This window comes from Streptomyces caeruleatus, assembly GCF_001514235.1.
In the GTDB taxonomy this organism is placed as follows: domain Bacteria; phylum Actinomycetota; class Actinomycetes; order Streptomycetales; family Streptomycetaceae; genus Streptomyces; species Streptomyces caeruleatus.
The window spans coordinates 1-56,348 of record NZ_KQ948946.1 but is presented as its reverse complement, the minus strand read 5'-3'; the positions used below and the strand labels follow the sequence as shown (position 1 = coordinate 56,348).

Annotated in this window: 58 protein-coding genes, 8 tRNA genes and 2 pseudogenes (1 of these 68 running past the window's edge); 45 read left to right on the top strand and 23 right to left on the bottom strand. The window is 69.9% G+C overall.

The window, feature by feature from the left end; genetic code table 11:
* From AQJ67_RS49950 to AQJ67_RS41230, 26 genes are all read left to right on the top strand, one after another.
* A protein-coding gene (locus tag AQJ67_RS49950) for an HNH endonuclease signature motif containing protein (protein ID WP_244190777.1) crosses the window boundary here: on the top strand, positions 1–22 show its final stretch. Its footprint begins 332 nt before the window's first position; 22 of the gene's 354 nt are visible here — the last part of the coding sequence; its start codon lies beyond the left edge, outside the window; its stop codon occupies positions 20–22.
* A gap of 160 nt (positions 23–182) precedes the next feature.
* On the top strand, positions 183–665 hold the full coding sequence (locus AQJ67_RS41350; protein WP_244190776.1) for a hypothetical protein: 483 nt from the start codon (positions 183–185) through the stop codon (positions 663–665).
* Positions 649–2,301, top strand: a complete 1,653-nt coding sequence (locus AQJ67_RS41345) for a hypothetical protein (RefSeq protein ID WP_062724795.1) — start codon at positions 649–651, stop codon at positions 2,299–2,301. Before AQJ67_RS41350 ends, AQJ67_RS41345 begins: the two co-directional genes overlap by 17 nt.
* A 10-nt stretch (positions 2,302–2,311) precedes the next feature.
* On the top strand, positions 2,312–3,808 hold the full coding sequence (locus tag AQJ67_RS41340) for a phage portal protein (RefSeq protein ID WP_062724792.1): 1,497 nt from the start codon (positions 2,312–2,314) through the stop codon (positions 3,806–3,808).
* Positions 3,805–4,770 (top strand): hypothetical protein, encoded by a 966-nt coding sequence (locus tag AQJ67_RS41335; RefSeq protein ID WP_062724790.1) that lies wholly within the window; start codon positions 3,805–3,807, stop codon positions 4,768–4,770. Before AQJ67_RS41340 ends, AQJ67_RS41335 begins: the two co-directional genes overlap by 4 nt.
* A 50-nt stretch (positions 4,771–4,820) precedes the next feature.
* Positions 4,821–5,585, top strand: a complete 765-nt coding sequence (locus AQJ67_RS41330) for a hypothetical protein (protein ID WP_208615137.1) — start codon at positions 4,821–4,823, stop codon at positions 5,583–5,585.
* 15 nt (positions 5,586–5,600) lie between these two features.
* The gene (locus tag AQJ67_RS41325) at positions 5,601–6,464 is read left to right on the top strand and encodes a phage major capsid protein (protein ID WP_062724786.1); all 864 of its coding nucleotides are present in this window, start codon (positions 5,601–5,603) and stop codon (positions 6,462–6,464) included.
* Between the two features lie 15 nt (positions 6,465–6,479).
* Positions 6,480–6,851, top strand: a complete 372-nt coding sequence (locus tag AQJ67_RS41320) for a hypothetical protein (protein WP_062724783.1) — start codon at positions 6,480–6,482, stop codon at positions 6,849–6,851.
* 1 nt (position 6,852) lies between these two features.
* A complete protein-coding gene (locus AQJ67_RS41315; RefSeq protein WP_062724781.1) occupies positions 6,853–7,320 on the top strand; it encodes a hypothetical protein in 468 nt (155 codons plus the stop codon).
* A 19-nt stretch (positions 7,321–7,339) separates the two neighbouring features.
* Positions 7,340–7,933 carry a head-tail connector protein gene (locus AQJ67_RS41310; RefSeq protein WP_062724895.1) on the top strand — a complete coding sequence of 198 codons (594 nt, stop codon included), beginning with the start codon at positions 7,340–7,342 and terminating at the stop codon, positions 7,931–7,933.
* The gene (locus AQJ67_RS41305; protein WP_062724779.1) at positions 7,930–8,295 is read left to right on the top strand and encodes a phage head completion protein; all 366 of its coding nucleotides are present in this window, start codon (positions 7,930–7,932) and stop codon (positions 8,293–8,295) included. Before AQJ67_RS41310 ends, AQJ67_RS41305 begins: the two co-directional genes overlap by 4 nt.
* Positions 8,288–8,626: a hypothetical protein gene (locus tag AQJ67_RS41300; protein ID WP_062724777.1), complete on the top strand. Its 339-nt coding sequence runs from the start codon at positions 8,288–8,290 to the stop codon at positions 8,624–8,626. The genes AQJ67_RS41305 and AQJ67_RS41300 overlap by 8 nt, the downstream gene beginning before the upstream one ends.
* Positions 8,623–8,802, top strand: a complete 180-nt coding sequence (locus AQJ67_RS41295) for a hypothetical protein (protein ID WP_062724775.1) — start codon at positions 8,623–8,625, stop codon at positions 8,800–8,802. The genes AQJ67_RS41300 and AQJ67_RS41295 overlap by 4 nt, the downstream gene beginning before the upstream one ends.
* A gap of 5 nt (positions 8,803–8,807) precedes the next feature.
* Complete coding sequence (locus AQJ67_RS41290) at positions 8,808–9,188, top strand: HK97-gp10 family putative phage morphogenesis protein (RefSeq protein ID WP_062724773.1); 381 nt, start codon at positions 8,808–8,810, stop codon at positions 9,186–9,188.
* Positions 9,185–9,613, top strand: coding sequence for a DUF3168 domain-containing protein (locus AQJ67_RS41285; protein ID WP_079056508.1), 429 nt, complete (start codon positions 9,185–9,187; stop codon positions 9,611–9,613). Before AQJ67_RS41290 ends, AQJ67_RS41285 begins: the two co-directional genes overlap by 4 nt.
* Positions 9,614–9,669: 56 nt before the next feature.
* On the top strand, positions 9,670–10,104 hold the full coding sequence (locus tag AQJ67_RS41280; protein ID WP_062724771.1) for a phage tail tube protein: 435 nt from the start codon (positions 9,670–9,672) through the stop codon (positions 10,102–10,104).
* Positions 10,105–10,126: 22 nt separating this feature from the next.
* Entirely contained in the window at positions 10,127–10,537 is a 411-nt protein-coding gene (locus tag AQJ67_RS41275) for a hypothetical protein (RefSeq protein WP_062724769.1), read from the top strand.
* Positions 10,538–10,551: 14 nt separating this feature from the next.
* A complete protein-coding gene (locus AQJ67_RS41270; protein ID WP_062724768.1) occupies positions 10,552–10,842 on the top strand; it encodes a phage tail assembly protein T in 291 nt (96 codons plus the stop codon).
* Positions 10,823–12,406, top strand: a complete 1,584-nt coding sequence (locus AQJ67_RS41265) for a hypothetical protein (RefSeq protein WP_062724766.1) — start codon at positions 10,823–10,825, stop codon at positions 12,404–12,406. The genes AQJ67_RS41270 and AQJ67_RS41265 overlap by 20 nt, the downstream gene beginning before the upstream one ends.
* Entirely contained in the window at positions 12,406–15,231 is a 2,826-nt protein-coding gene (locus AQJ67_RS41260) for a hypothetical protein (RefSeq protein WP_062724764.1), read from the top strand. Before AQJ67_RS41265 ends, AQJ67_RS41260 begins: the two co-directional genes overlap by 1 nt.
* A 10-nt stretch (positions 15,232–15,241) precedes the next feature.
* A complete protein-coding gene (locus AQJ67_RS41255; RefSeq protein ID WP_062724762.1) occupies positions 15,242–15,649 on the top strand; it encodes a hypothetical protein in 408 nt (135 codons plus the stop codon).
* Entirely contained in the window at positions 15,650–15,895 is a 246-nt protein-coding gene (locus AQJ67_RS41250; RefSeq protein ID WP_062724760.1) for a hypothetical protein, read from the top strand.
* 60 nt (positions 15,896–15,955) lie between these two features.
* Positions 15,956–16,750 carry an N-acetylmuramoyl-L-alanine amidase gene (locus AQJ67_RS41245; RefSeq protein WP_062724759.1) on the top strand — a complete coding sequence of 265 codons (795 nt, stop codon included), beginning with the start codon at positions 15,956–15,958 and terminating at the stop codon, positions 16,748–16,750.
* 9 nt (positions 16,751–16,759) lie between these two features.
* Positions 16,760–16,987, top strand: coding sequence for a hypothetical protein (locus AQJ67_RS41240; RefSeq protein WP_062724757.1), 228 nt, complete (start codon positions 16,760–16,762; stop codon positions 16,985–16,987).
* Between the two features lie 11 nt (positions 16,988–16,998).
* A complete protein-coding gene (locus AQJ67_RS41235; RefSeq protein WP_062724755.1) occupies positions 16,999–17,268 on the top strand; it encodes a hypothetical protein in 270 nt (89 codons plus the stop codon).
* Positions 17,265–17,912, top strand: coding sequence for a collagen-like domain-containing protein (locus tag AQJ67_RS41230; protein WP_062724752.1), 648 nt, complete (start codon positions 17,265–17,267; stop codon positions 17,910–17,912). Before AQJ67_RS41235 ends, AQJ67_RS41230 begins: the two co-directional genes overlap by 4 nt.
* 58 nt (positions 17,913–17,970) lie before the next feature.
* On the opposite strand, the gene AQJ67_RS41225 is transcribed toward AQJ67_RS41230, so the two are convergent.
* Positions 17,971–18,720, bottom strand: coding sequence for a GntR family transcriptional regulator (locus tag AQJ67_RS41225; RefSeq protein ID WP_062724749.1), 750 nt, complete (start codon positions 18,718–18,720; stop codon positions 17,971–17,973).
* Between the two features lie 99 nt (positions 18,721–18,819).
* On the opposite strand from AQJ67_RS41225, the gene AQJ67_RS41220 reads away from it, so the two are divergent.
* Positions 18,820–19,062: a hypothetical protein gene (locus tag AQJ67_RS41220; RefSeq protein WP_062724747.1), complete on the top strand. Its 243-nt coding sequence runs from the start codon at positions 18,820–18,822 to the stop codon at positions 19,060–19,062.
* 235 nt (positions 19,063–19,297) lie between these two features.
* A complete protein-coding gene (locus AQJ67_RS48035; RefSeq protein WP_159058923.1) occupies positions 19,298–19,462 on the top strand; it encodes a hypothetical protein in 165 nt (54 codons plus the stop codon).
* A 205-nt stretch (positions 19,463–19,667) separates the two neighbouring features.
* Here AQJ67_RS48035 and AQJ67_RS41215 read toward each other — a convergent pair.
* The 6 genes and pseudogenes from AQJ67_RS41215 to AQJ67_RS41190 all read right to left on the bottom strand — a co-directional run bounded on the left by AQJ67_RS41215 (position 19,668) and on the right by AQJ67_RS41190 (position 27,424).
* A tRNA-Lys gene (locus AQJ67_RS41215) sits at positions 19,668–19,740 on the bottom strand.
* A 130-nt stretch (positions 19,741–19,870) separates the two neighbouring features.
* Positions 19,871–20,588 (bottom strand): annotated as a pseudogene (locus AQJ67_RS41210) (amino acid permease); the annotation flags it as partial.
* A 97-nt stretch (positions 20,589–20,685) separates the two neighbouring features.
* Entirely contained in the window at positions 20,686–23,805 is a 3,120-nt protein-coding gene (locus tag AQJ67_RS41205) for an FG-GAP repeat domain-containing protein (RefSeq protein ID WP_062724745.1), read from the bottom strand.
* A 215-nt stretch (positions 23,806–24,020) separates the two neighbouring features.
* On the bottom strand, positions 24,021–26,183 hold the full coding sequence (locus AQJ67_RS41200) for a DEAD/DEAH box helicase (RefSeq protein WP_062724743.1): 2,163 nt from the start codon (positions 26,181–26,183) through the stop codon (positions 24,021–24,023).
* A gap of 242 nt (positions 26,184–26,425) precedes the next feature.
* Entirely contained in the window at positions 26,426–26,965 is a 540-nt protein-coding gene (locus AQJ67_RS41195) for a hypothetical protein (RefSeq protein ID WP_062724741.1), read from the bottom strand.
* Positions 26,966–27,073: 108 nt separating this feature from the next.
* The gene (locus tag AQJ67_RS41190) at positions 27,074–27,424 is read right to left on the bottom strand and encodes a metallopeptidase family protein (RefSeq protein WP_062724740.1); all 351 of its coding nucleotides are present in this window, start codon (positions 27,422–27,424) and stop codon (positions 27,074–27,076) included.
* A gap of 84 nt (positions 27,425–27,508) precedes the next feature.
* Between AQJ67_RS41190 and AQJ67_RS41185 the strand changes: the two genes are divergently transcribed.
* The 7 genes from AQJ67_RS41185 (at position 27,509) to AQJ67_RS41155 (ending at position 34,076) form a co-directional block, all read left to right on the top strand.
* Complete coding sequence (locus tag AQJ67_RS41185; protein ID WP_062724737.1) at positions 27,509–29,083, top strand: metallophosphoesterase family protein; 1,575 nt, start codon at positions 27,509–27,511, stop codon at positions 29,081–29,083.
* An 80-nt stretch (positions 29,084–29,163) separates the two neighbouring features.
* Positions 29,164–29,236 (top strand) — tRNA-Glu (locus tag AQJ67_RS41180).
* 41 nt (positions 29,237–29,277) lie between these two features.
* A tRNA-Asp gene (locus AQJ67_RS41175) sits at positions 29,278–29,352 on the top strand.
* Between the two features lie 22 nt (positions 29,353–29,374).
* Positions 29,375–29,448: transfer RNA gene (locus AQJ67_RS41170), tRNA-Phe, on the top strand.
* A 112-nt stretch (positions 29,449–29,560) separates the two neighbouring features.
* The gene (hrpA, locus tag AQJ67_RS41165; protein WP_062724735.1) at positions 29,561–33,505 is read left to right on the top strand and encodes an ATP-dependent RNA helicase HrpA; all 3,945 of its coding nucleotides are present in this window, start codon (positions 29,561–29,563) and stop codon (positions 33,503–33,505) included.
* Positions 33,506–33,599: 94 nt separating this feature from the next.
* Positions 33,600–33,674: transfer RNA gene (locus tag AQJ67_RS41160), tRNA-Asp, on the top strand.
* Positions 33,675–33,872: 198 nt separating this feature from the next.
* A complete protein-coding gene (locus tag AQJ67_RS41155; RefSeq protein ID WP_062724733.1) occupies positions 33,873–34,076 on the top strand; it encodes a DUF6274 family protein in 204 nt (67 codons plus the stop codon).
* Positions 34,077–34,587: 511 nt separating this feature from the next.
* On the opposite strand, the gene bldC is transcribed toward AQJ67_RS41155, so the two are convergent.
* Positions 34,588–34,794, bottom strand: coding sequence for a developmental transcriptional regulator BldC (gene bldC / locus AQJ67_RS41150; RefSeq protein WP_003949541.1), 207 nt, complete (start codon positions 34,792–34,794; stop codon positions 34,588–34,590).
* A gap of 577 nt (positions 34,795–35,371) precedes the next feature.
* Entirely contained in the window at positions 35,372–36,214 is an 843-nt protein-coding gene (locus AQJ67_RS41145; RefSeq protein WP_062724731.1) for a DUF8083 family protein, read from the bottom strand.
* 221 nt (positions 36,215–36,435) lie between these two features.
* On the opposite strand from AQJ67_RS41145, the gene AQJ67_RS41140 reads away from it, so the two are divergent.
* Entirely contained in the window at positions 36,436–37,524 is a 1,089-nt protein-coding gene (locus AQJ67_RS41140) for a Leu/Phe/Val dehydrogenase (protein ID WP_062724729.1), read from the top strand.
* A gap of 319 nt (positions 37,525–37,843) precedes the next feature.
* A complete protein-coding gene (locus AQJ67_RS41135) occupies positions 37,844–38,104 on the top strand; it encodes a DUF3073 domain-containing protein (RefSeq protein ID WP_062724727.1) in 261 nt (86 codons plus the stop codon).
* Between the two features lie 140 nt (positions 38,105–38,244).
* On the opposite strand, the gene purM is transcribed toward AQJ67_RS41135, so the two are convergent.
* The 11 genes from purM to purS form a co-directional block, all read right to left on the bottom strand.
* Entirely contained in the window at positions 38,245–39,309 is a 1,065-nt protein-coding gene (gene purM, locus AQJ67_RS41130) for a phosphoribosylformylglycinamidine cyclo-ligase (RefSeq protein ID WP_062724725.1), read from the bottom strand.
* A 48-nt stretch (positions 39,310–39,357) separates the two neighbouring features.
* The gene (gene purF, locus AQJ67_RS41125) at positions 39,358–40,887 is read right to left on the bottom strand and encodes an amidophosphoribosyltransferase (RefSeq protein ID WP_062724723.1); all 1,530 of its coding nucleotides are present in this window, start codon (positions 40,885–40,887) and stop codon (positions 39,358–39,360) included.
* Positions 40,888–40,948: 61 nt separating this feature from the next.
* A complete protein-coding gene (locus AQJ67_RS41120) occupies positions 40,949–41,743 on the bottom strand; it encodes an META domain-containing protein (protein WP_062724721.1) in 795 nt (264 codons plus the stop codon).
* 63 nt (positions 41,744–41,806) lie between these two features.
* On the bottom strand, positions 41,807–42,604 hold the full coding sequence (locus tag AQJ67_RS41115; protein ID WP_062724719.1) for a maleylpyruvate isomerase family mycothiol-dependent enzyme: 798 nt from the start codon (positions 42,602–42,604) through the stop codon (positions 41,807–41,809).
* Positions 42,605–42,664: 60 nt separating this feature from the next.
* Complete coding sequence (locus AQJ67_RS49945; protein ID WP_244190775.1) at positions 42,665–42,925, bottom strand: hypothetical protein; 261 nt, start codon at positions 42,923–42,925, stop codon at positions 42,665–42,667.
* 160 nt (positions 42,926–43,085) lie between these two features.
* Positions 43,086–43,277 carry a hypothetical protein gene (locus AQJ67_RS41105; RefSeq protein ID WP_062724715.1) on the bottom strand — a complete coding sequence of 64 codons (192 nt, stop codon included), beginning with the start codon at positions 43,275–43,277 and terminating at the stop codon, positions 43,086–43,088.
* A 125-nt stretch (positions 43,278–43,402) separates the two neighbouring features.
* Complete coding sequence (locus AQJ67_RS41100; RefSeq protein ID WP_062724713.1) at positions 43,403–44,236, bottom strand: M23 family metallopeptidase; 834 nt, start codon at positions 44,234–44,236, stop codon at positions 43,403–43,405.
* Positions 44,237–44,280: 44 nt separating this feature from the next.
* A complete protein-coding gene (locus AQJ67_RS41095) occupies positions 44,281–44,781 on the bottom strand; it encodes an ArsR/SmtB family transcription factor (RefSeq protein ID WP_062724711.1) in 501 nt (166 codons plus the stop codon).
* Positions 44,782–44,889: 108 nt separating this feature from the next.
* Entirely contained in the window at positions 44,890–47,148 is a 2,259-nt protein-coding gene (gene purL / locus AQJ67_RS41090) for a phosphoribosylformylglycinamidine synthase subunit PurL (protein WP_062724709.1), read from the bottom strand.
* Positions 47,145–47,825, bottom strand: coding sequence for a phosphoribosylformylglycinamidine synthase subunit PurQ (gene purQ / locus AQJ67_RS41085; protein WP_062724707.1), 681 nt, complete (start codon positions 47,823–47,825; stop codon positions 47,145–47,147). Before purQ ends, purL begins: the two co-directional genes overlap by 4 nt.
* Entirely contained in the window at positions 47,822–48,085 is a 264-nt protein-coding gene (gene purS, locus AQJ67_RS41080) for a phosphoribosylformylglycinamidine synthase subunit PurS (RefSeq protein ID WP_019982969.1), read from the bottom strand. Before purS ends, purQ begins: the two co-directional genes overlap by 4 nt.
* Positions 48,086–48,396: 311 nt before the next feature.
* On the opposite strand from purS, the gene AQJ67_RS41075 reads away from it, so the two are divergent.
* From AQJ67_RS41075 to AQJ67_RS41040, 8 genes are all read left to right on the top strand, one after another.
* On the top strand, positions 48,397–48,714 hold the full coding sequence (locus tag AQJ67_RS41075; RefSeq protein WP_062724705.1) for a histone-like nucleoid-structuring protein Lsr2: 318 nt from the start codon (positions 48,397–48,399) through the stop codon (positions 48,712–48,714).
* Positions 48,715–48,872: 158 nt separating this feature from the next.
* A tRNA-Gly gene (locus AQJ67_RS41070) sits at positions 48,873–48,944 on the top strand.
* An 80-nt stretch (positions 48,945–49,024) separates the two neighbouring features.
* A tRNA-Gly gene (locus tag AQJ67_RS41065) sits at positions 49,025–49,097 on the top strand.
* A gap of 141 nt (positions 49,098–49,238) precedes the next feature.
* Positions 49,239–50,207: an ABC transporter ATP-binding protein gene (locus AQJ67_RS41060; RefSeq protein ID WP_062724703.1), complete on the top strand. Its 969-nt coding sequence runs from the start codon at positions 49,239–49,241 to the stop codon at positions 50,205–50,207.
* Positions 50,204–50,980: an ABC transporter permease gene (locus AQJ67_RS41055; protein ID WP_062724701.1), complete on the top strand. Its 777-nt coding sequence runs from the start codon at positions 50,204–50,206 to the stop codon at positions 50,978–50,980. The genes AQJ67_RS41060 and AQJ67_RS41055 overlap by 4 nt, the downstream gene beginning before the upstream one ends.
* Before the next feature lie 18 nt (positions 50,981–50,998).
* A complete protein-coding gene (locus tag AQJ67_RS41050) occupies positions 50,999–52,258 on the top strand; it encodes a sensor histidine kinase (RefSeq protein ID WP_062724699.1) in 1,260 nt (419 codons plus the stop codon).
* Positions 52,255–52,881 (top strand): response regulator transcription factor, encoded by a 627-nt coding sequence (locus tag AQJ67_RS41045; protein ID WP_062724698.1) that lies wholly within the window; start codon positions 52,255–52,257, stop codon positions 52,879–52,881. The genes AQJ67_RS41050 and AQJ67_RS41045 overlap by 4 nt, the downstream gene beginning before the upstream one ends.
* Before the next feature lie 22 nt (positions 52,882–52,903).
* Positions 52,904–52,979, top strand: a tRNA-Gly gene (locus AQJ67_RS41040).
* Positions 52,980–53,028: 49 nt separating this feature from the next.
* Here the strand turns inward: AQJ67_RS41040 and AQJ67_RS41035 are convergent.
* The 3 genes and pseudogenes from AQJ67_RS41035 to AQJ67_RS41025 all read right to left on the bottom strand — a co-directional run.
* Entirely contained in the window at positions 53,029–53,928 is a 900-nt protein-coding gene (locus tag AQJ67_RS41035; protein WP_062724696.1) for a phosphoribosylaminoimidazolesuccinocarboxamide synthase, read from the bottom strand.
* Positions 53,929–54,055: 127 nt separating this feature from the next.
* The gene (locus AQJ67_RS41030) at positions 54,056–55,549 is read right to left on the bottom strand and encodes a N,N-dimethylformamidase beta subunit family domain-containing protein (RefSeq protein ID WP_062724694.1); all 1,494 of its coding nucleotides are present in this window, start codon (positions 55,547–55,549) and stop codon (positions 54,056–54,058) included.
* Between the two features lie 286 nt (positions 55,550–55,835).
* Positions 55,836–56,348, bottom strand: a pseudogene (locus AQJ67_RS41025) (hypothetical protein); the annotation flags it as partial.

Here is a 56,348-nt window from a genome sequence, read left to right as displayed (position 1 = left end):
AGCCGAAACCTGGGGAACGTGACGCACGGTCACGCGACCCAGGGGGGTGACCCCCAACCGGCCCGGGGGTGAACAGCGCGGGGGAGGGCGCTGCCTGGTCCGTCGGGTTCAGAGGGTCCCCGCTGTCACGCAAGGTGACGGCTTGGTGCTGCGCAATGCGGCGCGTTGAAGGAGTGATCGACATGCCCCGTGGTGGAGCGCGCGCGGTCTCCGGGCCGCCGCCGGACCCTCGGTCTCTGCGCAGCACGAGGTCCCAGGACAAGGGCGGGTGGCGGACGCTGCCCGCCGAGGGCCGCCAGGCGCCGGCGCCCGAGTGGCCGCTGACTACGCCGTCCGACCGTGAGCTGGATCTGTGGGATGAGCTGTGGGCGAAGCCGCAGGCCGTGGCGTGGGAGGACATGGGGCAGGAGCTGGAGGTCGCGCTGTTCGCGCGGACGCTCGCCGAGGCGGAGCGCGCCGACGGCCGGGTGGACGTGAAGAAGATGGTGCGCGGGTACCTCGACTCGCTAGGCCTGAGCGTGGCGGGCATGAACCGCAACCGGTGGAAGGTCGCCCCCGCAGTGGAGGGCGACGACGAGGGAGCGGCGGAGACCGCGGCCCCGGCCGCGCGGCGCCCGTCGGCCCGTGACCGGCTGAAGGTCGTGCCCAGTGGCGAAGGGGCCTGACGCCGGGCCCGAGTTCGTCGTCGACTTCCCCACCCTGTGGATCGTCCCCGACTGGATCGAGCGCCACTGCCCGGTCCCGGACGGCTTCCGCGCGGGCGAGGACATGCAGCTGTACCCGTGGCAGCTGTGGTGCACGGCCAACCACTACCGGGTGAAGCCCGGCGTCGATCCGTACCGGGAGAACGGCGAGCGGCGGTTCGCCTCCGCGTTCCACTACCGGCGCAGTCAGATCGTGGCCCCGCAGAAGACGGGCAAGGGGCCGTGGTCGGCGACGATCGTCCTCGCCGAGGCGGCCGGCCCGGTCGTGTTCGACGGGTGGGCGCGCGGCGGTGAGCGGTACCGGTGCTCGGACCACGGGTGCGGGTGCGGCTGGTGGTACGAGTACGAGCCGGGCGACCCGATGGGTACGCCGTGGCCTACTCCCCTGATCCAGTTGATGGCCACGTCGGAGTCGCAGGTCGACAACGTCTACCGGCCGCTCCAGGCGATGGTGAAGAAGGGCCCGCTCAGCGAGCTGATGAAGGTGGGCGAGGAGTTCACCCGCGTCGGCGACGACGGCAAGATCGAAACGGTCACGTCGTCCGCGCTGTCCCGGCTGGGCAACCCGATCGTCTTCGCCATGCAGGACGAGTCCGGCCTGTACACCGCGGCGAACAAGTTGCGGAAGGCCGCCGAGACCCAGCGCCGCGGCGCGGCCGGCATGGGCGGCCGCTCGATGGAGACGACGAACGGGTGGGATCCGTCCGAGGCCTCGGTCGCCCAGACGACGCACGAGGCCAAGGCGAAGGACATCTTCAAGTACCACCCCGAGGCTCCGAAGTCCCTGTCGTACAGCAACAAGCGGGACCGCCGGAAGATCCACGCCGCGGTCTATGCGGGCTCGTCTCACGTCGACCTCGACGCCATCGAAGCCGAGGCTTCCGAGATCATGGAGAAGGACCCGGCGCAGGCCGAACGGTTCTTCGGCAACCGGTGCGTGGCCGGTACGGCGTCCTGGCTGGACGGCGCGAAGTGGGCGACCAAGGCGAAGCGGCGTCGTGTGCCTCCGATGACGCGCATCGTGCTCGGGTTCGATGGCTCGGACGTGGACGACTGGACCGCGCTGCGCGCAGAAACGATGGACGGCTACCAGTTCACGCCGCTGTACGGGCCGGACGATGCGCCGACGATCTGGAACCCCGCCGACTACGACGGCCAGGTGCCGCGCGCCGAAGTGCGGGCGGCGATGAACCAGGTGATGCGCCGGTACGACGTGGTCCGGCTGTACGCGGATCCGCCGTACTGGGAGACCGAGGTCGACGAGTGGGTCGACGAGTACGGCGAGGAACGGGTGATCCGCTGGCACACCCGCCGCATCGTCCAGATGCACGCGGCGTGCGAGCGGCTGAGAACGGACGTGCTGAAGCGCAACGCCACGGGTGCCGCCTTCACGCATGACGGGTGCCCGATCACCCAGTCGCATATCGAGAACACCCGCGCGGCCGCGCGGCCGATGGACCGGTACGTCCTGCGTAAGGCAAGTCCCGTCCAGAAGATCGACGCCACGGTCACCAGCGTCCTGGCGCACGAGGCGCTGGGCGATGTCATCGCCGCGGGTCTGGCCGAGCGCACCGTGTCCTACTACTACGGCGGTTGAGGAGGGCCTGATGGCTACGGAGGGGCAGGCTCTCCAGCTGGTCGCGCTGCTGGAGAACGAACTGATCCGCCGGCGAGGACCGATCGACCGGTACAACGCCTACTACCGAGGCGACCACCCGCTGAAGTTCGCGTCGCCGGAGTTCGCGAAGTTCCACGGCGCGCGCTACAAGGACTTCAGCGACAACTGGACCCAGGTCGTTGCGGACAGTCCGGTCGAGCGGCTGACCGTGACCGGCTTCCTGGCCGACGGCGAGACGCAGGCCGACAAGGATCTGTGGCGGGTGTGGCAGGTCAACGGCCTCGACGCCGACAGCCAGCTCGGGTTCCTCGGCGCTGTGACGGGGGCGCGCTGCTTCGTGCTGGTGTGGGGTGACCCCGACGACCCGGACATGCCCGTCGTCACCTTCGAGGACGCGTCGCAGTCGATCGTCGCCTACGAGCCCGGCTCGCGCCGGAACCGCAGGGCGGCACTGAAGCGCTGGCAAGACGGCAACCAGGACTTCGCCACGCTGTACCTGAAGGACGAGGTGTGGAAGTTCTGCCGCCCGCTCGCGCAGCAGGACAAGTCCCCGCAGATGGCCGACGTCGACGAGGAGCTGAAGACGTGGCGGCCGCGGGACATGGGCGACGAGCCGAACCCGCAGCCGAACCCCATGCTCGTCGTCCCGATGGTGGAGCTCCCCAACAAGCCGATGCTCGTCGAGGATCCGATCAGCGACGTCGGTGGCGTCGTCGCGATGCAGGATGCGATCAACCTGGTGTGGGCGCAGCTGTTCACCGCGAGCGACGCGGCCTCGTTCCCGCAGCGTGTCGTCATGGGCGCGGAACGCCCGATGATCCCGAAGCTGAACAGCGCAGGCGAGATCATCGGACAGCAGCCCGTCGACCTCGACAAGTTCATGGTGGACCGGGTCGCGTGGATCACCGGCAAGGATGCCCGGATCGACTCGTGGCCGGCCGCGAACCTGGCCATGTACACCGGGATCCTGGAGGTTGCCGTCGGCCACCTCGCCGCGCAGTCCCGCACCCCGCAGCACTACCTGATCGGGAAGATGGCCAACCTCGCCGAGGGCGCGCTGCTCGCCGCAGAGACCGGCCTGGTGAAGCGGTGCGACGAAAAGATCCTCTGGTACGGGCAGGGCCTGCGCGAGGTGGCCCGGCTGATCGCCCTCGCCAAGGGCGAGGACGCCAAGGCCGAGGCGCTGCGCTCGGGCCGCGTGCTGTGGGCCGATACCGAGTCCCGCTCGCACGCGCAGATGGCGGACGCGCTGCTGAAGATGAAGCAGCTCGGGTTCCCCTTCGAGTGGCTGGCCCTGCGGTACGGGCTCACGCCGACCGAGGTGGCCGAGGTCGTGAAGATGCGGGAGCGGGAGATGGAGATGGACCCCGTCGCCGAGATCACGCGCACCCTGACCGCCGGGACGCCCGAGCCTCCCGGTGAGGACGACCCGGACGCGGAGGGCGAGGACCCGGATGAGCTGGAGGACTCGGAGGCCGCGGCATGAGCCCGACCCCGGACGCGGTCGCTCACATGGAGGCCCGTGCTCGTCTCGTCGAGGCGACTGGGCGCGCGGCCCGCAGCGTGTGGCACGACCTGGACCGCGACAACATCTACACGTCGTGGCTCGGTCTCCTTACCCGCACCGTGGCGCTCGTCGCCGCCGGGCAGTTGGCCGCCGCGCGCGGCGCTGAGCCGTGGCTTGAGGGGCTGCTCGGCGCGGATCCCGAACAGCCGGAGTCCGGACGCCTGGTGCCTGCTGCGCTGGCCGGTGTCGACGGCGGCGGGCGGCCGCTCGCGAGCGTGCTGATGGCGCCGATGTGGGCCGCGCTTCGGCTGGTCACCGCGGGCAGGCCTATCGCCCAGGCGATGTTCAGCGGTCAGGCACTCCTGGACGTGATCGTGCAGACCGCGGTGGCGGACGCGGGCAGGGTCGCCGACCAGGTCGCCATGGTGTCCCGGCCGGCCATCAAGTCCTACGTGCGCGTGGTGGAGGCCGGCGCCTGCAACCGGTGCATCATCCTCGGCGGCGTCGAGTCGTCGGTGTCCCGCGCGTTCCAGCGTCACCCGAAGTGCAAGTGCTCGATGGACCCGGTCACGGCCGACCACCGGCCGACGGCCACCAGCCCCGAAGAGATCTTCGACGCGATGTCGCCCGCCGAGCGCCGCAAGACGTTCGGGCAGGCCGGAGCGAAGGCGATCGAGGACGGCGCGGACATCGCGCAGGTCGTCAACGCCCGCCGGGGCATGACTTCGGCGACCGTGTTCGGCCGACGAGTGCAGGCCACGTCCGAGGGCATCACGTCCCGCGGCTTCGCAGGGTCCCGCCTGAAGAACCTTCAGAAGGTGCAGGGCCAGCGCTACCGCGTCTCGCAGACTCCGCGGCTCATGCCGGAGGAGATCTACCGGCTCGCCGACGACCGCGACCACGCGGTGCGCCTGCTGACCCGGCACGGCTTCATCGCCTGATCTGACCGCGCGCAACGCCCGGTCCCTTACCCCGCAACGGGAGACACATCATGCACGCACCCCTGCCCGTACACCCGCGCACCGGCGCCCGCGCGCTGGGCTGGCGCAAGGCCCGCCCCGGCGAGGACGACAGCGAGCTGTACCCGGTCTGGCCGATCCTCGGCGGCGCCGAGGACGAGGACCAGGACGGCGACGCCGACGACCAGGGCGACGACAGCGGGAACGCCTCGGACGACCAGGACGACTCTGGCGCCGACGACAGCGACGGCAGCGCGGACGACGACGCGGACCCCGAGGGCGCCGACGAGCTCGGCGACAAGGGCAAGCGCGCGCTCGCCTCCATGAAGGGCAAGTGGCGCACCGAGCGCGACAAGCGGCGGGAGTTGGAACGGGCCCTCGCGGAGAAGGACGGCGCCGACGACGCCGAGCAGGCCCGCCGCAAGGCGGAGACCGACGCGATGGCCAAGGCCAACGACCGCATCCTCAAGGCCGAGATCCGGGCCGCGGCCAAGGGCCGTCTCGCGGACCCGAAGGATGCGATGACGTTCCTCGACCTCGACCAGTTCGAGGTGGGCGAGGACGGCGAGATCGACCCCGAGGAGGTTGAGGAGGCCATCACGGATCTCCTCAAGTCCAAGCCCTACCTGGCAGCCGCAACGGCAAAGAGGTTCCAGGGCACCGGCGACGGCGGAGCAGCGCGCAAGGCGTCCCGGCCGAAGCAGCTCACCCAGCAGGACCTGAAATCCATGACCCCTGAGGCGATCGACAAGGCCCGTATCGACGGGCGGCTCGACGACCTCATGGCGGGCAAGTAGCCAGGAGGCACACCCATGACCGTGCGGAACTTCGTTCCCGAAATCTGGAGCTCGCGGCTGCTCGTCGCGACCCGCAAGGAGCTCATCTACGCGAGCCCCACCGTGGTCAACCGCGACTACGAGGGCGAGATCGCGGAGGCGGGCGACACTGTCCGCATCACGTCGGTGTCCCGGCCGTCGGTCGGCACCTACACTCCCGGGTCGACGACGATCACCCCGGAGAACCTGACCACCGGCCAGCGCACGCTGCTGGTGGACCAGTCGAAGTACTGGGCGTTCTCGATCGACGACGTCGACAAGCGGCAGGCCAAGTCCAACCTCATCCCGCAGGCGATGAGCGAGGCCGCCTACGCGCTCGCCGACACGATCGACCAGTACGTGGCCGGGCTGTACACGCAGATCCAGTCCGCGAACTTCCTGAACGTGGTCGGCTCGCCGGTCGACACGTACACCACGCCGACGGACGCCTACGACGACGTCCTGGTGCCGTTGCGCACGAAGCTGTCCAAGGCGAACGTGCCGAAGATGGGCCGGTACGTCATCGTGCCGCCGGAGTTCTACGCGTCGCTGCTGAAGGACGACCGGTTCGTGAAGGCCGACGCGGCGGGCACGGACCAGGGACTGCGCAACGGGTTCGTCGGTCGGGCGGCCGGCTTCGACATCTACGAGTCGAACAACTGCCCCGTGCCGACCGGTGACACCACGGTCGTCCAGGCCGGCGTGAAGGAGGCCGTCACCTTCGCCGAGCAGATCAACAAGACCGAGGCCTACCGCCCGGAGAACGGGTTCGAGGACGCGGTCAAGGGCCTGGCCCTGTACGGCGCGAAGGTCATCCGCCCGGACCACCTGGCCGCCGCGTTCATCAACCCCGCCGCCTGATCGGAGACCTGAACCATGGCGACAACCGCGCTCAGTTACACGAATCTGGTGGCGAACGACAACGTCACCCAGCCCGCCGGCACGACGCTCGTGGCCGCGCCGACGAACAACATGCAGCTGGCCAACGCGTTCCCGGAGCTCACGGTGCTCCGCGTGACGAACACCGACGACGACACCGCGCTCACGTTCACGGTGAAGGCGGGTGACTCCCCTCCCGCGCTGGCCGCCGGGCAGGGCGACCTCACCGTCTCCGTGGCGTTCGGCACGGCCGAGTTCATCGGCCCGTTCGAGTCCGGCCGGTTCGTGCAGTCGGACGGCTCGATGATCTTCGAATCGACGACCACGACCGGCACGGTCACCGTCCTGAAGGTCGCGAGGAACACCTGACATGGCCGAGACGATCTATGTGCGCGGGGAGGGCGGGGCCATCTTCGTGATGGACCTGCCCCTGCCCGAGGCAATCGCGGATCGGCTCGCCAAGGGCCAGATCAAACGCGTCAACAAGGACGGCTCCCCCTACTCCGGCGCCGCCCCGGCACCGGGCCCGGCGGCCGAGCAGGGCAGTGCTCTCACCGAGGGTGCCGTTCCCCGCCCGGGCGCGCGGGCGAGCAAGGACGACTGGGTCCTGTGGGCCATGGCCACGCACGCCATCCCCGAAACGGACGCCGAGGCGATGACCAAGGCGCAGCTGCAAGAGCTGCCCGAGAAGCCCACCCCAGCGGCGCCCAGCGACGGGCGGCCGGACGAGGACGCACCCAAGGCGGAGTGGATCGACCACATCGTCCGCAAGGGACTCCTGTCCCGCGAGGACGCCGAGGCGTACACCAAGGACGACCTGATCGCCATGGTCGGCTGACCAGAAAGGGGGGATGGCCATGGCGCTCGATCCCCTGGCGACTCTCGCCGACCTCACCACGCGCGGCCTGGACGTGACCGCGGAGGAGGAACCCGTCGTTGAGACCTACCTCGACGTCGCCTCCACCGCGGTCCGTGAGGCCGCCGGCGTACCGATCTCGCAGACCACGTCCACCGTCGTCCTGGAAGGGCCGGCCTCCGAGTGGCTGACCCTGCCGGGGCTGCCGATCCTGTCGGTCGCCTCGGTCGAGTTGGACGGCGAGGCGGTCGCCGACTGGCGGCTGCGCTCGCACCGCCTGTGGCGGGCGTGCGGCTGGTCGCCGGACTGCGGCCCGTCGGAGGTCGAGGTCGTCCAGACGCACGGCCTGGATCCGGTGCCCTCGGACATCGTCGACCTGGTGTGCCGGATCACGGCGACCGCGCTGACCGACTTCCGGGCCGACCCGGAGGGCGCCGGCCTGGCCGCCGCCGACATCCGTTCGGAGCGGATCGGCGACTACTCCGTCACCTACGGGGACTCCGGGCTGATCACCACGATGGAGCTGCCGAGCTACCTGCGCGAGCGGCTCGCCGCACGGTTCGGTGGCGGCGCCGCCATGGTGAGGTTCCGGTGAGAGGCCGCGGCAGCATCGGCCGGTACCTCAACCGTCGGCTGGAGGTGCACCGGCCTGAGACTGCCGACGACGGGCACGGCGGGCAGACAACGACGCTGGTCCTCAAGGGCACGGTGCGGGCCAAGGTCGACCAGCCCTCCCCGACCGAGCGGATGGTCGCGGCATCGACCCTGTCCCGGCATTCGCACGACATCTTCATGCTGCCGAGCGCGGACGTCCGCCGCGGCGACGAGCTGCGCGGTACCGACGCGCTCGGCAACGACCAGGTGTTCCGTGTGCAGTCCGTCGTGCAGCCATCAACGCCCGTCTACAGCAAGGCTCTTGTCGAGCTCACTCAAGGAGAAGGGGAACCCGATGGCTGACCTCAGCCTCACCACGGTGCCGGTCGCCACCGGTACCGCCGATGTCGCGGCCGCGGCGACCGCGGCCAACGCCGGCGGGGACACCGCCCCGGTCGGCCCCGGTCGGTTCCTGTACGTCAACAACGGCTCCGGCGGCTCCATCACCGTCACCATCGCCACCCCGGGCACGGTGTCCGGGCTTGCCGTCGCGGACACCGCGGTGGCTGTGGCTGCCGGGAAGCACGCCATCATCCCGCTCTCCAACGTCTTCCGCGGCTCGAACGGCCGGGCCGCAATCACCTACAGCGGCGTCACCTCCCTGACGGTCCGCCCCTTCGAGCTGGGCACGTGACGGCCGGGCAGGAGCGGCCGCGCCTCCCGCAGCTGGAGGCGCAGGAGTGCCGCGCCCGTGCCGAGGAAGCCCTCGCCGACAACGCCCGCGTAGACGTGCCGCGTGCCATCGCGTGGGCCCTGCTCGCCGTCGCCGGCGAACTGCACACCATCCGCAAGCAGATCAGCAGGAGGTGACGGCGATGGCGGCATCGGTAAGGGTCACCGGCACAGCTCGACTGAAGGAACGCCTCCAGGACCTGCCCGACCAGATCAAGGATTCCGTGGTGGAGGCCGTGAAGGAGTCGGCCGAGGCGGTGCGCGACGACGTCAAGCGCAACGTGCCGGTCGACACGAGGGGCGGCGACAGCCACCACCTCAAGGACGCCGTCGACATCCGATTCCGCGAGGGCGGCCTGGTCGCCGATGTCGGCTGGTTCGGCCCCGAGAACTCCTACGCCACCTATGTCGAGTTCGGTACCCGCAGGCGGCCCGCGCAGCCGTCGCTGTATCCGGCGCTGGAGCGGGAGCGGAGCCGCTTCGCAGCCCGGCTGACGGAAGAAGTACGGCGGGCCCTGCGGTGAGCAGCCCCATTCCGGGGCTGGCTGCGCTGCCCACGCAGGACGGCCTGCGTAACGCGCTGCTGGCCGACGCGCCGCTCATGGACCTGATCAAGGGCGTCTTCGACTGGGTCAACGAGAAGCAGCCGTACCCGTACATCGTCATCGGTGAGGCGGTGGAGACCCCGTCCAACGCGCACGACCGGTTCGGCTCCGAGGTGCTGGAGACCTTGCACATCTGGGACCAGAACCGCGGCTTCGCCACAAGCCTCACGATCGCGGCCCGTGTGCTCCAGGTCCTGGACCACACACCGCTGACCATCGAGGGCCACGTCCACCGGTGGACGCGGTTCGTGTCCCTGCAGACGCTCAAGGATCCCGAGCCCCCGGGCGACATCCGGCACGTACCGATGACGTTCCGGGTCGGCACTGAGGTCGCCCCCGCGTAATCGCTCGATCCACGACCGGCCGCAAAGCGCCGGACAAACTCAGAAGGGCGGAGACCATGGCCGGTCTTGACGCATTCGGTACCCAGCTCAAGCGTGACTCCAACGGCGCCGGGACCTTCGTGGCCGTCGCCAACATCTCGGACGTTTCCGGTCCTTCGAGGTCGAGGGAGGCCATCGAGGTCACCGCCCACGACTCCCCCGACAAGTACCGGGAGTTCGTCAAGGGCCTGAAGGACGGCGGGGAAGTCGAGATCACCATCAACTACGACCCCGGCGACACGACCCACCAGGCGCTCGACGACGACTTCGAGGAGGACGACCTGCGTGAGTACCAGGTCGTCATCCTCCCGGGGAAGGCGGACGAGCACACATGGGAGTTCTCCGCTCTGATCACCAGCCTCGGAGACGAGTTCCCGCACGACGACAAGATGGAGCGGACGGCCACGTTCAAGATCTCCGGCAAGCCTGTGCTGTCCGCGACTGGCGCCTGACGAGAACGGGGAACAACGCACCATGGCACTACTGACGAAGGCACAGATCAACTCCGCCGTGGACCGGACGTGGGAGGACGTGCCCGTGCCCGAGTGGGGCGAGGGCGCGATGGTCCGTCTCATGGAGCTGACGGCCGCCGACCGGGGCTACATCGAGGCTGGCAGCGTCGTCGCCAACGGCCAGAGCCCACAGCTGCGGATCGAGTCGCTCAAGACGTACCGAGAGAAGCTTGTCGCCTTCGGACTGGTGGACGAGAACTTCGAGCGGCTCTACACCAACAAGGAGATCGGCGAGCTGAGCAAGAAGTCCGGCGCGGTGATCGAGCGGCTGGCAGCCAAGGTCCAGGAGCTCTCACGCATGGGCCGGTTCGCCGTGAAGGAAGCAGAGGGAAACTCCGACGCCGCCCAGAGCGGCTCTTCCGTTTCCGACTAGCGGAGCATCTCGGGATGACGGTGGCCGACCTCGACTCCCGGCTGGGTTCGGCCGAACTGACCGAGTGGATGGCCTTCGAGAAAATCACCGGCCCACTCGGCAGGCGCCGACACGACATCCAGGCGGCCACCATCGCCGCCACCATCGCCAACGCCAACCGGGGCAAGGGCAGCAAGAGATTCACACCGCAGGACTTCCTGCTGCCCTACGGAACCGAACGGAAGGGGCCGCAAGAAATGCTCGCGGCCATCCGCGGCATCAACAGGTCGATGGGGGGTGACGAGCATGTCCGACGTGACAGTTGAGATCGCCGCGGACATCGGCAACACGTCCGCAACGATCAATGACGCAACCACCAGCATCGACGGACTGGGCGACGCGGCCAGCTCTGCCAGCGGCGACCTCAACCAGGCGGACAGCCAGGCCGGCGGTCTCGCCAGCAGCATGGACAAGGTCGGCGTCGGAGCGCTCGGGGCCGCAGGCGCGTTCGCCAGCATGGGCGACATCGTCAACGGCGCCGTCGACCTCTGGAACACGGGAGAGCAGCGCGCCGACGACCTCGCGCGCGCACAGAACGACGTCGCCCAGGCCGCGCTCGACGTCAAGCAGGCCAACCAGGACATGAAGCAGTCCCAGATCGATGCCAACCAGGCGCAGGTGGACGGCGTCCAGTCCGGCATCGACCTCAAGCAGGCCCTGCTCGACCAGAAGGTTGCCCAGAAGGAGTACAACGACGCGGTCAAGGAGTTCGGTCCCAACTCCCTTGAGGCTGAGCAGGCGCAGATCGACCTGACCCAGGCGGACGCGGATGCCAAGCAGGCCAAGCTCGACGGCAAGCAGGCGACCGAGGACTACAACCAGGCCCAGCTCGACGGCAAGCAGGCGGCCATCGACGCCAAGGGCGCGCAGATCGACCTCAACGAGGCACAGCGCAACCAGGTCGGTGCGGGCGTCATGGGCAGCTGGGTCGGCACGATCTCGCAGATCGGTACCGCGCTGTTCGGTCTCATCGGCACCTTCGCCCTGTTCGGGGCCGGGACCGTCGCCACCGCCGCGACCGCTGTCGGCTCGGCCATCGCCACGGCGGCGGCATGGGTGGGTTCCTGGATCGCCATGGCTGCATCCGCCACCCTGAGCGCGATCACTATGGCGGCCGCGTGGCTGCTGTCCATCTGGCCGATCGCGCTGATCATCGCGGCTGTCGTAGGTCTGGCAGTCGTGATCATCAAGAACTGGGACACGATCAAGGCGTGGACCATCAAGATCTTCAGCGCGGTCTGGGACTGGCTGAAGGGACTGTGGGACGACATCGTCGGCATCTTTAACTGGGCTGTCGACATGGTGAAGACGATCTTCTTCAACTTCACCCCGCTGGGCATCATCATCAAGAACTGGGGTGCGATCACCGGCTGGATCTCCACCCAGTGGAGCAACATCTCCAAGTCGGTCTCTGGTTGGGTTTCGAAGATCGGCGGATTCTTCGAGGGCATGTGGGATGGCGTCACCGACGGCCTGAAGTGGGCACTCAACGGAATCATCGGCCTGCTCAACGACGGCATCTATGGCGTGAACAAGCTGATCGCCGGGGCCAACAGCATCCCGGGCGTCGACATCCCCTTCATCCCTTACATCCCCTACCTCGCCGAGGGCGGCGTCACCACCGGGCCGACCCTGGCCATGATCGGTGAAGGCCGAGAGCAGGAGGCCGTGCTTCCCCTGAGCAAGCTCCAGGGCCTGCTGAACATGCAGGGAGACGGAGGGCGCCCGATCGTGCTCCAGATCAACGGCGGCGGCTTCCGTGAGTTCCTTCAGGAGAACGTCCGGGTCACGTCCGGAGGCGACATCGTCAAGTACGCGGGAGGTTACTGATGCCGAGCCTGCCCCCGCCCATCTGGGCCGACCTGTTCTACAGCGGGGCGTGGAACGACATCAGCCAAGACGTCCGCTCCACGTCTACGGTGACCGTCACCCGCGGCCTGTCCGCCGAGTCCTCCTCTGCAGCGGAGCCGACCAGCTGCGAATGCGTCCTCGACAGCCGCGGCTACAAGTACGCGCCCCGCGCCCCGCAGTCCGCGCTGTATGACCTGATCGGCCGCAACACCGGTTTCCGGTTCGGCTACAAGGTCGGCTCGCCGTGGGCCGAGCTCCCCGGAGGCCTCGACTACAACTCGCTGTTCGTCAACGACAACGCCGCCCTGGACGTCACCGGCGACTTCGACCTGCGCCTGGACATCGCCCTTGAGGACTGGTCGGAGTCCCAGATGCTGGCCCTGCGGTACGTGCCCAGCGCGAACGACTGCTGGGCCCTGGAGATCCTCGACGGCGTCCTGACGTTCCTGTGGTCCCCCGACGGCACGTTCGCCAGCCGCGTCACGCAGGCCGCTACCGAGACGCTCAAGGCGTACAACGGGCAGCGGCTGGCGCTGCGCGTCACCCTCGACATCAACAACGGGGCGGGCGGCTACGAACTGCGGTTCTACACCGGGCGCACCGTCGACGACACCGAATGGCACCTGCTCGGCGACCCGATCGTGGGCGGCTCCACCACCTCCGTCTACGCAGGGACGGCGTACATGGAGATCGGTGCCGGCTTCACCTTCAACCTCACCCCCGCAGGCGGATCCCTGAACCGGATGCGCGGCAAGGCCTACGCGCTGAAGCTGCTCGACGGCAGCACCGTCAAGGTCAACATGAACACCCGGTCCGCCACCCCGGGCGGCACCACGTTCACCGACTCCACCGGCTTGACGTGGTCGCGCGGCGGGAGTGCCTCCGTCTTCACCAACAGGCACATCCGCATGGCCGGGGAGGTGCCCGCCTGGCCGCCCACCCGGGACCGTTCGGGCAACGACAACTACGTCAGCATCGCGCCGGCCGGTGTGACGCGCCGGATGGACGCGGGCAACAAGCCCACCGACAGTGCGTTGCTGCGGTTCATCCGGGCAAGCAACCCGATCGAGTGCTGGCCGCTTACCGACGGCATCGACTCCGACGGCGCCAAGTCCCTCGTCGGCGGCCGCGACATGACGTACTACCTCGACACCGGGTTCGGCGGCGACACGCCCGTCCCGCAGGGCGGCAAGCTCAAGGACTGGATCGAGGACGTCCTCCAGCTCAAGGCCGAGACCATCGGCGTGCTGTCCGGGGGCGTCCCCAACAGCACCTCGGCGGCCTCCGCCTGGTCCGTGGACTTCTTCATGGGTGGCGGCGGCGAGATCTCCAACGGCACGTGGTCGATCAACGACCGGGGCGCGGGAACCGACAGCGACAACCGCTACCGCGTCCAGCTCTCCTACGACGCGACCACCAACGAGATCACCGTCCTGAGGAGCATGTTCGGCGAGACGTCCTCGGGCGGGCTTGTCCTCACCACCATCACCAGCGCAGGCATCTTCGACGGGCGCGGCCACCACATCAGGGTGACCATCGACCCGCTGGCCACCACCACCGACTGGGCCGTCTACATCGACGGGGTGCAGCGGGCGTCCGGCAACATGAGCGGCATCGTCTTCAAGGCGGTCCGCGACATCCGCCTGAACTGGTCGCTGGTCGCTGGTGCGGGCTTCAGCTCAGCCGACATGTCCGTCGGGTTCATCACCTACTGGGACGGCAACGGCCCCACCGCCGGGGAGATGTACGACGCGTTCACCGGTTTCCAGGGCGAGCGTGCCGGGGACCGCATCGTGCGCCTCGCCACCGAGGCCGGGTACGTCGCCTCGGTCGCCGGGGAGACGGTGTTCCAGCAGCGCATGGGCATCCAGGGGTCGAAGAAGCTGCTGGAGCTGATGAACGACTGCGCGCGCACGAACTTCGGCTACCTGCTCGATGCCCGGGACCGGACCGAGGTCATCCACCGCGGGCAGTCCACGCTGTGGAACCAGCCCCCAGCGCTGACGCTCGACTTCAAGGCCGGGCTGATCAGCGCCCCCTTCAAGCCCGTCGACGACGACAAGCTCACCGAGAACGACGTCAGCATCAAGAGGGAGTACGGCTCCGTCCCGGCCCGGGAGGTGCGCGAGGACGGCAAGCTGTCCGTCCTGGATCCCGAGGACGGCGGTGTAGGCCGATACGACAAGGCCTACACGTACAGCGTCGAGACGGACGACCAGGCCCGCCAGGTCGCCAGGATGCGTGTGCATCTGGGCACCTACGACGGGGTCCGGTACACGCGGGTCACGATCGACCTGGCCAACCCCCGCGTCTTCCAGATGATCGACGACATCCTTCGCATCGACGTCGGCGACAAGCTGCGCCTGACACGGGTGCCCGATGACCACGGCCCCGACGACGTCGACGTCCTCGTCAACGGATACACCGAGGAAGTCGGCCCGGACGTCTGGCGCATCACCTTCAACTGCGTGCCCGGTGAGCCGTGGACGGCCGGCGTGGTCGGCTCCACCACCTACGGGCGCGCGGACACCGCCGGATGCCAGCTCGCGGAAGCGCTGGACGCCTCGGAGACCGGGGTCGACGTGCTCACCACCGCGGTCGCCCGGTGGATCGACTCGGCCACCTACGCCTCGGAGTTCCCGTTCGACGTCCGCACAGGCGGCGAGGTCATGCGGGTGACCGCCTGTACCGGGACCACGACCAGCCAGACCTTCACCGTGACCCGCGGCATCAACGGCGTCACCAAGGCGCATGCAAGCGGCCAGCCCATCAGCCTGGCCCACCCCGTCTACGTGGCGATGTAAGGAGGCGGCTGTGACCGTATGGCTGTCCGGCATGGTGATGACCGCCGACCGGCTCAACGACTACTCCCTGGACGACGAGACGACGTCCGGTTTCGTCATCGCGTCCGGCTGGACGTTGAACAACTTCTGGGCCAACCGCCAGGGCGCCACCGTCGAAATGAACATCTACGTGCAGCGCACCGGCGGCGACATCACGACCACGAACGGCGGATTCGCCGACGTCACCGTCGGCACCGCTCCCTCCGCATGGCGCCCCAACTCCGCATCCACCATCAGCGGATCGTTCGACAACGGCGTCACCGGGTTCGGCGGGTGCGTCATCGGCACGGACGGCATCGTCACCATCCGGAACTCCATCTTCACCGTGACGAACACCAGCAACCTGCGATTCCACTTCACCTTCAACAGGGAGCCCTAAATGCCCCTCGGAACCCCTGAAGGGCCTACCGCCAGTCAGTGGAAGGTCACCGCGCAAAGCCTCACGACGATCGGCGAGTACGGCGTCACGTTCAACGTGACGGCGACGACCGACAACCCCGACGACCCGGGGATGGCCGACATCGTCCAGGCGTTCGTCGACCTCATCGCGTCCTCGCCGGACTTCCGGCTGAACTCCGCGTCGCGGTCGTACTCCTACTCGGAGCCGATCACACCGACCGGCTGACCTCCCCCGCTTCCCCGCCCCGTGCCGCTGGCCGGGGCCTTTCTCATGTCTGGAGTCACGTTGGCTACTCCTCTGACAGCGGCGACGTTCCTCTCGAAGCTCCGCGCCGAGGGCGTGAAAGTCCAGGAACACGGTGACTGGCGCACCCACAACCGCAACAGCAAGGGCGCCTGGGGCCCGGTGAACGGCGTGATGATCCACCACACCGTCACCAAGGGCACCGAGGCCTCGGTGAACATCTGCACCGACGGTTACGCGGGGCTTCCCGGGCCGCTGTGCCACGGGGTCATCGACAAGGCCGGCGTCGTCCACCTCGTCGGCTACGGGCGCACCAACCACGCGGGCTTGGGCGATGACGACGTGCTCGCCGCGGTCCGCGACGAGAAGGCGCTGCCCGCGGCGAACGAGGCCAACACCGACGGCAACGCCCGCTTTTACGGCTTCGAGTGCGTGAACATGGGCGACGGCCAGGACCCGTGGCCCGCGGCGCAGGTCGAGGCCATCGTGCGCGCCTCGGCCGCCCTGCTCCGGGCGCACGACTGGAACGCGGACGGCGAGGGCGCCATCTCCGTGATCGGCCACAAGGAGTGGCAGCCGGGCAAGGTCGACCCGCGCGGCCCCGGGATCTCCATGGCCGACGTCCGTAAGCGAGTCGCCGAGCGCCTCAAGCACGAGGCTTCCTGGTCGCCCGGCACGACCGTCACCTACACGGTCGCCAAGGGCGACACCCTCTGGTCCATCGCCGCCTCCAAGCTCGGCGACGGCAACCGCTGGCGGGAGATCGCCGTCCTCAACAAGCTCGCCGACGCCGACGCGATCACGCCCGGCCAGAAGCTCAAACTCCCCAAGAAGTGAGGTAGCACCATGGCATCTCCGTCTGCCCCGATCGAGAAGAAGGTCAAGGCGGGCTCAGTGCTCGCCTACCTGGCCAGCCTCGCCGGGCTCGCCATCCTCGGCGCCGTCACCGACGACCCGTCCCTCATCTCCGGCATGCCCGACGCGCTGGAACCGTTCGTCCTCGCCCTCGTCCCGGCCGCCGCCTCAGCGGTCGCCGGGTGGGCCGCGCCGCACACCCCGCGCGCCGACATCTGATCGGAGCCACCTTGGACGCCACCACCATCGGCAGCGTGATCGCGCTCGTCGGGGTGTTGTCCGGCTCGGTGGTGGCGTACCTCGGTAAGCGGGGAGAGAACGCGACCACCCGCTGGAACTCGGAGCTCGACCAAGTCCAGGAGGAGCGCGACAAGCTACGTGAGCAGCTCACGGCGCGGGACCAAAAGATCGAGCAGCTGCTCGAACAGCGCATCGCAGACCGGGAAGAGAACGCGCTCCTCCGCATCCGACTGATCAATATGGGAGGCGATCCACCGTGACCCGTGCTGAACGGGCGCTCGCCGGGCGCTGGCGGTGGATCGCCGTCTTCTGCTGGCTGCTGGCCCTGTCCGGGGCCACTGTCGTCGGCTGGTCCTGGTACAGCCAGCTCGCCGACGAGGCCGACCGGCGTGGGGTCGCCGTGTCCACCCTCGCCGGGGACGTGCGCGTGCTACGCGCTCAGGTACAGGCGGCAGGTGAGACACCCAAGGCGCCCGACCCGAGCAAGGCCGTCGAGGATTTGGACGACCGCGCCCGCGTGCCGGTCCCGATCCCCATCCCAGGGGAGAAGGGTGAGAAGGGCGACCCGGGCAATCCGGCTCCCACCATCACCCCCTCGCCGGGCGCCTCGGGGGCATCTGGCGCGCCCGGCCGCCCCGGGGCGGACTCCACAGTGCCCGGGCCATCCGGACCGCCAGGAGCCGACTCCACCGTCCCAGGCCCTAGCGGGCCACCCGGCAGAGACGGACGCGACGGCGTCGACGGCAAGGACGGACAGACGTGTCCCGACGGCTACTCGCTCCAGGCCCCGAGCTGGGATCCGGACGCGCTGGTGTGCCGCAAGGACGGCGCCCCCGACCCGGAACCGACCGATGACGGCGGGCTGCTCTCCATGGCCCTTCCGTATCGCCGCCAGTACCCGTAACGACCGCGGCCCCGCTCTCCTTCGGGAGGGCGGGGCCGCTTCGTCATGTACTGAAACGTCAACCACCCGGCGTCTGACCGTAGATGGACACCCACCGGTCACCTCGCATGATGACGTCCGCGGTCTCGACGGGGCGACCGGTGGCCTGGTCGTAGTAGGTCCGCTCGATGGCGAGAACCGGGCCGGGCGGCGTCATGCCGAGGGCCTGCGCCTCGGCTCGGGTGGCCATGCGGGCACGCACCCGCTCCACGGGATCGCCAACCTCGATGGAAAGCACGCGCATGCGCGCGGCCACGCCCACGCCCGCATACGGGCCGACCTCGGGCAGCGCGATCAAGGACTGGCCAGTGAGCGCGAGCGGCTCCCACGACTCCGCCAGCTGCACCGGCTGCTCGTCGGCGAGGTACACGTAGCTCGTGTGCATGACCGCGTCGCCCTCGGCGATGCTCAGCCGCCTGGCGACGACCTCGGAGGCCTGCTCGGTCGTCGACTCATGCCGCCACGTTCCGACCGCGCCCTGCCGTGCAGCGCCCTCGGCAAAGGGGGAGTCCTCGGACCGGCGGCGGTGCTGCCGCACGAGCAACTCGGGGCTGTCTGCGCCTCGGACGTAGTACCCGGCGCCGTGCCGGGAGACGACCAGGCCGTCATCGACGAGGACGCGGTAGGCGCGGCTGGGTGCGGAGTTGCTGCCGCCGTACTGGCCGATCAGTTCGGAGACGGAGGGGAGCCGGGCGCCCGCTGGCATGTCGCGGATGAGGGCGCGCAGGTCCTCGGCGATCCGCAGGTACAGGGGCGTTTCGTCGGTCACTGTCCGCCTCCTCTCAGTGTGACTTGCGTGACAGAGTAGTGGCCCGGTGGCTACTCTCATACGAGAGTCATTCTCTCGCACGAGAGTAGGGGTTTTGTTGTGCCGATCAGCCTGCGAGCAGCGGCGTTACGCGCCGCACTGGAACGCGCGACCGGCACCCCCGTACACCTCCTCGCCGCCGAGACCGGCCTGCGCCTGTACCTGCCCGCCCCCGGCGACGGCGACCCCGCATGGGCCGCCGTCCTCCAGGCGATGCGCAGCGCAGACCGGTGGGGCAGTACCAACACCAGCGGCGCCACGGAGATCTGGGTCGAGGTCGACGACGAGGCGAAGCAGCCATGAAGTGGCAGCCCCAGCCACCCGCGGCGACGTCCCTGACCCGGGCGCAGTACTCCGGGTGGAACTGCTGCTGGTGCAACGCGCGGTTGACCAACGGGGCACGGTCCGCCGGCCGCGCCCAAGGATCCATCGGCGCGCACGACATGAGCGTCGAGGTGTACGAGTGCCGACCGCAGTGCACACAGCGGCCCCGGCACCCGAGGCGAACCCCGGAGAAGGCCGACCAGGGAGGCACCCCATGATCAAAATCTGCATCTGCTGCGACAAGTCGATCCGAGACGGCGAGGCCTACATCAAGGTCGACAAGATGTCGCCGTCCGGCGCCGGGACGACGCTCTACCAACACTCCCGTCCGTGCAAGCCGGTGCCGACCCAGACAAGCCAGGTACCTCTCCGCCCCTGACCATCGTCACCGACGTGGTGCGCCGATCGCGCCGGTGACGATCCCCGCGGCCCCGGCCGACAGCCTCCCCCGACTGTCGCCGGGGCCGCTTCATGCCTTGATCATCTTGCTTTCGGGCCAGCAGGGGGCCAGCAGACGCTCACGGGACCCCCTTAAAACGGACACGCCCCCAGCTCGAAATGCCTCTGAGCTGGGGGCGATTGCGTAGGCCCTGTGGGACTCGAACCCACAACCAATGGATTAAAAGTCCACTGCTCTGCCAATTGAGCTAAGGGCCCAGGCGATGTTGCCTCCCCGAGCATAGCCGCACGTGGCCGAGACTCCGATCGGGTATCGGGGTCACGGCCGCGTCGGCGGGGGCGGAGGGCCCTGGGGCGAGCCCTTTCGGGGCACGTGCGCGCCGGAGTGCTACGGGTCCGCCGGTTCGGGCGCCCCGGCGCGGGCGGCGTGGCGGGCGATCGTGCGCGCGTGGTCGGGGTTGAGGAACCAGTGCCGGGCCGAGGCCAGCCACCAGGTCGCGGCGAAGCCGAGGACGACCAGGGCGACGGGGGCGTAGTTGAAGGTCTCCCAGGTCACCGGGGACACCTGCGGCAGCATGAACAGCACCGTGATCACGCCGACCCACGTCACCGCCACCACCCCGACGGCCCCGGACCAGCGCCCGAGGTGCCACGGCCCCCGCTCGAACGCCTCGCCCTTGCGCAGCCGCAGCAGCGTCGGGACGACGTAGGCGATGTACAGGCCGATCACCGCGATCGAGGTCACCGCCGCGTACGCCGTGACGTTGATCAGGTACGGCAGCCCCAGGAGCAGCGCCCCGCCGGAAAAAGGCGTAGATCATGCGGCTGTTGGCCGTCACGGACGCCATGCCGCAGAACAGCTGCGCGCCGACGACGACCAGCAGGAGCAGCTTGCCCGCCGTCGCGCCCAGCGCGTCGAGCAGGATCTGCGCGGGCGGCGCGCCCGTCGGGGACGCCAGCGCGCCCTCGTAGGACTGGATGGCGAAGGTGAAGCCGAGCAGCAGGACGAACCCCGCGATCCACGAGGTCCAGATGGACCGCACGATGCCCTTCGGGCCCGCGGTCGACGCGTAGTGCGTCTCCTCCGTCATATGGGCCGAGGCGTCAGCGCGCCGACGACGACCGCTGCCGTCATCTGTCATGTCCCCAGCGATTCCCTCGCCGGGGACGTGACATGCGTCACGGCTTGGCCAAAAAGTGCCGCTAGAAAACGCCCTTGTAGCCCTGCCAGCCGCTCGCGATCTTCACCCGGGCCCCGAACGACCCCTTCCCGTCACCGCTGTTGCGCCACACGTTGCCGCTGCCGTCCCGGGAGACGAGGTCCGCCTTGCCGTCTCCCGTGATGTCCCCGGCGCCGACGATGACGTTGTAGCCCGTGCCCCAGCCCGAGAAGACCTTCACCCTGTCCTTCAACAGCCCGTTGCCCAGGCCGTTGTAGCGCCACAGCGTCCCGGCCTTGTCCCGGGCCAGCAGATCCCCGTGACCGTCGCCGTTCAGGTCCCCGGCCCCCACGATCCTCGTGTAGCCGCTCCACGCCGAACGGATCTTCTTCCCCGCCGCCAGCGTCCCGTCGCTCTTCGCCGCGAACAGGTAGATGTCCCCGGTCGACGCCTTCCGCGCCAGCAGATCGGCCCGCCTGTCCCCGGTCAGGTCCCCCGGCGAGGTGAGCACGTCGTAGGCGTTCCAGCCGGTGCCGAGCTTCGTGTACGACGTCGAAGGCGTCAGCGCCTGCCCGCACTTGGCCTTGTAGCCGCGCAGCGAGCCGTCGCTCATCCGCACCAGCACGTCGTTGCACCGGTCGCCGTTGAGATCCCCGAAGGGCACCGCGACCGACTTCGTCGACCAGCCGCTCCCCGAGACCTTCCCGGAGAACGTGCCCTTGCCGGTGCCCTGCTGGAAGGTCAGGGCACCCGAGGAGTTGAGGGTCAGCAGGTCGCCGACGCCGTCCGGCAGGCCCGCCGCGCCGACGTGGTCCCGGCGGACCGCGTCGCCCCTCACCAGCCGGACGGTGCCGCGCACCTGCAGCGGGGCGCCGACGCCGTCGGCCGGGGTGACGGTCAGGGTCCAGTCGTAGGAACCGTTCGGCACGAAGGCGTCCCCGGTCCTCGTCGGGTCGTCGCCGTGCCAGCCGACGGCCAGCTCGCCGCGCGCCGCCGTTCCGTCCACACCGTCGGTGTAGACCTTGCCGGTCGCGCGGTCGCGGACGGTCAGGTCCCAGCCGGAGGAGGGCTTGGACAGCAGCACGGTGGTGAGGGTGTCCGGCACGCTGTCGGTCGTGCGGGCCGTGACGGTCGCCGTGCTCTGCGCGGGACCCAGCAGACGGAGCGGCTGCTGCGCGACCCCGGACGGGATGAGGTGCACCCGCTCCTGATCGTCCACATAGGCCGCGTTCGCGCCGGCCTCGTCGACCGTCCAGCGCACGTCCCGCTGCGAGACCCCGGTGTCGGGCAGATCGCCGATGACCCGGCTCGCGGCGGTCCCGTCGGCGACCGTCGTGAGCGTCAGCTTCCCGGCCTGCCGGTCGTGCGTGACGACGAACCCGTCCCCGAGCTTGGCCTCACCCGTCGGCACGGCCACGGACGTCTTCGCCGTACGGTCGTAGACCCCGGCCTTGTCACCGCAGGTCCAGTACAAGTACCGCCCAAGCGCCTGGAGTTCGGTCGGCGCACAGCCCGAGGCGAGCGCCACCGTCTCGGTGGTCTTCTTCGTCGTCAGGTTGTACGCGGTGACCGTGCCGGGGGTCGCACCCCCCGTCCACAGGGTGTCGCCGGAGAGGGCGGCGGGGCCCCGCGTGGCGTACGGCTCCGCCTGGTCACCGATCTTGTAGGCGTACACGTTGCTGGGCGTCGTGTAGAGGACGTACCGCCCCGACACATCGAGGATGCGCCCGTCGATGGGCACGCTCCGCTCCCACAGGCCCGCGCCGGTGGGGCCGTTGACGCGCAGGCGGTCGGTCTCGGAGCCGTACTCCATCCAGGCGATCCGCCCGTCGGCCGTACCGAAGACCTGCGAGCAGGCCACATCGGTCACCGGGCAGGTGCCGATCACGCCGGCCGAGGTGGGCGTGAACGAGGAGCGCTCACCGAAGGTGGGGGCGCCCGTGACTGCGACAGTTCTCAGATAATCGTTGCGCTGTGTGCTGCCACCGGTGTCGGTGACGACCAGCCGGCCCTGCTCCAGCGAGATGCCCTGGATCGGGGCCGGCGGTTTGGGGAGCGCCTTGACCTGCGTGACGACCGGACTGCCCGACGCGTCGGCGTGGATGCGCTGGATACCCCAGTCGTCGGCCGCGGTACGGCCGATGGCGACGGCGGCGCCGTCCGACACGGCGGTGACCTCGCTGCGCGAGGCGGTGAGCAGGGTCACCTCGGCACCGCCCGCGATCGGCTTGGCCGTGATCTGGGTGCTGCCGGTGGGCTGGTGCACCAGCCAGTCGCCGACGACGGCCAGGTCGTCGACATAGTTGGCGCTGGGGCTTCCGGCGAGGCCCACCTCCACCGGGGCGGCCGCCAGGTCGGCGCGGGGCACGACCAGCACCTTGGTGTTCAACGCCTTGCTGTAGACGGCGACATGGTCCGGCGAGAGCTTGACGTAGCCGTAGGCGAGGGAGGGCAGCGGCTGCGTCCAGTTCTGCACACGTCCCGTGGCGCGGTCGACGGCGACCATGCGGGCGGTGCCGTCCAGTGTCGCGTTGAAGATCAGGCCCTTGTCGTCGGCGCCGCGCGGCTGCCCCAGCGTCATGCCCGCGGGCGCCCCGCCGACCTCCGTGTCGACGACGGTCCCGTCCTCGCGTACGTCCAGCAGGTGGACGACCCGCGTGGCCGTGCCGTCGGCGTCCGTGACGTTGGCAGCGGTGACGACCGTGGTGCCGTAGATCGTCAGCACGGTGTGGCCCGTGGGCAGCTGAAAGGTGCGGGTGGTGCCGTCCGCCGCGTTCCAGAAGTCGATCCGGCCGCCCGAAGCCCGGTAGGCGAGCACATCGGTGCCGGTGCCCGCCATGCTCGCCGTGCCGGTGGGTACGGGCGCCTCGGAGGACCTGCCGTCGGCGTACCGCGTCCACAGCAGCCGGGAGCTGCCCTCCAGCCGGTGGAAGACACCCTCGGCGCCGGCGCCGTTCGCCCCGGTCGTGGTGTCGGAGAACTGGAGCGCCGCGGCCAGGTTCGTGGTCCGCGGGGTCGACGGTACGACCGTCTCCTGCGGCACCTCCGCCGCCGACGCGGCCGGCAGCAGCGGGCTCAGCCCACCCGCGAGCGCGGCGGACGCGGCCACGGCGACGGCCGCGCGTCTCGCTCTCGAACGACCTGCGAAGACATGGCGGGCCAAGGCGATCCTCCCCTGAACACGGGAGAGGGAGCGGCGCACTGTTCTCAGATGCCCCCGGCCCCCCGGCCGTCGCATCCCCCTCATAAGTCGGCTGATCTTACAGCTCTTTCACAGATGCCAGGAGAGCGTTTTCCGACCGGCCCCGCACACGGGAAAGCGCCGGGCCCCCACCCGGAGAGATGGGGGCCCGGCGCTCAGTGCCTTACCGGCGGAGGTCAGCCGTTGCGCTTCCAGCGCGGCTTGTCGTCGCGGCGCCCGAAGGAGCCGGAGGTGCCGGAGGTGCCGCCACGGTGCTCGTCACGACGGCCGTACGGACGCTCGTGCCCGCCGGAGCGGAAGCCGGGACGGTCGTCACGGCGGTCGCGGTTGAAGGGGCGGTCGCTGCCACGGTGCCCGCCACGCTCGTCACGGCGCTCGAAGGAACGCCCGGCGGGACGGTCGTCACGGCGGAAGCCACCGCGGTCGTTGTCCCGGCGCTCGAAGGAACGGCCGCCACGGTCACGGTCGAAGGAACGGCCACCGCGGTCGTCCCGACGGTCGTCGCGACGGAAGCCGCCACGGTCGTTGTCCCGACGCTCGAACCCACGGTCACCGCGGTCACCACGGTCACGGTTGAACCCACCGCGGTCGTTGTCCCGACGCTCGAAGGAACGCCCACCACGGTCGTCCCGACGGTCATCGCGACGGAAGCCGCCACGGTCGTTGTCCCGACGCTCGAACCCACGGTCACCACGGTCACGGTTGAACCCACCGCGGTCGTTGTCCCGACGCTCGAAGGAACGCCCACCACGGTCGTCCCGACGGTCATCGCGACGGTCGTCACGGCGGAAGCCACCGCGGTCGCTGTCCCGACGCTCACGACGCTCGTACGCCGGGGCCTCGGCCCGGTCGACGTCCTGCGCCACCGGCTGCTCGGGCACGGCCACCTCGACGGCCTCGACCGCCGCCACGGCCTGCGCCTCGGCCACCGCGGCCTCCGGGTCCTCGCCACGCTCACGCGCCGCGCGGGCGACGAGCCGGTCGGACTCCTCGCGCAGCTCGGCGGCACGCCGCTGCGCACGCTCCAGCTCCTTGGTGAGCTGAGCCACCTCACGCTCGGCCTGCTGCGCGGCGTTGCCCGCGGACTCCGCCTGCACCTCGGTCATCGAACGGGCGCCGGTGATCTCGGCGACCTCCGGGTCGAAGGCGTTGCCGCCCTGGATGATGTGGCGCGAGGCGTCGACGCCCGCGTCCTCCATCAGCCGGAAGATCTGACGGCGCTGGTGCGGCAGGGAGAGGGAGACGACCGTCCCGGAGCGGCCCGCGCGAGCAGTACGGCCGGAACGGTGCAGGTAGTCCTTGTGGTCACCGGCCGGGTCCACGTTCAGGACCAGGTCGATGCCGTCCACGTGGATACCGCGGGCGGCGACGTCGGTCGCGACGAGCGCGTTGACGTAGCCCTTCTTGAAGTCCTCCAGCACGCGGGTGCGCGCACCCTGCGTCATACCGCCGTGCAGCGCGTCGGCCTTCACACCGGAGTCGCACAGCTGCTCGGCGATACGGTCGGCGCCCAGCTGGGTGCGGACGAAGATGATGGTGCGGCCCTTGCGGGAGGCGATGGCCGCGGTGACCGGCGCCTTGTCCTTGGGCTTCACGATCAGGATGTGGTGCGACATGGTCGTGACGTTGCCCTGGGCGCTGTCGACCTCGTGCGTGACGGGGTTGCTCAGGTAGCGCTTGACCAGCGTGGAGATCTCGTTCTCCATGGTGGCCGAGAACAGCATCCGCTGGCCGCCCGCCGGGACCTGGTCCAGCAGCTCGGTGACCTCGGGCAGGAAGCCCAGGTCGGACATCTGGTCGGCCTCGTCGAGGACGGCGACCTCGACGTTCTCCAGGGAGCAGGCGCCGCGGTTGATGATGTCGCGCAGACGGCCCGGGGTGGCGACGAGGATGTCGACGCCGCGCTCCAGGGCGTAGATCTGGTTGCCCATCGACGTACCGCCGCAGACGACCTTCATCTTGAGGCCGAGGACGTCGCCGTACGGCTGGAGCGCGTCCGCGACCTGCATCGCGAGCTCACGGGTCGGGGTGAGGATGACGGCGCGCGGCTTGTGCTTCTCGGTACGGCCGCCGGACAGACGTGCCAGCGTCGGCAGACCGAACGACAGCGTCTTGCCGGAGCCGGTGCGGCCGCGGCCGAGGATGTCCTTGCCGGCCAGGGCGTCCGGGATGGTCGCGGCCTGGATCGGGAAGGGGGTGGTCACGCCGTTCTGCGCGAGCTTGCGCACGACGCCCTCGGGGAGACCGAGGTCGGCGAAGGTGACCTCGGGGGTCTCCTCGACGGCCGCGTTCTCGTCGTTCTCGGGCACGACGACGTGGTCAGGACTGGAAATGGACATGCGTAAGCGAAACCTTCCGGAGTCTCGTCGGCACGCGCCCGTCAACTCCGTGATTCGCAATACGACCGCCTCAATGCGGTCAGCCACGGCAAGGGAGAGAACGCGCCACACGGCGCGCTCTGCAGTGGCGCCGGGCAAATGGGATCAAACGATCTACCACCATACGCACCCCAGGCCCCCCAAGGCAAACCGACCGTCAACCGTGTAGGCAACGTCACGTCCGCCACCCCCTCACCCCCACCTCAGGCCGGCGCCCCCGCGGCCGGCGCCGGCTCCCGCTGGGCCAGCTGCGGCCCCGTCTCCTCGTGCGCCGAAGACGACGGCTCCGCAACCGTGGGCGTCGGCGAGGCGGTCGTCGGCTGCTCGGTCGGCGTCGGCTCCGGATCCGGCGTACGCGTGGGCGTCGGCTCGGCCGTCCGGGTGGGCCCCGGCTTCTCCGTCGTCCCCGGCTCCACCGGCCCGCCCCCCGCGGGCGCGGAGGCGCTCACCGCGGCGGACGGCGAGGCGGAGGGGGACGCCGACTCGGCACCCTTCCCCTTGCCCTTCCCCTTGCCCTTCTTGACCTTCTCCCGCTTGCCGTCGTCCGCGTGCGCCCCGTACCCGGCCCCGCCGCCCGACACCGCCGACCCGCCGTCCGGCTCCTCACCCCCGCGCTGCCCCGCCGAGTGCGACGGCTTCGCGTCCTTGCCACCCCCGTCGTCACCCACGCTCATACAGCCGGCGGCAGCGGCGACGGCCATCACCGTGGCGGCCAGACGGACAGGTACGTACAAGGGGCGCACGGGAGCCACCTCCGGGGGCGGGCGAAGAAGTCAACCTGCCCAACTCCCGCCGCCCACAAGAGGACACGCCCCCGAACAAGCCGGACAGCACCCGTCACAGACGCACTCTCACCCGTACCCGAGCGCATGCAACCGGGCATCGTCGATCCCGAAGTGATGCGCGATCTCATGCACCACCGTCACCTCGGTCTCCTCGACGACCTCCTCGCGCGACTCGCACATCCGCAGCGTCGGACCCCGGTAGATCGTGATCCGGTCCGGCAGCACCCCGGCGTACCACTCCCCGCGCTCCGTCAGCGGCGTCCCCTCGTACAACCCGAGCAGCTGGGGGTCGTCCGCCGGCGGTTCGTCCTCGACGAACACCGCGACGTTGTCCATCAGCCGCGTCAACTCCGGCGGAATCCGGTCCAGCGCCTCGGCGACCAGTTCCTCGAACTCCTCGCGCGTCATCTCCAGCACAGGCCCATTGTCAGGCACCACACCGCCACAAGGAGCCGCGAACGGCCCCGCATATCCACTTCCGCGCCTGGGCATACGGGACCAATGGCCCGCGTCCCCGCCGCCGTCACGAAGGCCCTCGGTCACCTCCCCAGGGCCCCACGCGCCCTCGCCCGCCGCTACGCCACCCGCCGCCCGAGCCCCACACCGGAACTCGTCACCCAGCCCCACCCCTGGACCAGAGCCCTCGGCCTGGTCACCGTCGTCCTCCTCGGCACCTGGCTCGGCCTGCTCGTCGTCGGCAACGTACGCGTCCCCGTCGGCCCCATGAACACGACGATGACCCTGCGCCCCTCCGTCACCGGCGGCACGAAGATCAACGTCTCCCCCCTGGGCGCCCTCCAACTGGACAGCCACATCGCCCCCGTCCGCCTGGACGTCAACGTCGACCAGCTCGACCCCGTCCGCGCCCAGGCCCTCGTCGACCACCCCGAACGCCTCTCCGGCCTCCAGGACGAGGTAGCCCAGGACGTCACCGACGGCACCCGCGACCTGGCCGTACGCAGCTGCGTCGCCGTCGTCACCGGCGCCACCGCGCTCGGCCTGGCGGTCTACCGCCGCCCCCGCCGCGCCCTCGCCGCCGGCGGCCTCGCCCTCACCCTCCTGGCGGCCTCCGGCGGCACGGCGTACGCCACCTGGAACCCCGAATCGGTCCTGGAACCGAAGTTCTCGGGCCTGCTCTCCTCGGCCCCGTCCCTGGTCGGCAACGCGCGCAGCATCGTCACCGAATTCGACGTCTACCAGAAGGAGTTGGCCCGCCTGGTCACCAACGTGACCAAGCTCTACGACGCCACCTCCACCCTCCCCGCCTACGCGCCGGACCCCACCACCATCCGCGTCCTGCACGTCTCCGACATCCACCTCAACCCGGCGAGCTGGAAGATCATCGCCTCACTGGTGGACCAGTACAAGGTCGACGTGATCGTCGACTCCGGCGACACCATGGACCACGGCACGGCCGCCGAGAACGGCTTCCTGGATCCCATCGAGAACCTCGGCGCCCCCTACGTCTGGGTCCGCGGCAACCACGACTCCCGCGTCACCCAGCGCTACCTGGAAGGCCTCAAGAACGTCCACGTCCTGGACGACGGCGAGGCCCAGCGCATCGCCGGCCTGCGCTTCGCCGGGATCGGCGACCCCCAGTTCACCCCCGACCGCTCCCAGATCGCCGGCGGCGACGCGGCCAACGAACTCGCGGGCGCGCGCCTCGCCACCTCCCTGCGCGACCAGAAGGCCGCCGGCACGCCGGTGGACGTGGCCATCGCCCACGAACCGGTGGCGGCCCGCCAGACCGACGGCGAGGTCCCCCTGGCCCTGGCCGGCCACATCCACCACCCGGAGATGGAACTCCTGCCCTACGGCACCCGCCTCCGTGTCGAGGGCTCCACCGGCGGCAGCGGACTGCGCGCCATCGAGGGCAAGCACCCCGACCCCATCCAGACCTCGATCCTCTACTTCGACCGCGACACCCGCCGCCTCCAGGCCTGGGACGAGATCGAACTCGGCGGCCTCGGCCTGACCACGGCGGAGGTCAGCCGCCACCTGGTCGAGGAGAACCAGCCGGGCGCGACCGAGTCCCCGACCAACTCCCCGGCCGGATCCCCCACCCCCACCCCGTAAACCGTTTTGGCGATACCTCCCGCCATCCCATATGCTTCTCACGTCCCCGACGCGCTGAGAAGCGCCCAGGCGGGCCGATAGCCCTCATCGTCTAGCGGCCTAGGACGCCGCCCTTTCAAGGCGGTAGCACGGGTTCGAATCCCGTTGGGGGCACGCAAAACCGTGTGCGACACTGGTGGTCGCCCACACAGCTTGGTCCTGTGGAGCAGTTTGGAGTGCTCGCCACCCTGTCAAGGTGGAGGCCGCGGGTTCAAATCCCGTCAGGACCGCTGAGGCTTCCAGAAGCCTCATGGCTGGGTAGCTCAGTTGGTACGAGCGATCGCCTGAAAAGCGATAGGTCGCCGGTTCGACCCCGGCCCCAGCCACAGCAAAGGCCCCGATCCCCGGATCGGGGCCTTGTTGTATGCCGGTCGGCCCCACCGCCGGCGGCAAAAGTGTTCGCCATCGATTTCGGTGGGATGAGATCCTGGATCGCGTATGTCTACGCACCCTGCCCCCGCCCTCGGCGCCCTCGCCCCCCGTCTGACCGAGCTGTCCCTGCGTGATGCGCAGCGGCTCGGGCGGCGGCTCGAAGGCGCGCGCAAGATCCGTAAGCCGGAGGCGCGTGCCGCCGTGCTGGCCGAGATCGAGGCGGAGATCGCCAAGGGTGAGGAGCGTATCGCCACGCGGCGCACCCTTGTGCCTGCCGTCACGTATCCCGAGCAGCTGCCGGTCAGCCAGAAGAAGAGCGACATCGCGGACGCGATCCGCGATCACCAGGTCGTGATCGTCGCCGGTGAGACCGGTTCCGGGAAGACCACGCAGATCCCGAAGATCTGTCTGGAGCTCGGGCGTGGCGTGCGCGGCATGATCGGGCACACGCAGCCCCGCCGTATCGCGGCGCGCACGGTCGCGGAGCGGGTGGCGGAGGAGCTGGACACGCCGCTCGGGGAGTCCGTCGGCTGGAAGGTGCGGTTCACCGACCAGGTGAACCCGGACGCCACCTTCATCAAGCTGATGACGGACGGCATCCTGCTCGCCGAGATCCAGACCGACCGCGAGCTGCGCGCCTACGACACGATCATCATCGACGAGGCCCACGAGCGGTCCCTCAACATCGACTTCCTGCTCGGGTATCTGGCGCAGCTGCTGCCGAAGCGGCCGGACCTGAAGGTCGTCATCACCTCGGCGACCATCGATCCCGAGCGTTTCTCCCGGCATTTCGGCGACGCGCCGATCATCGAGGTCAGCGGGCGTACGTATCCGGTGGAGGTGCGGTATCGGCCGCTTCTCGAGGAGGACTCCGAGGACTCCGACCGGGATCAGATCACCGCGATCTGCGATGCCGTGGAGGAGCTCCAGGGCGAGGGCAAGGGCGACATCCTCGTCTTCCTCTCGGGTGAGCGGGAGATCCGTGACACGGCGGACGCGCTCACGAAGAAGCAGTACCGCTTCACCGAAGTGCTGCCGCTCTACGCCCGGCTCTCGCACGCCGAGCAGCACCGCGTCTTCCAGCCGCACACCGGCCGAAGGATCGTTCTGGCGACCAATGTCGCCGAGACGTCGCTGACCGTCCCGGGCATCAAGTACGTCATCGACCCCGGCTTCGCCCGCATCAGCCGCTACAGCCACCGCACCAAGGTCCAGCGGCTGCCCATCGAGCCGATCTCCCAGGCCAGCGCCAACCAGCGCAAGGGCCGCTGCGGCCGGACCAGCGACGGTATCTGCATCCGGCTCTACTCCGAGGACGACTTCGTCGCCCGCCCGGAGTTCACGGACGCGGAGATCCTCCGGACGAACCTCGCCTCCGTCATCCTCCAGATGACCGCGGCCGGCCTCGGCGACATCGAGAAGTTCCCCTTCATCGACCCGCCGGACCACCGCAACATCCGCGACGGCGTCCAGCTGCTCCAGGAACTCGGCGCGATCGACCCGGCCGAGAAGGACGTACGCAAGCGGCTCACGCAGACCGGCCGCAAGCTCGCTCAGCTGCCCGTCGACCCGCGCCTGGCCCGGATGGTCCTGGAGGCCGACAAGAACGGCTGTGTCCGCGAGGTCATGGTCATAGCGGCCGCGCTCTCCATCCAGGATCCGCGTGAGCGCCCGGCCGACAAGCAGGCCCAGGCCGACCAGCAGCACGCCCGCTTCAAGGACGAGACGAGCGACTTCCTCGCGTATCTCAACCTGTGGCGATACGTCCGCGAGCAGCAGCGCGAGCGCGGCTCGTCGTCGTTCCGCCGGATGTGCAAGCAGGAGTACCTGAACTTCCTGCGCATCCGCGAATGGCAGGACATCTACACCCAGCTCCGCACGGTCGCCAAGCAGATGGGCATCCATCTCAACGAGGAGGACGCGGCCGGCGACCGCATCCATCTCTCCCTCCTCGCCGGCCTCCTCTCGCACATCGGCATGAAGGACGTGAAGGACGGCGCGAAGAACGAGTACCTGGGCGCCCGCAGCGCCAAGTTCGCGATCTTCCCCGGCTCGGCCCTCTTCAAGAAGCCCCCGCGCTTCGTGATGTCCGCCGAGCTCGTCGAGACCTCCCGCCTGTGGGCCCGGGTCAACGCGAAGATCGAGCCGGAGTGGGTCGAGCCGCTCGCCGAGCACCTGCTGAAGCGGACGTACAGCGAACCGCACTGGGAGAAGGACCAGGCGGCGGTGATGGCGTACGAGAAGGTCACGCTGTACGGCGTACCGATCATCGCCCAGCGCAAGGTGAACTACGGCCGGATCGACCCGGAGGTCAGCCGCGAGCTGTTCATCCGCAACGCCCTGGTCGAGGGCGACTGGCGCACCCACCACAAGTTCTTCGCCGACAACCGCAGACTCCTCAGCGAGGTCGAGGAGTTGGAGCACCGGGCCCGGCGCCGGGACATCGTGGTCGACGACGAGACGCTGTTCGACTTCTACGACGAGAAGGTCCCGGAGCACGTCGTCTCCGGCGCGCACTTCGACTCCTGGTGGAAGCACAAGCGGCACGAGCAGCCGGAGTTCCTGGACTTCGAGCGCGAGATGCTCATCCGGGAGTCGGCGGAGGCGGTCACCAAGGCCGACTATCCGGACTCCTGGCGGCAGGGTGCGCTGAAGTTCCGGGTGACGTACCAGTTCGAGCCGGGCGCGGACGCCGACGGCGTGACCGTCCACATCCCGCTCCAGGTCCTCAACCAGGTCACGGACGAGGGCTTCGACTGGCAGATCCCGGGTCTGCGCGAGGAGTTGGTGACGGAGCTGATCCGTTCCCTGCCGAAGCCGATCCGCCGTCACTACGTGCCGGCGCCGAACTTCGCCAAGCGCTTCCTGGACACGGCCGTGCCGCTCCAGGAACCCCTGGCCGTGACCATGGCCCGCGAGCTGAAGCGCATGGTCGGCGTCCCGTTCACCGCCGACGACTTCGACTGGTCGAAGGTTCCGGACCATCTGCGCATCACCTTCCGGATCGTGGACGAACGGCGTCGCAAGCTGGCCGAGGACAAGGACCTGGAGGCGCTGAAGCTCCGCCTGAAGCCGAAGGCGCGCAAGGCCCTCTCCCAGGCCGCCGCGGCCACCGCGTCCCGCCAGGGCGGCGAGTCCCTGGAGCGCGCGGGCCTGACCGACTGGACCATCGGCGCCCTCACCCGCGTCTTCGAGACCCGCCGCGCCGGCCAGCCGGTCAAGGCGTACCCGGCGCTGGTGGACGACGGCGACACGGTCTCCGTACGCCTCTTCGACACCGAGGCGGAGCAGCAGCAGGCGATGTGGAAGGGCACGCGCCGGCTGATCCTGCGCAACATCCCGGTCAACCCTGCGAAGTTCGCGTCCGAGAAGCTGACGAACGCCCAGAAGCTGGCCCTGTCCGCCAACCCGCACGGCTCGATCCAGGCCCTCTTCGACGACTGCGCGATGGCCGCGGCGGACAAGCTGATCGGTGACTTCGGCGGGCCGGCCTGGGACGAGGAGTCGTACCGCAAGCTGTACGACAAGGTGCGCGCCGAGATCGTCGACACGACGGTCCGTACGGTGGGCCAGGTGCAGCAGGTACTCGCCGCCTGGCAGGCCGCCGAGCGCCGTCTGAAGGCCGTACGCAGCCCTGTCCTGCTCGCCAACCTCACGGACGTACGCAAGCAGCTGGACGCCCTCGTGCGGCCCGGTTTCGTGACGACGGCCGGGCTGCGCCGGCTGCCCGACCTGATGCGCTACCTGATCGCGGTGGACCGCCGGCTCCAGCAGATGCCGACCAACGTCCAGCGGGACACCACCCGTATGGAGAAGGTCCACGAGATGCAGGACGAGTACGCCTGGCTCCTGGAGCAGATGCCGCAGGGCCGCCCGGTCCCGCAGCAGGTCCTGGACGTCCGCTGGATGCTGGAGGAGCTCCGGGTCAGCTACTTCGCCCACGCGCTCGGCACGGCGTACCCGGTCTCCGACAAGCGGATCGTGAAGACGATCGACTCGCTGGCGCCGTGACCAGGCGTGCACGCTGGGTGAGTTCGACCCGGGGGCTCACCCTCCTGTACAGTCTCTTCTCGCAGCGCAACGCACGAATAGCGCCGCGAAACCTGGTCCTGTGGAGCAGTTTGGAGTGCTCGCCACCCTGTCAAGGTGGAGGCCGCGGGTTCAAATCCCGTCAGGACCGCAGTGAGAGTAAGGCCCGCATCCCCTTGGGGACGCGGGCCTTCTTCTTGTCCGGCCGCGGTGCCGGGTGCCCAGGAACCGGCGTGATCGACATGGCCGGCGTAACCGGCGGAGCCACCACGCCACCTTGACGGCGTCACATTCGCTCGGTACCCAGAAACCAGGGCCCTTCCCGGTGTGGCCCCCTCGGAGGTGGCGTATGGCGGCATCGACTAGGCACGAGACGCGGGCGTTGCTCCGCGCGCACCTGGCAGCCGCCGCCTCTTACCGACATCTCACCCGCCACTGCCCGATCTGCCACCGTCTGCTGCGGCTGGCGATGGACTCCGCCCCGCGGAGCAGCAACCCGGCGCCCACGGCGCCCGACGACGTCAGCAAGGACGAGGCCACGTCCACGGCGTGACCGCGGCCGTGACCGTGCCCGGTACCAACGTCAACTCCCGCTCTGGCATGGGCTGCTGGATCAAGCAGGCCTCCTTAGCGCACCGAGCCCACGGGCAACAAGCACCGCGTGATGTGACGGGTGTCACCGCATGAGTTTCCGGAATCACGGTACTTACACCCTGCCTACAACTGGTCAATTTAATATGTGCAATTGCACCAGCTTCTAGGCATCCTCCGGCGCACACTCAGTGACACCCCGGGGCGGGTCCACAGGAGATTCGACACCCCTCCCCAGGCTCCGACGAGGCCACCCACAGGTCGGCCTGCCGGCACACATCCCGCGCACAAAAAGATCGCGCTGGACTCGGCGGAGTCCAGCGCGATCGACGACGCACCCTCGTTGCGTGCCTGAAGAGCTCTGACGGCTCGGGCGTGGGCTCTGTTGGGGCAGAACCCGCGTCGCTTGGAGCTAGGGTTCGGGCGCCGCGGCGAGTTGGGGGAACTGCCGTTTTGCCCGGTTATGGAGTTGTTCAGGCCTCGCTGCGCTGCTGCGGGATGCCCGCGAGCAGTGCGCGGACCTCAGCCTCGCGGTAGCGGCGGTGTCCGCCGAGCGTACGGATGGAAGTAAGCTTCCCGGCCTTCGCCCACCGCGTGACCGTCTTGGGGTCCACGCGGAACATCGTGGCGACCTCAGCCGGGGTCAGCAGCGGCTCGGCATCAGGGGTGCGAGCGGTCATGAGCGGCCTCCTCGGGAGAACCGAACCTTCTCGGTTCTTTCCTCTAAATTCTGCACCTTGACCCGCGTTGCCCGAAATGGCGGACGCGAGTCGAGTCGGTTATAGGACGAACGGCTTGTCCTCGGCACTACAACTACACCATCTGTCCAGCCGCGTCGGCCAAACCGATGGAATTGCCCTCCCAGGTGTTCATCAGCGACGGATGCCGATGGACCATGCCATAGCGGACAGTCACGCCACTGTGACGATCAGTCACAGTGGCGTGCAGGAGTCCCAAGACCCCCCAAAGCGTGCAATGTCGAGATGGAGTCCTCCCCGGACTCCTTGTCCTATTTTGGCACGAGGGGGGGTTAGGGGCGCAAGAGCCGCGTACGTGCGGTCCGTCACGCTTACGCGCGTTGAAGCAGTCTTGACGCATACGCCCGTATCGGGTTCTACGTCCCTTGTTGACGAGACATCAGGAACCCCAGAGCGAGCACGAAACCCCAAAACGGGCGTCTCGTCAAACGCCAGTTCGTTACGTCACACAGTGCGTCAGATCACAGGCCTCGCCGTGCCGTGGGTCACACCGGCCGGCTCAGTTCGCCGAACGCCGGTCCCGCACCGACCGCCACCGCTCCACCAGCCGCCCGTAGGCCTCCCCGGCGGCCTCTGCGTCGCCCCGCCTGAGCGCGTCGATGCCGTGGGTCACATCGGCGGCCGAGTGGTCGTCCTCCAGCTCGCCGGCGGGCAGGGTGTGCACCAGGCCGCCGTAGTCCAGCTCGACCAGGGACCGCGGGTGGAACTCCTCCAGCCAGCGCCCGACGTCCAGCAGACCGTCGATGAGCGGCCCCTCGTCGATGGCGTCCTTCAGGGTCCGCAGGGCCCGCGCCACGCGCCGCCGCGCCTCCACCATGGGTGTGCGGTAGCGCAGCATCGGGGGGATGTCGCCCGAGCCCTTGTCGAACCGCCGCTCCTCGTCGGACACCAGCACGAACCAGTGCAGCGGCACCTGCCAGGTCGAGGTGCGGATCCAGGGCCGGGCGTCCGGGTTGCGGGCCAGCCAGCGCTCGTAGTCCTGGGCCGCCTGACGCCGTACGACCTCCGGCAGCACCGCGTCCAGGACCGGCTTGGGCAGCTCGTCGCCCAGCTCGCCGAGCGCCTGCCAGCCACGCAGCCGGGTGCGCCACGGGCACACGCACAGCACCCCGTCGACCTCGGCCACGAAGGCGTCGGCGCTCTCCTGGACCGGCACCGCGACGGGCGGGGTGGGCAGCAAGTCGGCCAGTGAGCGGCGCAGTTCGTCCTGGTAGGACGGGCGGTCGGCGCGGCGGGCGTAGCGGGCCCAGTGGTCGCGCTCCGGTTCCGGGAAGGCGGCCAGTGGCTCGTAGACGCGCAGATAGGTCGCGTACGGGACGATCACCGAGGACACCTTGGGCACGCCTGCTCTCTCCCCCGCCCTCTGCCAGGAAAACCCGCGGAACCCGCTCACAAACATGCGGGAAAACTATGCAAATCGTCGCACGGCCGTACTCCGCGCGTAGGTGATCCTGAGCACTGCGGGATGGACGGGCGCCAACGGGTCTAATCTCATGCTCACAGCCCCCGCCACCCGTACGGGAGCTCCGCTCCAATCGCCGCCAGTACTCAGGAGTCACCACAGTGACCGACGTAACACACGGCGTCCTGCACACCCTGTTCCACTCGGACCAGGGGGGTCATGAGCAAGTCGTGCTCTGTCAGGACCGCGCCAGCGGCCTCAAGGCCGTCATCGCCATCCACTCCACCGCCCTGGGCCCGGCCCTCGGCGGTACGCGCTTCTACCCGTACGCGACCGAGGACGAGGCCGTCGCCGACGCGCTGAACCTCGCGCGCGGGATGTCGTACAAGAACGCCATGGCCGGACTCGATCACGGCGGCGGCAAGGCCGTGATCATCGGGGACCCGGAGAAGATCAAGTCCGAGGAGCTGCTGCTGGCCTACGGCCGGTTCGTCGCCTCCCTGGGCGGCCGCTACGTCACCGCGTGCGACGTCGGTACGTATGTCGCCGACATGGACGTCGTGGCGCGCGAGTGCCGCTGGACGACCGGGCGCTCCCCCGAGAACGGCGGCGCGGGCGACTCCTCCGTGCTTACCGCCTACGGCGTCTACCAGGGCATGCGCGCCTCCGCCCAGCACCAGTGGGGCGACCCCTCGCTGCGCGGCCGCACCGTCGGCATCGCCGGCGTCGGCAAGGTCGGCCACCACCTGGTGGAGCACCTGCGGGCGGAGGGCGCCGAGGTCGTCATCACGGACGTGCGCGAGGAGGCCGTGGGCCGGATCCTCGCCGCGCACCCGACGGGCGTACGGGCCGTCGCCGACACCGCGACCCTGATCCGCGTCGAGAACCTCGACATCTACGCCCCCTGCGCGCTCGGCGGCGCCCTGAACGACGACACCGTGCCCGCGCTCACCGCGAAGGTGGTCTGCGGCGCGGCCAACAACCAGCTCGCCCACCCGGGCGTCGAGAAGGACCTCGCGGACCGCGGCATCCTCTACGCGCCCGACTACGTGGTGAACGCCGGCGGTGTCATCCAGGTCGCCGACGAACTGCACGGCTTCGACTTCGACCGGTGCAAGGCGAAGGCCGCGAAGATCTACGACACCACGCTGGCCATATTCGCACGTGCGAAGACGGATGGGATTCCGCCGGCCGCCGCGGCCGACCGGATCGCCGAGCAGCGGATGGCGGAGGCCCGCGGGGCGCACTGATCCGGGCGCGCCGTCGGCCGAAGATCACCCCAAACAGGGGTTTGGCAGGTACCCGCCGGTGGGCTGTTGGAGAGAACTCTCACTTCTACCGGCGGGTCGACCGCCGATAAGTGGTTAAAATCGCGGTTGACCAGCGAGGACGGGGCACCTCGAAGGTCCTGTGCACACGCGCGTGCTGCGGGCGACGTACCGTATGGGCGCGGGCTCAGGTACCGTGGAAGCCCTACGGACCGGTCTCTCCGAGGAGAGCCCGTTCTAGATCATGAACGCGTGTCAAGACTCTGGGGCCGTCGAGCCCCGTCACCGAGGGGGTCGAGCCATGGGGCGCGGCCGGGCCAAGGCCAAGCAGACGAAGGTCGCCCGCCAGCTGAAGTACAACAGCGGCGGGACTGACCTGTCGCGTCTGGCCAACGAGCTGGGCGCTTCGACTTCGAGCCAACCGCCGAACGGCGAGCCGTTCGAGGACGACGAAGAAGAAGACGACCCGTACGCCCAGTACGCGGATCTCTACAACGACGACGATGAGGACGACGAGGACGACGAGTCCGGTCCCACGTCGCAACGACGCCGCGGCGCTTGATGCCCGCGGCAGCCTAGCCGTGCTCCTCCCGGTCCGGTGCAGATGCGCCGGACCGGGTTTTGTGCTGCTGTCGCGGGGCCCCGCCCCGGCCCCAGCCCCTCAGAAACCGGAGGGGCTGGTTCTGGCCGGAGGGGCTGGTTTCAGGCGTAGTCGCCCACCAGCTCCGCGCCGGTCGCACGGTCGCCGCGGTCCGTGATCTCTCCGGCTACCCATGCCTCGACCCCGCGGTCGGCCAGGGTCGCCAGGGCCGCGTCCGTGGACTCCTCAGGGACGATGGCGATCATGCCGACGCCCATGTTCAGGGTCTTCTCCAGCTCCAGGCGCTCGACCTGCCCCGTCCTGCCGACGAGGTCGAAGATCGGGGCCGGGGTCCAGGTGGTGCGGTCGACGATCGCGTGGAGGCCGTCCGGGATCACCCGGGCCAGGTTGGCGGCCAGACCGCCGCCCGTGACATGGCTGTAGGCGTGGACGTCCGTGGTGCGGGTGAGGGCCAGACAGTCCAGCGAGTAGATCTTCGTCGGCTCCAGCAGCTCCTCGCCGAGGGTGCGGCCGAGGTCGTCGATCCGCGTGTCCAGGGCGAGGCCGGCCTGGTTCAGCAGGACGTGGCGGACCAGCGAGTACCCGTTCGAGTGAAGGCCGGACGCCGCCATGGCGATCACCGCGTCACCCTTACGGATGCGATCCGGGCCCAGCAGCCGGTCGGCCTCCACGACACCCGTACCGGCGCCGGCGACGTCGAAGTCGTCCTCGCCCAGCAGACCCGGGTGCTCGGCCGTCTCGCCGCCCACCAGGGCGCAGCCGGCGAGGACACAGCCCTCGGCGATGCCCTTGACGATGGCGGCGACGCGCTCGGGGTGGACCTTGCCGACGCAGATGTAGTCGGTCATGAACAGCGGCTCGGCGCCGCACACCACGATGTCGTCCATGACCATCGCGACCAGGTCGTGGCCGATGGTGTCGTAGACGCCCAGCTGGCGGGCGATGTCGACCTTGGTGCCGACGCCGTCGGTGGCGGAGGCGAGGAGGGGACGCTCGTAGCGCTTGAGGGCGGAGGCGTCGAAGAGGCCGGCGAAACCGCCGAGGCCGCCGAGGACCTCGGGGCGCTGGGTCTTCTTCACCCACTCCTTCATCAGCTCGACCGCGCGGTCGCCCGCTTCGATGTCGACGCCCGCGGCTGCGTAGCTGGCACCAGTTGTCTCAGACATGGCAGTAGAGAACCTTCGTGTCGTACGGCAGGTGTGACGGGCCCGGTGCTACGGGCGGCGGATCGCGTCGGCGGCGGCCGTGGCGGCCGGGCCGGCGGCCAGCTCCGTCTCCAGGAGCTGCTTGCCGAGCAGCTCGGGGTCGGGGAGCTCCATCGGGTACTCGCCGTCGAAGCAGGCGCGGCAGAGGTTCGGCTTGGCGATGGTGGTCGCCTCGATCATGCCGTCGATGGAGATGTAGGACAGCGAGTCGGCGCCCAGCGAGGTGCCGATCTCCTCGATCGACATGCCGTTGGCGATCAGCTCGGCGCGGGTCGCGAAGTCGATGCCGAAGAAGCAGGGCCACTTCACGGGCGGCGAGGAGATCCGGATGTGGACCTCGGCCGCTCCTGCCTCGCGGAGCATGCGGACCAGGGCGCGCTGGGTGTTGCCGCGCACGATCGAGTCGTCTACGACGACCAGACGCTTGCCCTTGATGACTTCCTTGAGGGGATTCAGCTTGAGTCGGATGCCCAGCTGGCGGATGGTCTGTGACGGCTGGATGAAGGTCCGGCCGACGTACGCGTTCTTCACCAGACCGGCACCGAACGGGATGCCGCTGGCCTCCGCGTAGCCGATCGCCGCCGGGGTGCCGGACTCCGGGGTCGCTATGACCAGGTCGGCGTCGACCGGGGCTTCCTTGGCGAGCTTGCGGCCCATCTCCACGCGGGAGAGGTAGACGTTCCGGCCGGCGATGTCGGTGTCCGGGCGGGCCAGGTACACGTATTCGAAGACACAGCCCTTGGGCTTCGCTTCCGCGAATCGGGAGGTGCGCAGGCCGTTCTCGTCGATGGCGACGAACTCGCCCGGCTCAACCTCGCGGACGTAGCTGGCGCCGCAGATGTCGAGGGCGGCGGACTCGGAGGCCACGACCCAGCCGCGCTCCAGGCGGCCGAGGACCAGCGGGCGGATGCCCTGCGGGTCACGGGCGGCGTAGAGGGTGTGCTCATCCATGAAGACGAGCGAGAAAGCGCCCTTGACCTGCGGAAGGACCGTGTGGGCCGCCTCCTCGATGGTCAGCGGCTTGCCGTCCTCGTCGACCTGGGCCGCGAGGAGCGCGGTCAGCAGGTCGGTGTCGTTGGTGGCCGCGACGCGCGGGGTGCGGCCGCCCTCCTGCTTGGGGAGGTCGGCGACCATCTCGGCGAGCTGCGCCGTGTTGACCAGGTTGCCGTTGTGGCCGAGCGCGATGGAACCGTGCGCGGTGGCGCGGAACGTCGGCTGGGCGTTCTCCCACACGGAGGCGCCGGTGGTCGAGTAGCGGGCGTGTCCGACCGCGATATGACCCTGGAGCGAACCGAGAGAGGTCTCGTCGAAGACCTGGGAGACGAGGCCCATGTCCTTGAAGACGAGGATCTGGGAGCCGTTGCTGACCGCGATTCCCGCGGATTCCTGGCCCCGATGCTGGAGGGCGTAGAGCCCGAAGTACGTGAGCTTTGCGACCTCTTCACCCGGAGCCCAGACACCGAAGACGCCACAAGCGTCCTGGGGGCCTTTCTCGCCGGGAAGCAGATCGTGATTGAGTCGACCGTCACCACGTGGCACGGTTCCGAGTGTAGGCGAGGTCGACCACTGGTCCGAATTGGGGATACGCGACCGTAAAGGATCACTCGGCGGCGGTCGCGTTCACTCGTTCGCCGTTTGTGCTGGTCAGAGTCAGGTTGCGGTGATCGATTCCGTACTTCACCGTGCCGCCGAAGAGGCCCAGGAGGGTCTTCTCCGTTTTCATGAGTGAGGTGTCGCACACCATTCGCGTGGTGGACGCGGTGCCGAGCGTGATACTGCCGTCGCGGACCGTTGCCTCGGCCTTCACTTTGTTGCAGCCGAGGCTGCCGCTGACGTGTCCGGTTTTCTCGTCGAAGGTGAGGTGCGCCTTGCCGTCGGCGTCCGGGCTGGTGATGTTCCACTTCGTGCCCTTGAGCGGGGCGGCCTCCTGCTTGGTGAGGGCGACGCGGTCGCCGTCGGCCGTGGTGAGGGTCAGCTTGTCGCCCTCGACCTCGGCTGTGAGGTCGCCGTCGGAGAGGGTGCGGGCGAGGGTCTGTTCGAAGCCCGCGGGGACGCCCTCGCAGGCCATCTCGGTCGCCCGCACCTTGTCGAAGGTGACGTGGCTGTCGGCGAAGGCCGCGTCTGCGCCGAAGTTGTTGCAGCCGAGGTTGCCCTTGACCTCGCCGTCGTCGGCGATCCGGAGATAGGCGTCGGCCGGGGCGGCGCTCTTCTTTCCGTCGACGGTGACCTCGTCGACGGCCCAGTAGGCGCCGGAGACGGAAGCCGAGGCCCCGGGGCCGACCGAGTCACTGCCCGCGTCCTCGCTGCCGCAGGCGGCGGCGAGCGGGATGAGGGTCAGCGCGGCGAAGGCGGCCAGTCGCTGCTTGTCCTTGCCGAGGGTGCCGAGTGTGTTCATGCCGGTGGGACGGGAGGGGCGCGGGACTGGTTCCGCGGGTTCCGCTTGTCCGGGGCGAACGGGTCACCCCATGAGCGGCAACAGCCCGCTCAGGTCCGCCCGCTCCCCGCTCGCGCTCACCTCGGCCCCCTGAACCGCGTCCCGCCACGTCACCCGCCCGGTCGCCAGCCGGATCCAGGTCAGCGGGTCGGTCTCGACGACGTTGGGCGGGGTGCCCCGGGTGTGCCTCGGCCCCTCGACACACTGCACCACGGCATACGGCGGGATCCGCACCTCGGTCGAACCGCCGGGTGCCTTCGCGGCGAGGGCGTCGGCGAGCAGGCGGGTGCAGGCGGCGAGGGCCTGGCGGTCGTACGGGATGTCGAGGCCGGGGACGGCGGCGTTGAGGTCGTCGGTGTGGACGACGAGCTCGACGGTGCGGGTGACGAGGTAGTCGGCGAGGGTCATCGCGCCGGTGCGGGCGGCGAGGACCCGGTCGCCGGACGCGTCCGCGAGCCGCCGCGTGAGGCGGTCCTGGGTGCGGGCGTAGAGGTCGTCCAGGTCGGAGTTGGCGGCGGCGAGGTCGCGGGTGTCGTCGGCGATGTCCCCGGCACGGGAGACGGTGGCGAACGGCCAGTCCAGCAGGGCGAGCTCCGCCTTCGCGGGCTCCTCGCGGTCGAGGTTGCGGCTGACGGTCTCCACGGCCATGGTCACGTGCGCGGCCAGGTCCCGCACGGTCCAGCCCTCCAGGCGGGTGGGAAGCGCGAGCTGCTCGGGGGTGAGGGTGCGGATGGCCTGCCGTACGTTTCCGAACTGCGCGAGGATCGCGGCGCGGATCTTGGCGGGGTCGTAGGCGCGGGTGCGCTTCTTGGCCGGGGGCATGGGGCGAGCCTATGCGGCTGCGCTGTCGTGGCCGGCCGGTGCCGGTGAGCCCGCCCGCGGCTACTGGTGGGGGCCGCGGGAGTCGCGGCGCGCTCCGATGAGTTCGGCGACGGTGTCCAGCCAGCGGGCGGCACGGGTCTCGGCCTCCGGATCGGCCACCACGTCCGCGGCGGCAGCCAGCCAGCCGCGCAGCACCTGCGACGCGCCGGCCGAGGGAAGTGGTTCGGGCAGCTCGGCGACGTACCGCACGCCCCCGGCCCGCACCGTGTCGGCGAGGAACGCCACCGAGCGCGACAGCACCCCGAGGCGGTCCAGGGTCACGGCGGCCGCGACGGCCCCGTCGCCGAAAAGAGCGGTGCGGAAGGCGTCCCGGGTGAGCCCGTAGAGCAGCAGTCTGCCGATGTCGGTAGCTGCGCGCAGTTCGTCGTCGGTACGGGTGGCGGGGTGGGCGGCATGGCGATGGTCCTCGGCTGCGCGGCGATCAGCGGACAGTGATCGTGTAGAGGTAGCAGGTGGGGTTGTCCGTGTCGTCCGGGGTGGCGCCGGCGGCTGCCGTCGCGATCGGCAGGGGCGACGCGGTGCCCCCGGGGGACGGCGCCGTGACGTCGGCCGCGCTGTGACACAGACCGTGCGGGCAGTACAGCAGCTTCACCGTGGTCCTGCCGGGCGCCACCGCGGTTCCCGGCGGCGTCCAGCTTGTCCGCCTCCGCGTCCAGCCCGCCGGCCTGTACCTCGTAGCCGCTCCCGGCCCCCGCGGCGCTCATCGCGCGCCACTTGAGGTACGGGCGGAGGACAGGCCTATACGGGCTGCGAGGTGGTCGTGGGTGCCTCGAACGCCTCGTGGTTGCGGGGAACGCCGATGCCGCGCCAGGTGAAGGGCACGCCTCGGGCGCTGTCCGGGTCCGGGGTGTCCATCAGCTGGAAGTGGAGGTGGGGCTCGGTGGAGTTGCCCGAGTTTCCGCAGCGGGCCAGCGGCTGTCCGGCGCTCACCCGGTCGCCCTCGCGGACGGTGAGCGAGCCGCGCCGCAGGTGGGCGTAGAGCGCGTAGGCGCCGTCGCCGAGGTCGAGGACGACGTGGTTGCCGACGATCCGCTTGGCGCCGAGCAGGTCGCGTACGGACGCCTCCACGAGCATCAGGTACAGCAGGGCGAGCGGCGAGGTGCGGCTCAGGTGGTCGCGCTGGCCGTCGGTGGCCCGTACGACGGTGGCGTCGGCGACCGCGAGGAGCGGGGCGCCGAAGGCGGGGAAGGCGCTGTTGCGGCGGGCGATCGGCCAGAGCCGGCTGAACGCGGGGCGGGCGCCCGGCTCGGGCTCGGCGACGACGTCGATGGCGAAGGTCTGGCCGTACGCGTGCGTGCCGTGGCTCGGTGTGCGGTCGGCCGGGCTGTTGAGCGCGGTCCAGCGGCCGGTGACGGGCGGGGCGACCTCGACGGGTTCGCGGGCCGCGCGCGGGCTGTCCGGGGTGCCGCCCCAGCGGTTGACCACGACGACGAGGGCGTAGGCCAGGACGATCGGCAGGAAGTTCCACCACCACGGGTACCCGAGGTTCAGGGCGGCGTGCGCGATCACCAGGCCGAGGAAGGTCAGTTGCAGACCCCGGTAGGCGAGGGTGGCCAGTTTGCGTGCGGACATCGTTCCCCCTTGCTCAGGTCTTCTTCACCCGCGTCCTCTTCGCGTCACGGCTTGGCTGCCGACAGCGCCACCAGCAGCGGTACGACCCGCCCCGGCGGCACCTCGTAGCGGCCCCGGCCGGTCGTGTGCAGCCAGCCCGCGCCGGTCAGTTGACGCAGGTGGTGGTAGATCTGGCCGGTCGTGCCGATCTCGTCCAGTTCGGCGAGTTCGGCCGCGGTGCGCCGGCCGCCGACGACCTCGCGCAGCAGCCGCAGCCGGACCGGGTGCCCCAGCGCCGCGAACGACTCGGCGGACTCGGTCCAGTCGTCGTCCAGCAGGCCCTCGGTCAGTGCGCCGTGCTGCCACTCGTACTGCTCGCCGGTCGGCAGCCGTACGGCACCGGTGAAGAGCACGCCTCCGTCGGCCGCCTTCAGCTCGGCCAGCTGGTCCTTGAACCCGTGCAGGGCCCAGAAGTCGCCCTCGCCCAGGCGGGGGGCGGTGTGGTGCGCGTTCTCCAGTGCCGCCAGCCGACGCTCCAGGTCGGCGACGCGTTGTTCGAGGCTCACACCCAGAGATTACGGAGCTACGTAATTTCGTGCAACCGTCGGACGGGCGTACGACGAAGCCCCCGCCCGGCGGACCGGACGGGGGCTTCACAGCCGTAGAACCGCTGTCTACTTCAGCAGCGCCGGGATCGTCTCCTCGTGCACCACGCGCAGCTCCTCCAGAGAGAGCGCGAACTCGCCCTGGAGCTCCACGGAGTCGCCGTCGACGACACCGATACGGGTGACCGGCAGGCCCCGCGCACCGCACATGTCGTTGAAGCGGACCTCCTCGGAGCGCGGGACGGCCACGATCGCGCGGCCGGCCGACTCGGAGAAGAGCAGGGTGAAGGCGTCGAGCCCGTCCGGTACGACCAGACGCGCGCCCTTGCCACCCAGCAGCGCCGACTCGACGACCGCCTGGATCAGACCGCCGTCGGACAGGTCGTGCGCGGAGTCGATCATGCCGTCGCGGGAGGCGGAGATCAGGATCTCGGCGAGCAGTCGCTCGCGCTCCAGGTCCACCTGCGGGGGCAGGCCGCCGAGGTGGTCGTGGACGACCTGGGACCAGGCCGAGCCGCTGAACTCCTCACGCGTGTCGCCGAGGAGGTACAGCAGCTGCCCCTCCTCCTGGAAGGCGACCGGCGTACGCCGGGCCACGTCGTCGATGACACCGAGGACCGCGACGACCGGCGTCGGGTGGATGGCCGCCTCGCCCGTCTGGTTGTAGAGCGAGACGTTGCCGCCGGTCACCGGGGTGCCGAGCTGCTGACAGGCGTCGGCCAGACCGCGCACGGCCTCCGCGAACTGCCACATCACGGCCGGGTCCTCGGGCGAGCCGAAGTTCAGGCAGTCGGAGACGGCGAGCGGCTTGGCGCCGGTGGTGGCGACGTTGCGGTACGCCTCGGCGAGCGCCAGCTGGGCGCCGTGGTACGGGTCCAGCTTGGCGTACCGGCCGTTGCCGTCGGTCGCGATGGCGACGCCGAGGCCGGTGGCCTCGTCGATGCGGATCATGCCGGAGTCCTCGGGCTGGGCGAGGACGGTGTTGCCCTGCACGAAGTGGTCGTACTGCGAGGTGATCCACTTCTTGGAGGCCTGGTTGGGCGAGCCGACCAGCTTCAGGACCTGGTCCTTCAACTCGTCCGACGTCGCGGGCCGGGGCAGCTTGTTCGCGTCGTCGGCCTGCAGCTCGTCCTGCCAGGACGGGCGGGCGTACGGGCGCTCGTAGACCGGGCCCTCGTGCGCGACCGTGCGCGGGTCGACGTCGACGATCTTGCCGCCGTGCCAGTAGATCTCCAGGCGGTCGCCGTCGGTCACCTCACCGATGACGGTGGCGATGACGTCCCACTTCTCGCAGATCTCCAGGAAGCGGTCGACCTTCGCCGGCTCGACGACCGCGCACATGCGTTCCTGCGACTCGCTCATGAGGATTTCCTCGGGCGAGAGCGTGGAGTCACGCAGCGGTACGTCGTCCAGGGTGACGCGCATGCCGCCGGAGCCGTTGGACGCGAGCTCGGAGGTGGCGCAGGACAGGCCGGCCGCGCCGAGGTCCTGGATGCCGACGACCAGCTTCTCGGCGAACGCCTCCAGGGTGCACTCGATCAGGAGCTTCTCCTGGAAGGGGTCACCGACCTGGACGGCCGGACGCTTCGAGGGCTTGGCGTCGTCGAAGGTCTCGGAGGCCAGGATCGACGCGCCGCCGATGCCGTCGCCGCCCGTGCGGGCCCCGTACAGGATGACCTTGTTGCCCGCGCCGGACGCCTTCGCGAGGTGGATGTCCTCGTGCCGCATCACACCGATGGCACCGGCGTTGACCAGCGGGTTGCCCTGGTAGCAGGCGTCGAAGACGACCTCGCCGCCGATGTTCGGCAGGCCCAGGCAGTTGCCGTAGCCGCCGATGCCGGCGACGACGCCGGGCAGGACGCGCTTGGTGTCCGGGTGGTCCGCCGCACCGAAGCGCAGGGGATCCACGACCGCGACCGGGCGCGCGCCCATCGCGATGATGTCGCGCACGATGCCGCCGACGCCGGTCGCCGCGCCCTGGTAGGGCTCGACGTACGACGGGTGGTTGTGCGACTCGACCTTGAAGGTCACGGCGTAGCCCTGGCCGACGTCCACGACACCGGCGTTCTCGCCGATGCCGACGAGCAGGGCGTCGCTCTGCGGGGCCTTCTCGCCGAACTGGCGGAGGTGGACCTTCGAGGACTTGTACGAGCAGTGCTCGGACCACATGACGGAGTACATGGCGAGCTCGGCGCCGGTCGGGCGGCGGCCGAGGATCTCGACGACCCGCTCGTACTCGTCCTTCTTCAGACCGAGTTCGGCCCAGGGCAGCTCGACGTCGGGGGTCGCGGCCGCGTGCTCGACCGTGTCCAGAGGCGTCCGGCTCATGCGTTGACCAGCTTCTTGAGGATCGAGGTGAAGAAGGGGAGGCCGTCGGTGCGGCCGGTGCCGATGAGCGGCTCCACGGCGTGCTCCGGGTGCGGCATCAGGCCCACGACGTTGCCGGACTCGTTGGTGATGCCGGCGATGTCGTTGAGCGAGCCGTTCGGGTTGAAGTCCAGATACCGGAAGGCGACCCGGCCCTCGGCCTCCAGCTTGTCCAGCGTGTACTGGTCGGCGACGTACCGCCCGTCCATGTTCTTCAACGGGATGTGGATCTCCTGACCGGCGCTGTAGTCGCTGGTCCAGGAGGTCTCCGCGTTCTCCACCCGCAGCTTCTGGTCGCGGCAGATGAAGTGCAGGTGGTCGTTGCCGAGCATCCCGCCGGGGAGGAGGTGGGCCTCGGTGAGGATCTGGAAGCCGTTGCAGATACCAAGGACCGGCAGGCCGGCCTTCGCCTGTTCGATGACGGTCTCCATCACCGGCGAGAAGCGCGCGATGGCTCCGGCGCGCAGATAGTCGCCGTAGGAGAAACCGCCGCACAGCACCACGGCGTCGACCTGCTTGAGGTCCTTGTCCTTGTGCCAGAGGGCGACCGGTTCGGCGCCCGCGAGGCGGATCGCGCGCTGGGTGTCCCGGTCGTCGAGACTCCCCGGGAAAGTGACGACGCCAATACGAGCGGTCACTTCGCGGCCTCCGCGACTTCTTCCACCTTCACGGTGAAGTCCTCGATCACGGTGTTGGCGAGGAAAGATTCCGCAAGATCGTGGATGCGGGCGAGCGCGGCGTCGTCGACCGGCCCGTCAACTTCCAGTTCGAAACGCTTTCCCTGACGTACGTCGGAGATGCCTTCGAAACCCAGCCGCGGCAGTGCGCGCTGCACCGCCTGGCCCTGGGGGTCGAGGATCTCCGGCTTGAGCATGACGTCGACTACGACGCGTGCCACTGGCACTCCCGGTGTGTGGTGCTGAGCAGGTTCCTTCAGACTACCCGTACAAAATTTCTACGCGAGTAGAGTTGTAGGAAGCTACGTGATGGCCATCACGATCCGGTATCAGACAGGGGTGTTCACGAAAAGTTACGGGAAAGATCCCCGATCAGCCGCGGATAGCTATTGCGCTCGGGACACGCGGACAGATTTAGTCGGGCTTCACATTGCATTGCCGGGCACTGTACAAATGAATTGGCAAATAGCCGAGACTCGGCACGTCGTCGCAGCTGAGCTGCATGAGGTGCCGGACGAAGGGACCGATATTCGTGGCGCAGAAGGTCGTGGTCACTCTCTTTGACGACATCGACGGCTCGGAAGCGGCGGAAACGATCGCCTTCGGACTCGACGGCAAGTCGTACGAGATCGACCTGAATGAAGCCAATGCCAGGAAACTGCGCAAGGCGCTCGCGCCCTACGTGGAAGCCGGCCGCAAGCGGTCGAAGTCAGGCAAGGCGTACAAGCAGACCGAGGTCGCCCCGGACCCGGCGGCCGTCCGGGCCTGGGCCCAGGCCAACAAGATGGAGGTGCCGGCCCGCGGCCGCATCCCCAAGAAGGTCTACGAGGCGTTCGCCTCGGCGCAGTGACATGAGTCGCGCGGTGTTGTCCTCAGGGCCCGTCAGCAGGCCTTGAGGACAGCCGACTTGGGCCGGTGCGACAACCGACTTGCGCTACCCCCCTGCTGATCAGCTAATGTCTGGAGCACGCCGCCGGGCGGGACAGAAAAGTCCAGCTCGCCGAGCATGCGGGTGTAGTTCAGTAGTAGAACATCCCCCTTCCAGGGGGAAGGCGCAGTGTGCAATTCCTGTCACCCGCTCTGCACCGCCGGTCCGACCACTGATGTGGATCAGGTAGGCTGGTGCTCGCACCGATCGGTGAGAGCTGATCGGGAGCAATGCGGACGTAGCTCAGTTGGTAGAGCGCAACCTTGCCAAGGTTGAGGTCGCGAGTTCGAGCCTCGTCGTCCGCTCGGGAATGAGACCCCGGTCCTGATGGACCGGGGTCTTTTCGTGTATCCGCGACTCCGCACGAACGGCCCTCTGACATTTGTCATGTGGAGTGGTGACAGCGCGCACTGCTGCCGGCCCTGTTTCGCCGGGACGCTGGAACCATGAACGGAAACGAACACGAACACGTTATTGAGGTCACTGACCTGCGGCGTGTGTACGGGGGCGGGTTCGAAGCGGTGCGCGGAATCAGCTTCTCCGTGAACCGCGGGGAGATCTTCGCGCTGCTCGGCACCAACGGCGCGGGCAAGACGTCGACGGTCGAACTGCTGGAGGGGCTCGCCCGGCCCGCCGGGGGGCGGGTGCGGGTGCTCGGGCACGATCCCTACGCCGAGCGGGCCGCCGTACGGCCGCGGACCGGGGTGATGCTTCAGGAGGGCGGCTTCCCCTCCGAGCTGACCGTCGCCGAGACCGCGCGGATGTGGGCCGGGTGTGTGAGCGGGGCGCGGCCGCCGCTGGAGGTGCTGGAGCTCGTCGGGCTGGCCGGGAAGACCGGCGTACGGGTGAAGCAGCTGTCCGGCGGGGAGCGGCGGCGGCTGGACCTGGCGCTCGCGCTGCTCGGGGACCCCGAGGTGCTGTTCCTGGACGAGCCGACGACCGGGCTGGACGCCGAGGGGCGCCGGGACACCTGGGAGTTGGTGCGGCGGCTTCGGGACGCCGGCACGACCGTGCTGCTGACCACGCACTACCTGGAGGAGGCCGAGGGCCTCGCCGAGCGGCTGGCGATCCTGCACGAGGGGCGGATCGCTGCGGCCGGGACACCGGCCGAGGTAACCGCGGCCCAGCCGTCGCGGATCTCCTTCGAACTGCCCCAGGGCTACTTCGTGGGCGATCTACCGCCCCTCGACGGCATGGGCGTGAGCGGCCACGAGGTCGACGGGCGGGTCGTACGGCTGCACACCCACGAGTTGCAGCGGACCGCGACCCGGCTGCTGGTGTGGGCCGAAGGGGCCGCCGTGGAGCTGCGGCGGCTGGATGTGCGGCCGGCGTCGCTGGAGGAGGCGTTCCTGGGGATCGCGCGGGAGGCGGCGGCCGAGGCCGCCGGGACGAGGACGAAGGAGTACGCGGCATGAGTACGGCGACGACCGCCCCGGTGGGGCGCATGGCGGCGCTGGCGCGGGCCGAGCTGACGCTGCTCGGGCGCAGCAGGGGCACGCTGTTCGCGGCGCTGTTCGTGCCGCTGATCCTGCCCTTCAGCGCGCGGGAGGCCGCGAAGCAGATGGACCTGGCCGAGGTGGGCCTCACCCTCGGCACGGTCCTCCTGCCCGCCTCCATGGGCTTCTCGCTGCTCTACGCGGTGTACGTGACGCTCGTCAGCGTCTACACCGCCCGGCGCGAGGAACTCGTCCTCAAGCGGCTGCGCACCGGCGAGCTGCGGGACAACGAGATCCTCGCCGGGGCCGCGTTCCCGGCCGTGGCCACGGGCCTCGCGCAGTGTGTGGTGCTGACGGCCGGCTGCGCCGTCCTGCTCGACGTGGGCGCGCCCCGCGCTCCCCATCTCGCCGTGCTGGGCCTGCTGCTGGGGTTCCCGCTGTGCGCCACGCTCGCCGCGGTGACCGCCTCCTTCACCCGGAGCGTCGAGAGCGCGCAGGTCACGACGCTGCCCGTGGTGTTCCTCTCGATGATCTTCTCCGGCATGTTCGTGCCCCTGGAGATCCTGCCCGACCGGGTGGCGTCGCTGTGCGAACTGCTGCCGCTGACCCCGGTGATCACTCTCGTGCGGGGCGGACTGACCGGGGAGCTGTCGGCGTACGAGGCGCTGGGCGCCGTGGCCACCGCGCTGGCCTGGACGGTTCTGGGCGTGTTTGCTGTACGGCGGTGGTTCCGCTGGGAACCGCGGCGTTGAGGTAGGGGGAGCGGGCGCATGCGCGGGCCGGGTACATGGTGGCGGGGGAAGAGCACTCCGGCGAAGGTGGAGACGTACACACGGGGGTCGTTCCACTTCTTCGCGGTGATGGAGGTCGCCGGGGCCGGGGTGCCGCTCATCGGCCAGGTCGGGGGCGCGCCGAGTGCCTGGCTGCTGCTCCTGGTGTGCGCGCACGCGGCGATCTGCGTGCTGACCGTGTCGCGCGCGGTGGACTGGCTGCGCGGCCGGCGGGCGCAGCCGCTGCGGCTGATGTGCGCGCTCGGCGCGGCCACCGCCGTGGTCGCCGTCACGGCTCTCGCCGTCGCCGAGTACGGCTCGACGGACGACGGCGCCGACTCGGCGGCGGGCAGTGTCTTCGGGGTCACCATGATCTTCGGGGTGGGCATCATCGCCCTCGGCGTGCGGCGGCGCAGGCATGTGTACGCCGTCGTCGCGGGCTTCGCGGCCGGTACGGCGATCGTCGTGCTCGCGATCACCCGGTCCCCGCTCGGCGCGCTGGGCACCGCGCTGATCGTGCTGGCCAGCAGCGGATTCCTCGCCTTCACCGCGGTCTTCTCCGTCTGGCTGCTCAAGGCCGTCTACGAACTCGACGAGGCCCGCGAGACCCGGGCCCGGCTCGCCGTCGCCGAGGAGCGGCTGCGGTTCGGGCGGGATCTGCACGACGTGATGGGGCGCAACCTCGCGGTCATCGCGTTGAAGAGCGAGCTCGCCGTGCAGTTGGCGCGCCGCGGGCGGCCCGAGGCCGTGGAGCAGATGATCGAGGTGCAGCGGATCGCGCAGGAGTCGCAGCGCGAGGTGCGTGATGTCGTACGGGGATACCGGGAGGCCGATCTTGGGGTCGAACTCGCCGGTGCGCAGGGGGTGTTGACCGCGGCCGGGATCGAGTGCCAGGTGACCGGGGAGGCGGCCGGGCTGCCCGCCGAGGTGCAGTCGGCGCTGGCCTGGGTGGTACGGGAGGCGACCACCAATGTGCTGCGGCACGGGGATGCCGAGCGGTGCGCGGTGGGAGTACGGGTGAGGGAAGGGCGCGTGGTGTTGACGGTGGAGAACGACGGGGCTGCCGCGGCCTCCGACGAGAGCGAGGTCTCCGGCGGCGCGGACGCCGGCAGGCGCGGCGGCTCCGGGCTCGCGGGGCTGCGGGAGCGGCTGGCCGCCGTGGACGGCACCCTGGAGGCCGGCCGGGCCCGGGAGGGAGTGTTCCGGCTGGTGGCTCAGGTGCCGTTGGCGGGAGCGGGCGTGCCGGAGGCCGCCGTATGAGTGGCCGTACCGCCGGGCCCGTGCGGCTGCTGCTCGCCGACGACGAACATCTGATCCGGGGCGCGCTCGCCACGCTGCTGTCCCTGGAGGACGACCTCGTGATCGTCGCCGAGGCGGCCAGCGGACCGGAGGCGCTGGCGATGGCACGGGCCCACGAACCCGACGTCGCCGTACTGGATCTTCAGATGCCCGGGGCGGACGGTGTGAAGGTCGCCACATCCCTGCGGGCCGAACTGCCCGGCTGCCGGGTGATGATCGTGACCAGCCATGGGCGGCCCGGGCATCTGAAGCGGGCTCTTGCGGCGGGTGTACGCGGGTTCGTCCCCAAGACCGTCAGCGCTCAGCGGCTCGCCGAGATCATCCGGACCGTGCACGCCGGAAACCGCTACGTCGACCCGGAGTTGGCCGCCGACGCCATCGCCGCCGGTGACTCGCCGCTGACCGCGCGGGAGGCCGAGGTGCTGGAACTCGCCGCCGACGGGGCGCCCGTCGCGGAGATCGCGGAACGGGCCGCGCTGTCGCAGGGGACCGTGCGCAACTATCTGTCCTCGGCCGTCTCGAAGCTCGGGGCGGAGAACCGCCACGCGGCGGTGCGGCTCGCTCGGGAGCGAGGTTGGGTATAGTGGGTCTTGCGCTTCGGCGCATGCGAACGTAGCTCAGTTGGTAGAGCGCAACCTTGCCAAGGTTGAGGTCGCGAGTTCGAACCTCGTCGTTCGCTCCAGATCAAGGCCCCGGTCATCGACCGGGGCCTTTGTCATGGGGCCCTTGGGTCAGCTCCAGCTCGTGCCGGTCAGGCGCTCGTACGCCTCCACGTACTTCGCCCGGGTCGCGTCCACGACCTCCTGCGGCAGCGGCGGCGGGGGCTGCTCGCTCCTGCGGTCCCAGCCGGACGCCGGCGAGGTCAGCCAGTCACGCACGAACTGCTTGTCGTACGACGGCTGCGCGCGGCCCGGCTGCCACTGGTCGGCCGGCCAGAAGCGGGAGGAGTCCGGGGTGAGGACCTCGTCGGCGAGGACCAGGGTCTCCCCGTCGAAGCCGAACTCGAACTTGGTGTCCGCGAGGATGATGCCGCGCTCGCGGGCGATGTCCCGGCCGCGGGCGTAGACCGCGAGGGTCGCCTGGCGCAGCCGGGCGGCGGTGTCGGGGCCGACCTGGCGGGCGACCTCCTCGTAGGAGACGTTCTCGTCGTGCTCGCCGACCGCGGCCTTGGTGGCCGGGGTGAAGATCGGGGCGGGCAGCTCGCTGCCGTCGACGAGACCCTCCGGGAGGGCGAGGCCGCAGACGGTGCGGGACTCGTTGTACTCGACCAGGCCGGAGCCGGTGAGGTAGCCGCGGGCCACGGCCTCCACCGGGATCATCTTCAGCGACTTGCAGACCAGGGTGCGGCCCGCCCAGTCGGCGGGGGCGCCGGCGGGCACGTCGGTGCTCAGGACGTGGTTGGGGACCAGGTCGGCGAGCTGGTCGAACCACCACAGGGAGAGCTGGGTGAGGACGCGGCCCTTGTCGGGGATCTCGGTCGGCAGCACCCAGTCGTAGGCGGACATACGGTCACTGGCGACCATCACGAGGTCGCCCGCCTCGTTCTGGTACAGCTCGCGCACCTTGCCGGTGTGCAGGTGCACCAGGCCCGGAACCTGAATCGGCTCGGGCTTTTCTACGAATCCGGACACGGTTCCTCCCCGTGGTTCTGTCCAACAGCGTCGATTGTCCCGTATGGGGCTCTGACCTTGGACTGGGGGTGTGCTGGGGGCGTGCTGGGGGTGTGCTGGGGGCGTGCTGGGGGCGTACTGAGTGAGCTCAGTCACGTTTGCAGATGCGGTCCAGGAGGTTGGCCGTGGCGCGCTGGACGCGGGCGTCGACATGGCCCGGGCGGTCCAGTGCCGGGGACCAGGCGAAGGTGCCGGACGCGAAGACCAGGGCGCCGGAGGGGGCGCGGTAGAGGGAGGTCTCCTGGTGGCGGAGGGTGCCCTCCTTGTCCGGGTACGGGGAGTGTGCGAGCAGGATGCGTTCCTCGTGGTCCGGGAGCGGGGTGCGCGGGAAGTAGCGGTCGGCCTCACCGGCGACCAGGCCCTCGATCTCGTCGCCCTCATCGGCACCGGTCGCCTCCCACAGCCAGTGGTCGGCGTTGCGGACGATCAGGGGGTGGGGCTCGGGGACCTGGCCCGCGTACTGGATGCCGATCACCTCCTGCTCGGGGCGGTCGATCTCGCGCCAGAGCACCGGGCGGCCCGGGCCACGGCGCTTGCGGCAGGTCATCAGGCGGTCGGGCACGCCGGACGGGGACGGGCCCAACTCGACCTGCCAGTACATGGAGTTGGCGGAGAGGAAGACCAGGGACGTGCCGTTCTCCCGGGCCAGCTCGACCGTGCGGCGCATGTTCGACGACCAGTACTCGTCGTGGCCCGGGAAGACCAGGCCGCGGTAGCGGGTGGGGTCGACATGGCCGGCGTGCAGGTCGCGGGCGTCGGCGTAGGCGATGTCGTAGCCATAGCGCTCGGCCCAGCGGATGAAGTCGTAGGCGTGGCCGACGTGCAGCGGGAGGCCGGCGCCCGCGTAGGGGCGGTCGAAGGAGACGGTCGTGGCGGCGTCGTTCTCGCCGAGGAGACGGCCGTCGTCGTCCCAGGCGTGGTAGAGGCTGGCGCCCGTGCGGCCGTCCTCGGGGTAGAGGTTGTAGGCCTGCCAGGTGACGTCGGGGAGGAGCAGGAGCAGGTCGGCGGGGTGGTTGTCGCGGACCGTGAAGGGGATGTGGGAGCGGTAGCCGTCGGCGGTGGTGAGGACGGCCACGTAGGCGCCGATGGTCCAGTACGACGGGATCTGCAGGCGCCAGGACAGCCACCAGTGGTGGCAGGAGACCGTGCGGTCGGCGGTGAGCGGGGGTGGCTGGACGATGCCGGAGAGGCGGGGGCTGGTGGTGATCTTCGCGGCGCCGTCACCGCCGTAGTGGCCGATGCGGTAGACGTCGACGGCGAATTCCTGGGGCGGGTCGACGGTGATGTGGAAGTCGACGGCCTCGCCGGGGGCGACCGCGCCGGTGGAGGTGAAGCCCTTGATCTGGCGGCGGACGTCGTCGGCGGAGCGGGGGCTTCCGGCCGTGCGCGGGCCGGGGATCCTGGGGGTGCCGGCCGTCGGCGGGTGGGCCTGGCCGTCGACGTACCAGGGGACCACCTGGCCGGTGTCGTCGAAGTACGTCACGTTGCCGCGCAGCCAGGGGACGGGGCCCTGACCGAAGGGGTCCGTCACGGCGTGCGCGAGTGCCCCCGACTCCCAGCGGCGGATCTGCTCCGACCCCATGGCCCTACCCCTCCCTCGTTCCCCCGTGGCCGTGCGTCCGTGGTGGTGCGTCGTGCCTCGTGCCTCGTGCATCGTGCCAAGTGCCTCGTGCCAAGTGCCTCGTGCGACATGGTGTTTGTGTGCCTGTCGTATGTCGCAAGCCCTTGCCATGTGCGCTATCGATCCCAGCACATCACATTGCGCACGCATCCTGTCACTATTCGTTGCGAATTGGCCGAAAGTGGAACCAGGGGTTCCGGCCGCATACGGCACGCGCGGCGAGCTGGGACAGCCGGAAGGGCGGCCGTCAGACCAGGCGTACCGGCTTCTCCGGGCGTATCCCCGACTCCACCAGCCAGGCGCGCAGGGGCGCCGGGTCGCCGTCCTCGATGAGGCTCAGGACTCTGGGGGTGAGGTCGGCCGCTCGTGCGCCGTTGATGAGGAGCGTGGGTCCGTCGAGCCAGTCCAGCCCCGGGGTCGCCCCTGCGGTGTCCATCGCGGCGCAGCACACCATCGCCGTCACGTGGTCGGTGAGCAACTCGCGCGAGGTGCGGGGTGGCTGGAGCGGGAAGAGGGGGAGCGTGCCGATGTCCAGGAGGGTGGCGCCGGGCGCGAGGGACGCGTTCTGCGCCACAGGGGCCGCGGCTTCCTCGCGGGCCAGCTCGGCGGTGAGGCCGGCGGCGAGGGCGGCGGCGAGGGCGGAGCTTCGCTCGGTTTCCTGGTCGTCGCCCGGGTGGTCCTCGGCCATGGAGGCGTAGGGAGCCTTCGGGGGCTTGGGCGGCTTCTGGGGCCTCGGGGACTGGGCGGGTTCGGGCTGCTG

Coding starts and splice junctions, on each gene's coding strand:
- AQJ67_RS41310 (WP_062724895.1), top strand. CDS start 7,340: ATGGCGCTCGATCCCCTGGCGACTCTCGCCGACCTCACCACGCGCGGC.
- AQJ67_RS41050 (WP_062724699.1), top strand. CDS start 50,999: ATGCGCGGGCCGGGTACATGGTGGCGGGGGAAGAGCACTCCGGCGAAG.
- bldC (WP_003949541.1), bottom strand. CDS start 34,794: ATGACCGCTCGCACCCCTGATGCCGAGCCGCTGCTGACCCCGGCTGAG.
- AQJ67_RS41290 (WP_062724773.1), top strand. CDS start 8,808: ATGGCGGCATCGGTAAGGGTCACCGGCACAGCTCGACTGAAGGAACGC.
- AQJ67_RS41320 (WP_062724783.1), top strand. CDS start 6,480: ATGGCGACAACCGCGCTCAGTTACACGAATCTGGTGGCGAACGACAAC.
- AQJ67_RS41260 (WP_062724764.1), top strand. CDS start 12,406: ATGCCGAGCCTGCCCCCGCCCATCTGGGCCGACCTGTTCTACAGCGGG.
- AQJ67_RS41340 (WP_062724792.1), top strand. CDS start 2,312: ATGGCTACGGAGGGGCAGGCTCTCCAGCTGGTCGCGCTGCTGGAGAAC.
- AQJ67_RS41200 (WP_062724743.1), bottom strand. CDS start 26,183: ATGTCCATTTCCAGTCCTGACCACGTCGTCGTGCCCGAGAACGACGAG.
- AQJ67_RS41135 (WP_062724727.1), top strand. CDS start 37,844: ATGGGGCGCGGCCGGGCCAAGGCCAAGCAGACGAAGGTCGCCCGCCAG.
- purL (WP_062724709.1), bottom strand. CDS start 47,148: ATGAGCCGGACGCCTCTGGACACGGTCGAGCACGCGGCCGCGACCCCC.
- AQJ67_RS41325 (WP_062724786.1), top strand. CDS start 5,601: ATGACCGTGCGGAACTTCGTTCCCGAAATCTGGAGCTCGCGGCTGCTC.
- AQJ67_RS41115 (WP_062724719.1), bottom strand. CDS start 42,604: ATGCCCCCGGCCAAGAAGCGCACCCGCGCCTACGACCCCGCCAAGATC.
- AQJ67_RS41275 (WP_062724769.1), top strand. CDS start 10,127: ATGGCACTACTGACGAAGGCACAGATCAACTCCGCCGTGGACCGGACG.
- purM (WP_062724725.1), bottom strand. CDS start 39,309: ATGTCTGAGACAACTGGTGCCAGCTACGCAGCCGCGGGCGTCGACATC.
- AQJ67_RS41030 (WP_062724694.1), bottom strand. CDS start 55,549: ATGGGGTCGGAGCAGATCCGCCGCTGGGAGTCGGGGGCACTCGCGCAC.
- AQJ67_RS41350 (WP_244190776.1), top strand. CDS start 183: ATGCCCCGTGGTGGAGCGCGCGCGGTCTCCGGGCCGCCGCCGGACCCT.
- AQJ67_RS48035 (WP_159058923.1), top strand. CDS start 19,298: ATGATCAAAATCTGCATCTGCTGCGACAAGTCGATCCGAGACGGCGAG.
- AQJ67_RS41045 (WP_062724698.1), top strand. CDS start 52,255: ATGAGTGGCCGTACCGCCGGGCCCGTGCGGCTGCTGCTCGCCGACGAC.
- AQJ67_RS41315 (WP_062724781.1), top strand. CDS start 6,853: ATGGCCGAGACGATCTATGTGCGCGGGGAGGGCGGGGCCATCTTCGTG.
- AQJ67_RS41155 (WP_062724733.1), top strand. CDS start 33,873: ATGGCGGCATCGACTAGGCACGAGACGCGGGCGTTGCTCCGCGCGCAC.
- AQJ67_RS41120 (WP_062724721.1), bottom strand. CDS start 41,743: ATGAACACACTCGGCACCCTCGGCAAGGACAAGCAGCGACTGGCCGCC.
- AQJ67_RS41330 (WP_208615137.1), top strand. CDS start 4,821: ATGCACGCACCCCTGCCCGTACACCCGCGCACCGGCGCCCGCGCGCTG.
- AQJ67_RS41100 (WP_062724713.1), bottom strand. CDS start 44,236: ATGTCCGCACGCAAACTGGCCACCCTCGCCTACCGGGGTCTGCAACTG.
- AQJ67_RS41060 (WP_062724703.1), top strand. CDS start 49,239: ATGAACGGAAACGAACACGAACACGTTATTGAGGTCACTGACCTGCGG.
- AQJ67_RS41280 (WP_062724771.1), top strand. CDS start 9,670: ATGGCCGGTCTTGACGCATTCGGTACCCAGCTCAAGCGTGACTCCAAC.
- AQJ67_RS41055 (WP_062724701.1), top strand. CDS start 50,204: ATGAGTACGGCGACGACCGCCCCGGTGGGGCGCATGGCGGCGCTGGCG.
- AQJ67_RS41240 (WP_062724757.1), top strand. CDS start 16,760: ATGGCATCTCCGTCTGCCCCGATCGAGAAGAAGGTCAAGGCGGGCTCA.
- hrpA (WP_062724735.1), top strand. CDS start 29,561: ATGTCTACGCACCCTGCCCCCGCCCTCGGCGCCCTCGCCCCCCGTCTG.
- AQJ67_RS41250 (WP_062724760.1), top strand. CDS start 15,650: ATGCCCCTCGGAACCCCTGAAGGGCCTACCGCCAGTCAGTGGAAGGTC.
- AQJ67_RS41270 (WP_062724768.1), top strand. CDS start 10,552: ATGACGGTGGCCGACCTCGACTCCCGGCTGGGTTCGGCCGAACTGACC.
- AQJ67_RS41300 (WP_062724777.1), top strand. CDS start 8,288: ATGGCTGACCTCAGCCTCACCACGGTGCCGGTCGCCACCGGTACCGCC.
- AQJ67_RS41265 (WP_062724766.1), top strand. CDS start 10,823: ATGTCCGACGTGACAGTTGAGATCGCCGCGGACATCGGCAACACGTCC.
- AQJ67_RS41335 (WP_062724790.1), top strand. CDS start 3,805: ATGAGCCCGACCCCGGACGCGGTCGCTCACATGGAGGCCCGTGCTCGT.
- AQJ67_RS41185 (WP_062724737.1), top strand. CDS start 27,509: ATGGCCCGCGTCCCCGCCGCCGTCACGAAGGCCCTCGGTCACCTCCCC.